The organism is Trinickia sp. Y13 (genome assembly GCF_029522115.1).
In the GTDB taxonomy this organism is placed as follows: domain Bacteria; phylum Pseudomonadota; class Gammaproteobacteria; order Burkholderiales; family Burkholderiaceae; genus Trinickia.
The window spans coordinates 1-48,716 of the sequence record NZ_JAKWFK010000025.1 but is presented as its reverse complement, the minus strand read 5'-3'; the positions used below and the strand labels follow the sequence as shown (position 1 = coordinate 48,716).

The 48,716-nt window shown below is 63.8% G+C and carries 41 protein-coding genes and 2 pseudogenes; 23 read left to right on the top strand and 20 right to left on the bottom strand.

Annotation, left to right across the window (positions count from 1 at the left end):
* Nucleotides 1–63: 63 nt before the first annotated feature.
* The 6 genes from MMB74_RS26285 to MMB74_RS26260 form a co-directional block, all read right to left on the bottom strand.
* Nucleotides 64–1,536, bottom strand: coding sequence for an NAD-dependent succinate-semialdehyde dehydrogenase (locus tag MMB74_RS26285; RefSeq protein WP_277431536.1), 1,473 nt, complete (start codon nucleotides 1,534–1,536; stop codon nucleotides 64–66).
* Between the two features lie 92 nt (nucleotides 1,537–1,628).
* The gene (locus MMB74_RS26280; protein WP_277431535.1) at nucleotides 1,629–2,717 is read right to left on the bottom strand and encodes a tartrate dehydrogenase; all 1,089 of its coding nucleotides are present in this window, start codon (nucleotides 2,715–2,717) and stop codon (nucleotides 1,629–1,631) included.
* A gap of 105 nt (nucleotides 2,718–2,822) precedes the next feature.
* A complete protein-coding gene (locus MMB74_RS26275) occupies nucleotides 2,823–3,314 on the bottom strand; it encodes a winged helix-turn-helix transcriptional regulator (protein WP_102607783.1) in 492 nt (163 codons plus the stop codon).
* Between the two features lie 43 nt (nucleotides 3,315–3,357).
* Entirely contained in the window at nucleotides 3,358–4,755 is a 1,398-nt protein-coding gene (locus MMB74_RS26270; protein WP_277431534.1) for an aspartate aminotransferase family protein, read from the bottom strand.
* Nucleotides 4,756–4,914: 159 nt separating this feature from the next.
* On the bottom strand, nucleotides 4,915–5,844 hold the full coding sequence (locus MMB74_RS26265) for a glyoxylate/hydroxypyruvate reductase A (protein WP_277431533.1): 930 nt from the start codon (nucleotides 5,842–5,844) through the stop codon (nucleotides 4,915–4,917).
* Nucleotides 5,845–5,852: 8 nt separating this feature from the next.
* A complete protein-coding gene (locus MMB74_RS26260; RefSeq protein WP_277431532.1) occupies nucleotides 5,853–6,713 on the bottom strand; it encodes a GNAT family N-acetyltransferase in 861 nt (286 codons plus the stop codon).
* 338 nt (nucleotides 6,714–7,051) lie between these two features.
* Here MMB74_RS26260 and MMB74_RS26255 point away from each other — a divergent pair, with 338 nt between their 5' ends.
* The 12 genes from MMB74_RS26255 (at nucleotide 7,052) to MMB74_RS26200 (ending at nucleotide 20,278) form a co-directional block, all read left to right on the top strand.
* Entirely contained in the window at nucleotides 7,052–8,530 is a 1,479-nt protein-coding gene (locus MMB74_RS26255; RefSeq protein ID WP_277431531.1) for an aldehyde dehydrogenase family protein, read from the top strand.
* Between the two features lie 217 nt (nucleotides 8,531–8,747).
* Nucleotides 8,748–9,416 carry a haloacid dehalogenase type II gene (locus MMB74_RS26250; RefSeq protein WP_277431530.1) on the top strand — a complete coding sequence of 223 codons (669 nt, stop codon included), beginning with the start codon at nucleotides 8,748–8,750 and terminating at the stop codon, nucleotides 9,414–9,416.
* A 39-nt stretch (nucleotides 9,417–9,455) separates the two neighbouring features.
* Nucleotides 9,456–10,733 (top strand): FAD-binding oxidoreductase, encoded by a 1,278-nt coding sequence (locus tag MMB74_RS26245; protein WP_277431529.1) that lies wholly within the window; start codon nucleotides 9,456–9,458, stop codon nucleotides 10,731–10,733.
* Between the two features lie 142 nt (nucleotides 10,734–10,875).
* Entirely contained in the window at nucleotides 10,876–12,495 is a 1,620-nt protein-coding gene (locus MMB74_RS26240; RefSeq protein ID WP_277431528.1) for an ABC transporter substrate-binding protein, read from the top strand.
* An 85-nt stretch (nucleotides 12,496–12,580) separates the two neighbouring features.
* A complete protein-coding gene (locus tag MMB74_RS26235) occupies nucleotides 12,581–13,537 on the top strand; it encodes an ABC transporter permease (protein ID WP_277431527.1) in 957 nt (318 codons plus the stop codon).
* Entirely contained in the window at nucleotides 13,534–14,448 is a 915-nt protein-coding gene (locus tag MMB74_RS26230) for an ABC transporter permease (RefSeq protein ID WP_277431526.1), read from the top strand. The genes MMB74_RS26235 and MMB74_RS26230 overlap by 4 nt, the downstream gene beginning before the upstream one ends.
* Nucleotides 14,449–14,456: 8 nt before the next feature.
* Nucleotides 14,457–16,292 (top strand): ABC transporter ATP-binding protein, encoded by a 1,836-nt coding sequence (locus MMB74_RS26225; protein WP_277431540.1) that lies wholly within the window; start codon nucleotides 14,457–14,459, stop codon nucleotides 16,290–16,292.
* Entirely contained in the window at nucleotides 16,289–16,603 is a 315-nt protein-coding gene (locus tag MMB74_RS26220) for a (2Fe-2S)-binding protein (protein WP_277431525.1), read from the top strand. Before MMB74_RS26225 ends, MMB74_RS26220 begins: the two co-directional genes overlap by 4 nt.
* Nucleotides 16,588–17,970, top strand: a complete 1,383-nt coding sequence (locus MMB74_RS26215; protein WP_277431524.1) for an NAD(P)/FAD-dependent oxidoreductase — start codon at nucleotides 16,588–16,590, stop codon at nucleotides 17,968–17,970. Before MMB74_RS26220 ends, MMB74_RS26215 begins: the two co-directional genes overlap by 16 nt.
* Entirely contained in the window at nucleotides 17,967–19,130 is a 1,164-nt protein-coding gene (locus MMB74_RS26210) for an FAD-dependent oxidoreductase (RefSeq protein WP_277431523.1), read from the top strand. Before MMB74_RS26215 ends, MMB74_RS26210 begins: the two co-directional genes overlap by 4 nt.
* A complete protein-coding gene (locus MMB74_RS26205) occupies nucleotides 19,127–19,516 on the top strand; it encodes an AraC family transcriptional regulator (RefSeq protein ID WP_277431522.1) in 390 nt (129 codons plus the stop codon). The genes MMB74_RS26210 and MMB74_RS26205 overlap by 4 nt, the downstream gene beginning before the upstream one ends.
* A gap of 108 nt (nucleotides 19,517–19,624) precedes the next feature.
* A complete protein-coding gene (locus MMB74_RS26200; RefSeq protein WP_277431521.1) occupies nucleotides 19,625–20,278 on the top strand; it encodes an AAA family ATPase in 654 nt (217 codons plus the stop codon).
* Between the two features lie 89 nt (nucleotides 20,279–20,367).
* Here MMB74_RS26200 and MMB74_RS26195 read toward each other — a convergent pair whose 3' ends face one another.
* From MMB74_RS26195 to MMB74_RS26175, 5 genes and pseudogenes are all read right to left on the bottom strand, one after another.
* Nucleotides 20,368–20,859, bottom strand: a complete 492-nt coding sequence (locus MMB74_RS26195) for a VOC family protein (RefSeq protein ID WP_277431520.1) — start codon at nucleotides 20,857–20,859, stop codon at nucleotides 20,368–20,370.
* 47 nt (nucleotides 20,860–20,906) lie between these two features.
* Nucleotides 20,907–21,410 carry an arsenic resistance N-acetyltransferase ArsN2 gene (gene arsN2 / locus MMB74_RS26190; RefSeq protein ID WP_277431519.1) on the bottom strand — a complete coding sequence of 168 codons (504 nt, stop codon included), beginning with the start codon at nucleotides 21,408–21,410 and terminating at the stop codon, nucleotides 20,907–20,909.
* A 2-nt stretch (nucleotides 21,411–21,412) separates the two neighbouring features.
* Nucleotides 21,413–21,829 carry a VOC family protein gene (locus MMB74_RS26185; protein ID WP_277431518.1) on the bottom strand — a complete coding sequence of 139 codons (417 nt, stop codon included), beginning with the start codon at nucleotides 21,827–21,829 and terminating at the stop codon, nucleotides 21,413–21,415.
* Complete coding sequence (locus tag MMB74_RS26180; protein WP_277431539.1) at nucleotides 21,826–22,437, bottom strand: AraC family transcriptional regulator; 612 nt, start codon at nucleotides 22,435–22,437, stop codon at nucleotides 21,826–21,828. The genes MMB74_RS26185 and MMB74_RS26180 overlap by 4 nt, the downstream gene beginning before the upstream one ends.
* Nucleotides 22,417–23,301 (bottom strand): annotated as a pseudogene (locus MMB74_RS26175) (AraC family transcriptional regulator); the annotation flags it as partial. The pseudogene MMB74_RS26175 and the gene MMB74_RS26180, both read right to left, overlap by 21 nt.
* 101 nt (nucleotides 23,302–23,402) lie before the next feature.
* Here MMB74_RS26175 and MMB74_RS26170 point away from each other — a divergent pair.
* Nucleotides 23,403–24,140, top strand: a complete 738-nt coding sequence (locus tag MMB74_RS26170) for an SDR family oxidoreductase (RefSeq protein WP_277431517.1) — start codon at nucleotides 23,403–23,405, stop codon at nucleotides 24,138–24,140.
* Between the two features lie 124 nt (nucleotides 24,141–24,264).
* Nucleotides 24,265–25,020, top strand: coding sequence for a Fic family protein (locus MMB74_RS26165; protein ID WP_277431516.1), 756 nt, complete (start codon nucleotides 24,265–24,267; stop codon nucleotides 25,018–25,020).
* On the opposite strand, the pseudogene MMB74_RS26160 reads toward MMB74_RS26165, so the two are convergent.
* Nucleotides 24,983–25,615 (bottom strand): annotated as a pseudogene (locus MMB74_RS26160) (hydantoinase/oxoprolinase N-terminal domain-containing protein). The gene MMB74_RS26165 and the pseudogene MMB74_RS26160 overlap by 38 nt on opposite strands.
* A 48-nt stretch (nucleotides 25,616–25,663) precedes the next feature.
* Nucleotides 25,664–26,470 (bottom strand): putative hydro-lyase, encoded by an 807-nt coding sequence (locus tag MMB74_RS26155; protein WP_277431515.1) that lies wholly within the window; start codon nucleotides 26,468–26,470, stop codon nucleotides 25,664–25,666.
* A 383-nt stretch (nucleotides 26,471–26,853) separates the two neighbouring features.
* Between MMB74_RS26155 and MMB74_RS26150 the strand changes: the two genes are divergently transcribed.
* The 3 genes from MMB74_RS26150 (at nucleotide 26,854) to MMB74_RS26140 (ending at nucleotide 30,610) form a co-directional block, all read left to right on the top strand.
* Nucleotides 26,854–28,431, top strand: a complete 1,578-nt coding sequence (locus MMB74_RS26150) for a methyl-accepting chemotaxis protein (protein WP_277431514.1) — start codon at nucleotides 26,854–26,856, stop codon at nucleotides 28,429–28,431.
* Nucleotides 28,428–29,360, top strand: coding sequence for a LysR family transcriptional regulator (locus tag MMB74_RS26145; protein WP_277431513.1), 933 nt, complete (start codon nucleotides 28,428–28,430; stop codon nucleotides 29,358–29,360). Before MMB74_RS26150 ends, MMB74_RS26145 begins: the two co-directional genes overlap by 4 nt.
* A 125-nt stretch (nucleotides 29,361–29,485) precedes the next feature.
* On the top strand, nucleotides 29,486–30,610 hold the full coding sequence (locus tag MMB74_RS26140) for a hypothetical protein (RefSeq protein WP_277431512.1): 1,125 nt from the start codon (nucleotides 29,486–29,488) through the stop codon (nucleotides 30,608–30,610).
* Between the two features lie 20 nt (nucleotides 30,611–30,630).
* Here MMB74_RS26140 and MMB74_RS26135 read toward each other — a convergent pair whose 3' ends face one another.
* Nucleotides 30,631–31,545, bottom strand: coding sequence for a LysR family transcriptional regulator (locus tag MMB74_RS26135; RefSeq protein WP_277431511.1), 915 nt, complete (start codon nucleotides 31,543–31,545; stop codon nucleotides 30,631–30,633).
* Nucleotides 31,546–31,721: 176 nt separating this feature from the next.
* Here MMB74_RS26135 and betC point away from each other — a divergent pair, with 176 nt between their 5' ends.
* From betC to MMB74_RS26115, 4 genes are all read left to right on the top strand, one after another.
* Entirely contained in the window at nucleotides 31,722–33,260 is a 1,539-nt protein-coding gene (gene betC, locus MMB74_RS26130; protein WP_277431510.1) for a choline-sulfatase, read from the top strand.
* A gap of 208 nt (nucleotides 33,261–33,468) precedes the next feature.
* Nucleotides 33,469–34,368, top strand: a complete 900-nt coding sequence (gene choX / locus MMB74_RS26125; protein WP_277431538.1) for a choline ABC transporter substrate-binding protein — start codon at nucleotides 33,469–33,471, stop codon at nucleotides 34,366–34,368.
* A 49-nt stretch (nucleotides 34,369–34,417) separates the two neighbouring features.
* A complete protein-coding gene (locus MMB74_RS26120) occupies nucleotides 34,418–35,560 on the top strand; it encodes a porin (protein WP_277431509.1) in 1,143 nt (380 codons plus the stop codon).
* A gap of 192 nt (nucleotides 35,561–35,752) precedes the next feature.
* Entirely contained in the window at nucleotides 35,753–36,859 is a 1,107-nt protein-coding gene (locus MMB74_RS26115; RefSeq protein ID WP_277431508.1) for an aromatic ring-hydroxylating dioxygenase subunit alpha, read from the top strand.
* Here MMB74_RS26115 and MMB74_RS26110 read toward each other — a convergent pair.
* Nucleotides 36,825–37,799 carry a LysR substrate-binding domain-containing protein gene (locus tag MMB74_RS26110; RefSeq protein WP_277431507.1) on the bottom strand — a complete coding sequence of 325 codons (975 nt, stop codon included), beginning with the start codon at nucleotides 37,797–37,799 and terminating at the stop codon, nucleotides 36,825–36,827. The two genes, MMB74_RS26115 and MMB74_RS26110, sit on opposite strands and share 35 nt — an antisense overlap.
* A 159-nt stretch (nucleotides 37,800–37,958) precedes the next feature.
* On the opposite strand from MMB74_RS26110, the gene MMB74_RS26105 reads away from it, so the two are divergent.
* A complete protein-coding gene (locus tag MMB74_RS26105; protein ID WP_277431506.1) occupies nucleotides 37,959–41,036 on the top strand; it encodes an FAD-binding and (Fe-S)-binding domain-containing protein in 3,078 nt (1,025 codons plus the stop codon).
* A gap of 206 nt (nucleotides 41,037–41,242) precedes the next feature.
* On the opposite strand, the gene MMB74_RS26100 is transcribed toward MMB74_RS26105, so the two are convergent.
* Entirely contained in the window at nucleotides 41,243–41,641 is a 399-nt protein-coding gene (locus tag MMB74_RS26100; RefSeq protein ID WP_277431505.1) for a hypothetical protein, read from the bottom strand.
* Nucleotides 41,642–41,929: 288 nt separating this feature from the next.
* On the opposite strand from MMB74_RS26100, the gene MMB74_RS26095 reads away from it, so the two are divergent.
* Nucleotides 41,930–42,397, top strand: a complete 468-nt coding sequence (locus MMB74_RS26095; protein WP_277431537.1) for a hypothetical protein — start codon at nucleotides 41,930–41,932, stop codon at nucleotides 42,395–42,397.
* Here MMB74_RS26095 and prpF read toward each other — a convergent pair whose 3' ends face one another.
* The 4 genes from prpF to MMB74_RS26075 all read right to left on the bottom strand — a co-directional run.
* Nucleotides 42,398–43,579 carry a 2-methylaconitate cis-trans isomerase PrpF gene (gene prpF / locus MMB74_RS26090; RefSeq protein WP_277431504.1) on the bottom strand — a complete coding sequence of 394 codons (1,182 nt, stop codon included), beginning with the start codon at nucleotides 43,577–43,579 and terminating at the stop codon, nucleotides 42,398–42,400.
* A 26-nt stretch (nucleotides 43,580–43,605) separates the two neighbouring features.
* A complete protein-coding gene (gene acnD / locus MMB74_RS26085; RefSeq protein WP_277431503.1) occupies nucleotides 43,606–46,200 on the bottom strand; it encodes a Fe/S-dependent 2-methylisocitrate dehydratase AcnD in 2,595 nt (864 codons plus the stop codon).
* A 97-nt stretch (nucleotides 46,201–46,297) separates the two neighbouring features.
* Nucleotides 46,298–47,941, bottom strand: a complete 1,644-nt coding sequence (locus MMB74_RS26080; RefSeq protein WP_277431502.1) for an acyl-CoA synthetase — start codon at nucleotides 47,939–47,941, stop codon at nucleotides 46,298–46,300.
* Between the two features lie 68 nt (nucleotides 47,942–48,009).
* The coding region (locus MMB74_RS26075; RefSeq protein ID WP_277431501.1) for a citrate/2-methylcitrate synthase at nucleotides 48,010–48,716 on the bottom strand (707 nt) is incomplete at its 5' end.

Sequence of the window (48,716 nt, the reverse complement as noted above, 5' to 3'; positions counted from 1 at the left end):
GGGCGATGATGCGGGCCGAACCGGCCCCGCATCATCGCCCCGCTTGCTGCTCGGCGCGGCTTGCTATGCAAGCCCCCCCTGACACACATACTTGATCGACAAGTAATCGTCGAGCCCATATTTCGAGCCTTCCCGGCCGTAGCCCGACTCCTTCACGCCGCCGAAGGGCGCAGCCTCGCTGGCCAGCGCGCCTTCGTTGACACCGACGAGGCCCGCTTCGAGCGCGCGCGACACGCGTTCGATGCGCTTCATGTCGTTCGTGTAGAAGTACGACGCCAGTCCGTACGGCGTGGCGTTGGCTGCATCGACCGCTTCCCGCTCGTTCTCGAAGCGGAACAACGGCACGACCGGCCCGAACGTTTCTTCGCCGCATAGCTGCATGCTCGAATTGGCGTCGGCGAGCACGGTCGGCGCGTAGAAGTTCGGGCCGAGCTCCGGCAGACGCTTGCCCCCCGTGACGACGCGCGCGCCGTGCGCGAGCGCATCGTCCACATGGCGCTCGATCTTGTCCACCGCGCGGGCGTTGATCATCGGCCCGATCTGCGTGTTGGCCTCGCGCGCCGGGCCAACCGCCATGTCTCGTACGCGATCGGCCAACAACGTGGCAAAGCGCTCGTACACGCCGCTTTGTACATACACGCGATTCGGGCAGACACAGGTTTGGCCGCCGTTGCGGAATTTGGCCGCGATGAGTCCGTTCACGGCGGCGTCGAGATCGGCGTCGTCGAAGACGATGAACGGCGCGTTGCCGCCGAGCTCGAGCGAGAGCTTCTTGAGCGTGCCGGCCGATTCGCGTGCGAGATGCTTGCCGACGGCCGTCGATCCCGTGAACGTGATCTTGCGCACGCGCGAATCGTCCAACCAGTCGGCCACGGCCTCGACGCCGCGCTGGCGCGACGCCGTGATCAGATTGAGCACGCCCGGCGGCACGCCCGCTTCCTGCGCGAGCAGCACGAGCGCCGACGCCGTCAACGGCGTATCCTCGGCCGGTTTGGCGACGACAGTGCAGCCGGCCGCCAGGGCGGGGGCGATCTTGCGCGCGATCATCGCGAGCGGGAAGTTCCACGGCGTGATCGCGGCGACGATGCCGATCGGCTCTTTGACGGCGCTCATGCGCTTGCTGCGGTGCTGTTGCGGAATCAAGTCGCCATAGATGCGCGTCGCTTCTTCGGCGAACCATGCGACGTACGAAGCGCCATAAGCGACCTCGCCGCGCCCTTCCGAAAGCGGCTTGCCTTGCTCGCGAGAGATCAGCGCACCGAGCGCGTCCTGGTTCGCGAGGATCAACGCATGCCAGCGGCGCAGGATTTCAGCGCGTTCTTTCGGCAGGGTATCGCGCCAAGCCGGCAGCGCCGCGGCGGCGGCATCGGTGGCTGCGCGCGCGTCCGCTGCGTGGCTATCCGCCACTTCGGCGATCAAGGCGCCATCGGCCGGGTCGGTCACGGCAAAGCGGGCGCCGTCCGCGGCAGGCAGCCAGCGGCCGCCGATGAAGTTCTCCGTCCGGATCAAGGCTTCGGGGGTAAAGGTTTTCGTCATGCTCCTGCTCCTGCTTCTGATCGGCGCCGGCCGTTGCGCTCCGGCGGTTCGGCAGCCGCACCGCACCGCAGCGCGGAGGCCGCCTTTTGGATTTACTTGTTCGCGACTCGTTCGGCAATGGCCGCGCCCACCTCGGTGGTGCTGGCCTTGCCGCCGAGATCGCCCGTGCGTGGGCCTTCTTTCAGCGTCGCTTCGATGGCGGCGAGCATGGCGTCGTGCGCCTCGCGCTCTTTGCCGCTGTGCCCGCCAAGGAAATCGAGCATCATCGCTGCCGACCAAATCATCGCGATCGGATTGGCGATGTTCTTGCCGGCGATATCGGGCGCCGAGCCATGCACGGGCTCGAACAGCGAGGGGAACTTGCGGTCGGGGTTCAAGTTCGCCGACGGGGCGAGACCGATGGTGCCGGTGCAGGCCGGACCCAAATCCGACAGGATGTCGCCGAAGAGATTGGTCGCGACGACCACGTCGAAGCGGTCCGGATTGAGCACGAAGCGAGCGCAAAGGATGTCGATGTGCTGCTTGTCCCACGTCACGTCGGGGTAGGCGCGCGCCACCTCGGCGGCACGTTCGTCCCACCAGGGCATGCTGACTGCGATGCCGTTGCTCTTGGTGGCGACCGTCAGCTTGCGTTTGGAGCGCCGTTGCGCGAGGTCGAATGCGAACTTGAGCACGCGCTCGCTGCCATGGCGCGTGAAGATCGATTCCTGCACGACGAATTCACGCTCGGTACCGGCGAACATAACCCCGCCCACCGACGAGTATTCGCCTTCGGTGTTTTCGCGCACTATCCAGAAATCGATGTCGCCGGGGCCGCGCCCGGCAAGCGGCGAGGGAACGCCTTCGAACAAACGCGCGGGCCGCAGGTTGATGTATTGATCGAATTCGCGGCGGAATTTGAGCAGCGAACCCCATAACGAAATATGATCGGGCACCTTGGCCGGCCAACCCACGGCGCCGAACAAGATCGCATCGCAGCGCTCCAATTGCGCTTTCCAATCGTCGGGCATCATCTGCCCGTGTTTCTCGTAGTAGTCGCAGCTTGCCCAATCGATGTGCTCGTATTCGAGCGAGATTCCGAATCGCCGGCTCGCGGCATCCAGCACGCGCAACCCCTCGGGCATGACTTCGACGCCGATGCCGTCGCCTGGGATGACGGCGATTCGATATTTGCCAGTCATTCTGACTTGCCTCCAAAAAGCGTAATGAGCGAAACGAGAAATCAACCGCCCGCGCCGGCGCGTCGTCGATGAGCCATCGGCTGGTCGCGTTGCAGGCGGCGCAGGTTACGAATGCGGAAACAGCACTTCGAGCGGGTAGTGCGTTTTCACGAAAGGCGATTTGATGATGACGTAGCTGAAATACTTTTCGATACCGATATCGCGTTCGAGCAGCCCTTCGATCACGCTTTGATAGTGGCTGACGCTGCGCGTCACGAACTTGAGCAGATAGTCGTAGCCGCCGCTCGCGAGGTGGCATTCGATGATCTCGTCGACGTCCTTGATCGCGGCGACGAACCGGATGAAATCCTCGCGACGGTGGTCGGCCAGCGTGACTTCCGTGAACACGATCTGCACGTCGCCGAGCTTTTCGAGCTGGATCTGCGCGCCGTAGCCGACGATGTAGCCGGCCTTCTCGAGCCGCTTGACGCGTATCAAGCACGGACTGGGAGAGAGGCCGACGGCATCGGCGAGTTCCACGTTCGTAATACGCCCACGTTTCTGAAGTTGCGAAAGGATCCGTAGGTCGATCCGATCAAGCTTGCAATCGCCGCTCATCGTGCTGTCGCCAAAGTCGTGCCACTAACGGTGAGCGATTACTTTAGCACGCTGCCACGCGCGTTCGGCGATCGAGCGCGGCTCGCACCTCCGGTTGCCCCAGCACCTCGTCGAGGGTGTTGCGCAAGCGCTCGAACAGCAGATCGAACTCGTCGGCGCTATAGGACAGGGCCGGGGCGAATCCGAGGATGTTGTCGCCGAACGCACGGAAAATCAACCGGTTGCGATACGCGGCGGCCGCGATCCGATCCGGCAGGGCGAGCGCCGCGTCGAAGCCGGCTTTGCTCTCCTTGTCGGAGACGAGCTCGAGCGCGCCGAGCAGGCCCCGGTGGCGCGAATCGCCCACGAGCGGGTGCTCGAGCAGCGCGTCGAGCCCTTGCGCGAAGCGAGGGGCAAGGGCGGCCGCGTTCGCGAGCAAGCCGCCTTCGTGATAAAGGCGCATCACTTCCAGCGCGATCGCCGCGCTGACCGGGTGCGCGGAATACGTGTAGCCATGGCCGATCGCCGCGCCTGGGCTGCCGTCCGCGATGCCGCGGTAGACCTCGTCGGACATGAGCACGGCGCCCATCGGCGCGTAGCCGGCCGTCAGTCCCTTGGCGACCGTCATCAGATCCGGTTCGACGCCTTCCGCCTCGCAAGCGAACAGCGGGCCCGTGCGGCCGAAACCCGTGATGACCTCATCGGCGACGAATAGGATGCCCAGCCGGCGGCATGCGTCGCGCATGGCTTTGAGCCAACCGACGGGGGGCACGATCACGCCGCCCGATCCCTGTATCGGTTCGCAGAAGAAAGCGGCGACGTTCTCCGCGCCCAGTTCGGCCACCTTCGCTTCCAATGCGGCCACCGACGCGGCGATGAGCGCCGCATCGTCGGCGAAATCATTGCGGTAGGCGTAGGGCGACGCGATGTAATGCTGATGCGGAAGCGGCAGATCGAAATGGCGATGAAAGACGGGAAGCGCGGTCAGGCCGGAACCCACGGAGGACGAGCCGTGATAGCCGCGCTCGAGCGAGATGAATTGCTTCTTCTGCGGCCGACCGGTCGCATTGAAGTAATGCGTGATGAAGCGCACGGCCGAATCCACGGCATCGGATCCGCCGAGCGTGAAGTAGACATGCTGAAGCGAGGCCGGGGCGCGCGCGACCAACTGCTCGGCCAACTCGATCGCGGGCACGGAGCCGAAGTGGAAATACCCCGTTGCGTAGGGCAGCTTCTTCATTTGCTCGGCGGCGGCATCGACGATGCTTTGCTGGCCATATCCCACGTTGACGCACCAAAGCCCGGCGAATGCATCGAGTAGCTCGTTGCCCTCGGCATCGGTCACGAACGAGCCGCGCGCCGATTCGAGGATCGTGACGCCACGCGCCTCATGCGCACGATAGTTGACGACGGGATGAATGAGATGCTTGCGGTCGGCTTCGATGAGCGAGGAAATCGACATGGTGGCGGGCTCGTACGGGTGTGATCGATGAATCCATGGTACCGATCGCGCGCCTCGCTTCGTTTCCGAAAAAAGCCTGTGAAAAGCGTGCGCCGAGCGTTTTGATGCGTGCGGTCAGCATTTTCTGCTGACCGCTAGAGGCGGCCGGCGCTGCGTCGGTCAGTAGCCGCGGCGGCGATCGATTTCCCCGATCATCGGCAGTCCCGAGCGATGCCGGCGCAGGTTCTCCAATACCGATTCGACCGCCGTCTCGGGGCGCGTCGCGCTCGCGATATGCGGGGTGATGCGAACGCGCGGGTGCCGCCAAAGCGGATGATCGGCCGGCAGCGGCTCCGGCGTCGTGACGTCGAGCAGCGCGTAACGCAGGTGGCCGTCTTCGAGCAGGCGCAGCAAATCGTCTTGAACGAGGTGGGCTCCACGGCCGGTTTGAATCAACGATGCGCCGCGCGGCAGCTTCGCGAGCAGGCGCGCGTCGAGCAGATGGTGCGTGGCGGCCGTGAGCGGCAACAGGCAAACGAGGATATCGGTGCGCGCGAGGAACGCATCGAGCCCTTCTTCGCCCGCATAGCAGTCGACGCCTTCTATGCGGTGCGCGGACCGGCTCCAACCGGCGCAGGGATAGCCGAACACGCGCAGCTGTTCGAGCACGGCCGTCCCCAATTGGCCCAGCCCGAGGACGCCGACCCTGCACGAAGCGGCCGCGCGCACCGGCAATTCGCGCCAGCAAGCTTGCCGCTGTTGCTCGGCATAGTCGAAGAAGTCGCGATGGACGGTCAGCACGGCGTGCGTGACGTACTCGACCATCCCTTCCACGATGCCCGGTTCGACCATCCGGACGACGGGCACATGCTGGGGAATGCCAGATAGATCGAATTGATCGACGCCCGCACCCACCGAGAACAGCACCTCGAGATTGGGCAGCGTGCGCATCGGATCGTCGGGCGGCTGCCAGGCTGCCAGATAGCGGATCCGGCTTGGGTCGCCGCCCATATCGGGCCAGACGTGAAACGCGATATCGGGCGCGCGTTCGGCGAACAGCTTGGCCCATACCGCGCCGCGCGCGGGATCGGCTTTATAGAGAAAGCTCATGACGCGCGTCAGCCGATGGCTTGATTGATGATGCCGTACTGCGCGAGCGCTTCGTCGGACGGCGGCATGCGCTCGGCGTTGCGCGCCATTTTGACGACGCTGTCCACGCGCGTGAGGCCCAGCGCTTCGAGCCATTCCGTCAGGCCGCTTTCTCTCGGTGTGTCGATGCGAATGAACATGCCCGGATTGGAAGCGAGCCAGTGGCCGATCATCGCCTTCGCCCGCACCGGATCCGCATCGCGCGGTGCGACCACGGGACCGATGGCACGACCGCGCCCGAACCGGCGAAAGAGCGCAAAGCCGATCAACTCGCCGTCGCGGTCGAGCCCGATGCCGTCGGAGCAGGCTAGCAGCGCGGGCAGCACGGCCGAACGATCGAGGCCGCTCGCGCGCGAGGCCAACTCGACGAGCCGCGGCGTGTCGTTCACGCCCAGCGGGCGCAGCCGTTCCCGCGCGGGCAACGGCAACAAAGGCGGCTGTAGCGCCGCGCCTTGGTGTTGATCGAGCGTGCCGATGGGCGCGAAGCCGAGCTTCTCGTAGAGCGGGAGGCCGGCCGGCGTCGCATGCAGGACCGTCGCCCTGGCGCCGAGCGCTTCGAGCGCCATTTCGGCCAGCCGGCGGCCGATGCCGTAGCCCTGGAAAGCAGGCGAGACGATGACCATCCCGAGCGACGACGTATCTTCGCCGTACTTCCAACAAAGGACGGTGCCGATGACGCGCCCGTCGCGCTCGGCTACGAAGCCCTCGCCGAGATTGGTGACGAAATGCCAATCCTCGGCGCGATGCGGCCATTTGAGTTCGAGCGTCAACGCATGGGCGGCATCGACGTCCGCCACAGTAAACGGCCTGTAATGGATGGAGTCGGACACGCGAGGCCCCTCTTTATGTTGATGGGTAAGCACTGTGTCATGCGGCGCGAGCGTTGACTAGGACGATCTTTTTATCGGCTACCCCTGGCGCGCTCATGAGTGCGGCGCGCAATCGCCCGCCAGCTAAGGCGCTCCGTTTGTGCAATGCAATCTCGCTGCTATGCGGCGCAACGACGCTTGCGTTGTGCGGTCTCGGTAATTTTGTCGATGCAATATGCTGTGGCGCTCGTCTTACGATCTTCGTCATGGAGCGAACGCGCAACCGCGCCGACGCTCGACCGATCGATCTACGGCAACGGCTCGCTGGCCGGATGCCATGCCAAGACGGAGCGAATGCCGTGAACACCTTCGACCCCAATGCGATTGCAGTGCGCAGCGGCCATTTCATCGGCGGCGCGTATCTCGACGCGCAAGGCCCGACACTCGACGTTGCTCGCCCATCGGATGGGCAAATCTATGCATCGGTGCCGATCGGCGACGAGAGCCTCGTTGCTTACGCGGTCGACAACGCGTGGAATGCATGGCGCAAGAGCGGATGGGCGACGATGCCGCCGCGCGAACGCGCGCGCATCTTGCGCCGCTTCGCCGATCTCATCGCCGCCGATGCCGAGACGCTGGCGCCGTTGGAAGCGCTCGGCTCGACTCGGCCCGTCCGGGACGCGTTCGCATGGGACGTTCCGTTCACCGCCGAAGGCATTCGCTTTTATGCTGAGTTCGCCGACAAGATCGGCGGACAAGTTGCTCCGACCGACCGCGAGCATCTAGGCATGACGATTGCCGAGCCGATCGGCGTCGTCGGCGCGATCGCCCCGTGGAATTTTCCGCTGGTGATGGCTTCATGGAAGATCGGCCCCGCGCTTGCCGCGGGTAACGCCGTCGTCTTGAAGCCCTCGGAAATGACGCCGTTTTCTGCGCTACGGTTGGCGGAGCTGGCGATCGAGGCGGGCGTGCCCGCCGGCGTCTTCAACGTGGTTCAAGGCGATGGCCGCACGACGGGCGATGCGCTCGTGCGGCATCCGCTCATCGGCAAGGTGACGTTTACGGGGTCGACCCGGACGGGCGCCGCGATCATGGCCGCCTGCGCGCTATCGGGAACGAAGCCCGTTACGCTCGAACTCGGCGGCAAGAGTCCGCAGATCGTCTTCGCCGATGCGCCGCGGATCGAGGAGGTCGCGCGCCGCATCGCGTCCGCCATCACCACCAACGCTGGGCAAGTCTGCGTGGCCGGATCGCGGCTCATCGTCGAGCGCTCGATCGCCGAGCCGCTGGTCGAGCGCGTCGCGCAGATCTTCCGCGGGTTCGAAGCGGGCGCGACTTGGCATGCGCATGCGAATCTCGCGCCTATCATCTCTCCCACTCAAGCCGATCGCATCGATGCGATCGTGCAGGCGACGCTCGACGATGGCGCACAAGCGCGCTGCGGCGCGCGCAGAGCGACGACAGACCAGGCAGGCGCCTATTACATGCCGACCATCGTCGAAAACGTGACGGCCGATTCCGCCGCGGTGCGGGAGGAGATTTTTGGCCCGGTGTTGACGGTGCAGACGTTCGAATCGGAAGACGAAGCGCTGGCGCTGGCCGCCCATCCCGACTACGGCCTGGCCGCCGGCGTCCATACGGCGAACCTGGGCCGCGCGCTGCGTTTCGTCAGAGCGCTCGATGCGGGCACGGTCTGGGTCAATCGTTACGGGCGCAGCAACGACTTCGTCATTCCGACGGGCGGCTACAAGCGCTCGGGTATCGGCAAAGATCTCGGGAAAGAGGCTTACGAAGCCAATTTGCGCTTCAAAAGCGTCCTCATCGACTTGAACGACTGAGCGGCGAGCGCGCCCGGAGGCAAGCCTGGCGGGCGCGCCGCAGACTCTGCTGTCGAACCGATGCAAAACACGCGCTTTATGTCGTGGGCAGCGACCACTTTAGAGACATCTTTGTTTTTGCATTGATTAAATCGTTCTTAGGCGTGAGCTTTCGCGCAACCACGCGGCGGCTCGCGAGCAACCGATAACGGATGAACTTACCAGAGGATGCATTGAGATGATCGATTTCGAGCCGAAATACATCACGTTCGACTGCTACGGCACGTTGACGCGATTCCGTATGGCGGATATGACACGCGAGCTTTATGGCAAGGAACTCGATTCGGCCCAACTCGAAAGCCTCGTCAGTGCATTCGCCGGTTACCGCTTAGACGAGGTGCTGGGTGCGTGGAAACCCTACCGTGACGTCGTCGTCAATGCGTTTCGCCGGGCCTGCAAGCGCGTGGGCGTGCCCTTCGACGAAGAAAAAGCGGAAAGCTTCTATTTGGCCGTGCCGACCTGGGGCCCCCATCCGGACGTGCCGGAAGGGCTCTCGCGTCTCGCCAAGAAATACAAGCTCGTGATTTTGTCGAACGCATCGAACGACCAGATCCAGAGCAACGTCGACAAACTCGGTGCGCCGTTTCATGCGGTGTTCACCGCCCAGCAAGCGCAGTCGTACAAGCCGCGCATGCAAGGCTTCGAATACATGTTCGACAAGCTCGGTTGCAATCCGCAAGACGTCTTGCACGTGTCGTCGAGCCTGCGCTACGACCTGATGACGGCGCACGACTTGGGCATCAAGCACAAAGCGTTCGTCAACCGTGGACATGAGCCCTCCACGCCGTATTACGAGTACCACGAAGTGGACGGCATCCCGCAGCTCGCGTCCCTGCTCGGCCTGTGATCGTGCGATGGTGCCGCCATTGAACCGAGGAACGTCACGATGAAGCTAGAGTCCTACTGGCTCGATACCGCGCCCGCCACGCCGCTCGGCAACGAGGGGCCCGTGCAGGGCCGCGTGGACGTCGCCGTCATCGGCGGCGGCTTCACGGGGTTGTCCGCGGCCGTTGCGCTCGCGCGGCGCGGCGCGACGGTGGCATTGCTCGATGCCGGGCGTATCGGCGGCGGCGCGTCGGGCCGCAACGGCGGCCAGGTCAACACCGGTGTCGCACAGGATTTCGCGGCGCTCGCGGCGCAACGGGGTATCGACCGTGCGCGCAGCTACTACCTCGCTTACGCGGCGGCGGTCGATACGGTGGAGCGCTTGATTCGAGAAGAAGCGATCGATTGCGACTATCTCGCAACAGGCAAGCTCAAGCTCGCCGCCAAACCGCAGCATTACGAACATCTGGCGAAAACTGCCGCGTTGATTCATCGTGAAGTCGATCAAAACATCGAACTGATCGATGCCTCGCGGATCGGCGACGAGGTGCAGTCGGAGCGGTTCTACGGCGGTTTGCTGCAGCGCCATGGCGGGCAGATGCATATGGGCAAGTTCGCCGCTGGCCTCGCGCAGGCGGCGCGCCGGCACGGCGCCACCTTGCACGAGCATGCGCCTGTCACGGCGATCGTCAAGCAAGGCGGGGGCGGATATCGCGTCGTCTCCGACCGTGGCGAGCTTGCCGCAACGAACGTGCTGATCGCGACGGGGCCGTCCAAGCATGGCCCGTTCGCATGGTATCGGCGGCGGCTCGCACCGGTCGGGTCGTTCATCATCGTGACCGAGCCGATCGGCGCCGAAGCGGTGGCGCGCATCTTTCCCCAGCGGCGCGCCTATACGACGACGCGCCTGATGCACAACTACTTTCGTGTGACGGCCGACACAAGGCTCGTGTTCGGCGGCCGGGCACGCTTCACGGCGTCGGAGCGGCCGTCCGACGAAAAGAGCGGGCGCATTTTGCAGCGCAACCTCGCGGAGATGTTCCCGCAATTGGCGAAGGCGCGCATCGACTACTGCTGGGGGGGGCTGGTCGACATCACGGCGGACCGCTTGCCGCGAGCCGGGCAGCACGATGGCTTGTATTTCTCGCTGGGCTACAGCGGGCATGGCACACAGATGTCGACGCATATGGGGCAGGTAATGGCCGACGTCATCGATGGCCGCACCGACGCCAATCCATGGCGCGACCTACCGTGGCCCGCGATTCCCGGCCACACGGGCAAACCCTGGTTTCTGCCGATCGTCGGCGCCTACTACCGTATCAAAGACGTGTTTTATTGAGATCGGGCCGACGAGCGCGCTCACAGTCGTTGCAGCGAAGGCCGGAAAACCTTCGTTGAACGTAAAGGCGTATTAAAACCTTCTAGTTGACCGCCGGTTAACTGTTTTTTGCCAGCCTTGGCTTACTTCGCGGAGAAGTGAAATGAAAAAGGACACCTCACAATACGGTGCTGTCGGAGCCGAGACCACACTCGAGCAATTGACCGCGAAGGGCGCATCGCGCCGCGACGCGCTACGTGCGCTCGTGGCGGCGGGGCTCGTGTCGGTGACGGGCGGCGGCTTGCTCGTGGCGAGCACGGCCGCTCAGGCGCAAGCCAAGCCGAAGCAGGGCGGCAAGATTCGCGTGGCGACGCAATCGTCGTCCACGGCGGACACGCTCGACCCCGCGAAGGGGGCGTTGGCGACCGATTATGTTCGCTGCAACATGATCTACAACGGCTTGACCGAGCTCGACGAACATCTCGGCGCGAAGATGGCGCTCGCCACTTCGTTCGATACGCAGGACGCCAAGGTATGGGTCGTGAAGTTGCGCCCCGGCGTGCAGTTCCACGACGGCAAGGCGCTCACGCCGGCCGACGTGGCCTATTCGCTGCTGCGCCATAAAGATCCGGCCACGGCTTCGAAGGCCAAGACGCTTGCCGATCAAATCAGCGATGTCAAGGCGACGGGCCCGAACGAGCTGACGATCACGCTGTCCGGCCCGAATGCCGATTTGCCCGTGATTCTCGCCGACGCCCACTTCCTCATCGTGAAGGACGGCACCAAAGACTTCTCGAAGACCGCCATCGGCACGGGCCCGTTCAAGCTCAAGGAATTCACGCCGGGCGTGCATACGGTCGTGGTGAAGAACGACCATTACTGGAAGCCGGGCTTGCCGCATCTGGACGAGATCGAGCTCATCGGCATCTCGGACGAATCGGCGCGCGTCAATGCGCTGCTCTCGGGCGACGTGCAGCTCATCAATCAGGTGAACCCGCAATCGACGGGCCGCATCAAAGCCACGCCAGGCTTTACCGTGCTCGAAACGAAAACGGGGCAATACACCGACCTCATCATTCGCAACGAGGGCGGGATCACTGGCAATCAAGATTTCCGTCTCGGGCTCATGCATTTGCAGAACCGCGATCAGATGCGTCAAGCCGTGTTTCAAGGCTACGGCGCGATCGGCAACGATCAACCGATCGACCCGACCAACAAGTACTACTTCGCCGGGCTGCCGCAGCGCCCGTTCGATCCCGAGAAGGCGAAGTTCCACTTCAAGAAAGCCAAGCTCGGCAGCACGCCGATGCAAGTCTATGCTTCCCCGGCCGCCGACGGCTCCGTCGACATGGCCATGCTGCTGCAGCAGGCCGCGCCGCAAGCGGGTCTGAACTTGCAGGTGATGCGCGTACCCGCCGACGGTTATTGGTCCAACCACTGGATGAAGCACCCGCTCAGCTACGGCAACATCAACGCCCGGCCGACCGCCGACATGCTCTTCACGCAGTTCTTCGCGTCCAACGCGCCCTGGAACGAAGCGAACTGGAAAGATCCGCAGTTCGACCAAATGCTCGTTGCGGCGCGCGGCGAGCCGGACGAAGCCAAGCGCAAGAAGATCTACGGCGATATGCAGGTGCTCGTGCATGAAAAGGGCGGCCTCGGCATTCCGATGTTCCTGAGCTCGCTCGATGCCCATACGACGAAGCTGCAAGGGCTCGGCTCCATTCCGCTGGCGGGGCTCATGGGCTTCGCGTTCGCGGAGCATGTGTGGCTGGAAGCCTGAGCGATGCCCGGCGCAATGCGCCGGGCGCGCATAAAAAGGAGGAGACTGAGAACGCCATGCACGAGATCGAAGGAGAGGCCTGTAAATGAAACGTCAAGCTTATAGGCTGATTGCGAGCCGCCTCGGCCTTGCGTTGCTAACGTTGCTGATTGTCTCGGCGCTGGTATTCGCCATGACGGGTCTGCTGCCGGGTGACGCCGCGCAGGAGGCGCTCGGCCAGGCCGCGACGCCCGAGGCCGTGGCGGCGCTGCGGCATCAATTCGGTTTGGATCAACCGGCGCTGCACCGCTATTTGGTGTGGCTTGCGCATGTCGTGCGAGGCGACTTCGGCATGTCGCTCTCCAATAGCCTGCCCGTCAGTGAACTGATCCGAACGCGCCTGCCCAACTCGCTGATGCTCGCAGGGTTGACGACGGTCGTTTCGGTGCCGATCGCGCTCGCGATCGGGATCTTTTCGGCGATGTTTCGCGGCTCCTGGATCGATCGGGCGCTCAATATCGTGACGCTCTCGACGGTGGCCGTGCCCGAGTTCTTGGTCGCGACCGTGGCCGTACTGATCTTCGCCGTCAATCTGCATTGGCTCCCGGCGCTGTCGTATCTGTCTTCGGTGTCGTCGTTCAGCGATATCGTGCGCATCTACGCGATGCCGGTCATGACGCTGTGCTGCGTGCTCGTCGCGCAAATGGCGCGCATGACGCGGGCGGCCGTGCTCGACCAGCTCAATTCAGGCTATGTCGAAATGGCTTACCTGAAGGGTGCATCGCAAGTGCGCGTCGTGTGGCGTCACGTGCTGCCCAATGCGATCGGCCCGATCGCCAATGCGGTGGCGCTCAGTTTGTCGTACCTGTTCGGCGGCGTGGTCATCGTCGAATCGATCTTCAACTACCCGGGACTCGCGAGCCTGATGGTGGACGCGGTGACCAATCGCGACATGCCGCTCGTGCAAGGCTGCGTCATGGTGTTCTGCGCAGCGTATCTCGCTCTTGTTTTGATGGCAGACCTATGTCAGATCCTTTCCAATCCGAGGCTCCGTCAACGATGAGTCGCCCTATTCAATCCTCGATTCCGCACCCCGGCACCCAGATCTACGACGACGCGGAGGCAGAGACGGCGGCCCCGGCGCGCCGTCCGCGCCGCGCTCGCTTGTCCTGGCTCGGAAGAATCGGCATGACGCTCGTTTGCTTCTGGCTGGCGATGGCCGTGTTCGGCCCGATGCTCGCGCCCTACAAAGAAGGCGTGCTTGCGTCGACGCTGAGCTTCGCCGGCTTTAGCGCCGCTCATCCGTTCGGCACCGACTATTTGGGCCGCGACATGTTGAGCCGGATTCTTTACGGCACGCGCTATACCGTCGGGCTCGCCCTGGCAGCGGCCGTGCTCGCGAGCGGCATCGGCACGTGCTTGGGGCTCGTTGCCGCCGTGTCGCCGCGCTGGGTGGACGAGGTCATGTGCCGCCTCTTCGACGCATTGATCTCGATCCCGAGCAAAGTGCTGGCGCTCGTTGCCATCGCCGCGTTCGGCTCGTCGGTTCCGATGCTGACGCTGGTGGCGGCCGTGGCTTACATTCCCGGCGCGTTCCGTATTTCGCGGTCTCTCGCAGTCAATTTGATGACGCTCGAATATGTGCTCGTGGCGCGTGCTCGCGGCGAACGCTTGCTGTACATCGCTCGCGTCGAAGTGCTGCCGAACATGATCCATCCGGTGTTGGCCGATTTCGGCTTGCGCTTCGTCTTCATCGTGCTGCTGCTCAGCGGCCTCAGTTTCCTCGGCCTGGGCGTGCAACCGCCCAACGCGGATTGGGGCTCGCTCGTGCGCGAGAACATCGGTGGTTTGTCGCAAGCGGCGCCGGCTGTGTTGATGCCGTCGATCGCCATCGCGACGCTGACCGTCGGAATGAATTTGCTGATCGACAGCTTGCGGCGTCATGCCGGATTCGGACAAGGAGGACGGCCGTGAGCGACGTCATGATCGAGGTGAAGGGCTTGCGCATCGTAGCCGGTAGCCCTGGCGGGGACGCCGCGGAAATCGTGAAGGGCGTCGATTTCACCGTGAAGCAAGGCGAAGTGCTGGCGCTGATCGGGGAATCGGGCTCGGGCAAGACGACTATCGCGTTGTCGCTGCTCGGTTATACGCGGCAAGGGTGCGCGTTCTCGGGCGGGAGCGTGCGCGTAGGCGGGACCAACGTGCTTTCCCTCGATGAAGCGGGCCGGCGCACGTTGCGCGCCCGCACCGTGGCGTACGTGGCGCAAAGCGCGGCCGCCGGGTTCAATCCGGCGCGCACCGTGATGGATCAAGTCATCGAGCCGGCGTTGCTGCATCGTTTGATGACGCGCGAGGCCGCGAGCGCTAAGGCTGTCGCCCTCTTTCGCGCATTGGCGCTGCCCGATCCCGAGCACATCGGAGAGCGGTATCCGCATCAAGTGTCCGGCGGGCAGTTGCAGCGCCTAATGGCCGCCATGGCGTTGATCACGGATCCGGCGGTGATCGTTTTCGATGAACCGACCACGGCGCTCGACGTGACGACGCAGATTGAAGTGCTGGTCGCCTTCAAACGCGTGATCAAGGAGCTGGGCACGACCGCGGTCTACGTCTCGCACGATTTGGCGGTGGTGGCGCAGATGGCCGATCGGATCGTCGTGCTCAACGGCGGCGAAGTCCAGGAGTGCGGCGATGTCGATCAAGTGCTCGACGCGCCCGCGCATGCTTACACGCGAGCGCTGTTGGCTGCATCGGCGGGTCGGGAGGGGCGCGCTGCGTCCAGCCAAGCGGCTGCGGCCGCGCCCAGCGTACCGTTGCTCGAGATTCGAGGCCTCTCGGCGGGCTACGGACGTGTCGATCGCCATGGCAACCCCGCGGTGCGGGTGCTCGACGATGTGAACTTGTCGATTCCGCGCGGCAGCGCCCTTGGCGTGATCGGCGAGTCGGGGTCGGGTAAGACGACGCTCGCGCGCGTCGTTGCCGGGCTCGTTGAGCGCACGAGCGGCGAGGTGCTGTTCGAGGGGCAGCCTTTGTCGTCCGGATTGCACGGGCGCACGGCCGATCAATACCGCCGGATTCAGCTCGTGTTTCAGAACGCCGATACCGCGCTGAACCCGAGCCATACGGTTGCGGAGATATTGGGCCGCCCGTTGGCATTCTATAAGGGCTTGCGCGGCGCGGCCGCGCAGCGGCGCATCGGCGAATTGCTCGATCTGGTCAAGTTGCCGGCATCGACGGCCGTGCGGCGGGCTTCGGGCTTGTCCGGCGGACAAAAGCAACGTGTGAATTTTGCGCGAGCGCTGGCCGCCGAGCCGTCGCTGATCCTGTGCGACGAAGTGACGTCGGCGCTCGACACCGTAGTGGGCGCAGCGATTCTGGACTTGCTGCGCGAGTTGCGTCGCGAGCTCGGCGTGTCGTATATGTTCATCAGTCATGACATCTCCACGGTGCGCTCGATCTGCGACGACGTGGTCGTGCTCTATGCAGGTCGACGCGTGGAAGCGGGACAGCGCCGCCTGTTGGACCAACCGCCGCATCACCCCTATACCGAGCTGCTCGTCGATTCGGTTCCTGCACTCAAGCGCGGCTGGCTCGACGCTCATCGCAACGTCGGCAACTGTGCGCTGCCGCCGCTGTCGGAAAGCGCGTCGGGCGAAGCGGAAGGACTCTGCAGTTTCCGGGCGCGTTGCCCCGCGCGGGTGGAAGGACAATGCAATGCCGTGCAGCCGCCGGTGAGAGTGCTGCCTTCCGGCGCGCAGATTCTCTGCCATCGTTCGGCCGATGAATTGAAGCTGCTTCAGCCGTTGCGAGGCGCGGCATGAACGGACGCTTCGTGCGCGTAGCGGAACGCGGGCGAAAGACGTTCACGATCAAAGTCGACGGCGTCGCATGTGAAGCCGCCGAGGGCGATACGGTGCTCGTCGCATTGCTCGGCTCGGTGCGTGCGGTGCGCGATTCGGAATTCGGCGATGGACGCCGTGCGGGCTTCTGTCTCATGGGCGCGTGTCAAGACTGCTGGGTGTGGTGTGACGACGGCACGCGTCTGCGCGCATGCACGACGCCCGCCGCGCCGGGGATGTCGCTCGTGACACGTCTGGCGGCGGCCGGAGAGGGTGTATGGCCGCGCGCATAGTCATCGTCGGAACGGGCCCCGCGGGCGTGCGCGCCGCGCAAGCGCTCGTGAAAGCCGGGCATCGCCCAGTTGTCGTCGACGAGGGAAGACGAGACGGCGGCCAGATCTATCGCCGGCAACCCGAAGGCTTCACGCGCTCGTACGAGACGCTCTACGGCACGGAGGCCGCTCGCGCCAAAGCGTTGCACCGAAGCTTCGATGCCTTGAAAGGCCACATCGAGTACTTGCCCGAGACGCTCGTCTGGAACGTCACGCCCGGCGAAATCCATCTCGTTGCGGGCGAGCGATATCGCGCGCTCGCCTTCGATGCGCTCATCGTCTGCAGCGGCGCGACCGATCGGTTGATGCCGGTCAAAGGCTGGCAATACGCGGGCACTTACAGCCTGGGCGGCGCGCAGATCGCATTGAAATCGCAGGGCTGCGCCATCGGCAGCCGCCCGATTCTGCTCGGTAGCGGGCCGCTGCTCTATCTGCTTGCCGCTCAGTACGTGAAGGCGGGCGCCAATCTCGTTGCGGTGCTCGATACGTCGAAGGCGCGCGAGCGCTATGCAGCGCTACCGGCGATGCTCGCGGTTCCTTCGGCCGTCGTGAAAGGGCTGAAATTGCTGCGCGTGCTGCGCAAGGCGCGCGTGCCCGTGCATTGCGGCGTGCGGCCTCTGGAAATCCTCGGCACGGCCGAAGACGGCGTATGCGGCGTCGTAGCCGAGCAAGCGGACGGCAGCCGGCTCGAACTGCGTTGCGACGCGGTCGCGATGGGGTACCACTTGCGTCCTGAAACGCAGTTGGCCGATCTGGCCGGTTGTGCCTTCGAGTTCGACGACGCCGGCAGGCAATGGCTGCCGAAAATCGACGAAGACGGGCGCAGCAGCGTCAAGGGCGTCTATCTCGCAGGCGACGGCGCCCGCGTACGCGGGGCCGATGCGGCCGAGCGTGCGGGGCGCATGGCTGCGTTGGCCGTTTTGCGGGATTTGGGCCTGCAGACGAACGGGCCAGGGGCGGATGCAGAACCATTGCGCAAGGCGCTCGCTCGATACACGCGCTTCGCCGATGGCTTGCGGCGGGCGTTTCCGTGGCCCGCCCAGCAAGCCGCGCGGTTGCCTGACGATACGATCGTGTGCCGCTGCGAAGCGATTACGGCGGGCGCCTTGCGCGAAGTCGTTCGCGCGACGGGGGCCAGCGAAGCGAATCGCGCCAAGGCATTTTCACGAGTGGGCATGGGGCGATGCCAAGGCCGCTATTGCGGCCATGCCGCGGCCGAGGTCATTGCAGCCGAGGCGGGCGTGCCGCTCGTGCAAGTGGGCAGGCTGCGCTCGCAAGCGCCGGTGAAACCGCTGCCCATGGCAATCGTCGAGGACTCCGAAGCATGAAGACGCTCGAATCGGATGTCCTGATCGTCGGCGGCGGCATCGTCGGAACGACGACTGCGTTTTTCCTGCGGCGCCGAGGCCAATCGGTGCGCTTGCTCGAACGAGGGCTGACCGGCCAACAAGCGAGCGGGGTGAACTTCGGCGGCATTCGGCGGCAAGGGCGGGCGCTAGAGCAATTGCCGCTTGCCAATCGAGCGCTGACCACGTGGCGGCATGCCGCCGAATGGCTCGGCGAGGACGTCGAGTTTCTCGCCAGCGGACACACGCGCGTGTGCTACCACGAACAGGACGTCGATACGTTCGTGCGCTATGCAGCCGAGGCGCGCGAGTGCGGGCTCGATCTCGAAGTGTTGCAAGGACGGGGGCTGTTCGAGCGCTTTCCGTTTCTGGGGCGCGAAGTGTTGGCGGCGTCGGTCTCGCCGTTGGACGGCCACGCCAACCCGCGACTGGCGGCGCCGGCATTCGGCCGGGCCGCTCGCAGGCTGGGCGCCGACGTGCATGAAAACGTCGAGGTGGTTCGCGTCGAACATGAGGGTGCGGGCTTTCGGGTCGAAGATAGCGCGGGTCGGATCTATCGCAGCGCTCAACTCGTGATTTGCGCGGGCGCATGGGCGAACCGGCTCAGTTCGCAATTTGGCGAGCCCGTTCCGCTCGAATCGCGCGGCCCGCAAATGGCGGTGACCGAGCCGGTGCCTTACGTGTTTCATTCGTCGATGGGCGTGTTCACCTCGGTGAAGGCGGAAAGCGTCTACTTCCGCCAGATCCCGCGCGGCAACCTGATTCTCGGCGGCGGGCCGCATGGTCCGGCCAGCATCGAAACGAACCGCGCCCGCGTCGCGCCGCTCAACACGGTGCGCCAGATGGCGCAGTTTAGGCGGCTCGTGCCCGGTCTTGCGCCGCTGCATGTGATTCGGACTTGGAGCGGTGTCGAAGGCTACTTGCCCGACGCCGAGCCGGTGATCGGCCCGAGCCGGGCGATCGATGGTCTTTTCTACGGTTTCGGATTCAGCGGGTCGGGGTTTCAAATCGGGCCCGGGGTGGGCGAAACGCTGGCCGAATTGATATCGACGGGCAAAACGGCTATCGCGCTCGATAAGTTTTCGATCGGCCGCTTCGGCGCGAACGCGGCAGCGAAGCAGGCAAAAGTAGGTGCAACATGACGCGATCAGAAGGGCTTGACCTAGCCAGGGCATTCATCGAGGCGCATTTCGCCGAACCGCTCACGCTCGAGCAGATGGCGGCGCATGCGGCGCTGAGCATCTCGCGTTTCGCTACCGTGTTTCGCGAGCGTTTCGGTTCGTCGCCTTATCGCTATCTATGCGGCTTGCGCATCAAACGGGCGCAATCGTTGCTGCTGGCCGGCGTGCCGAGCGTGGCGGTCGCGACCGAAGTCGGCTTTTTCGACCAAAGCCATTTCGGGCGGCATTTCAAGCGCGTGTGCGGTATGACGCCTACGGCTTTCGTGGCTGCCGGCGGCGCGGCGCTCGGCAAGGCCAAGCGCACATCGGGCAAGCGTGCGGCGATGGATCAAAGGCATTCAGCGTAAGGAGCGATCGAGCCTGATAATCTAGGGCGCTGGTAGCACACATCGCAGGCGCGCCTCAACGCAGGCATGACGCCTGCATCCGAAGCCTTCCCACCGGAGCCGTTTGCAGTGAACGACACAACAGCGCCGCAGAGCCGAATCGATCTCGCGCAATTAATCGAGCGCGTGCGCGCCATGCAGCGCGGCGCGCGTCAGCTCATCGCCATCGCCGGCGCGCCGGGTGCGGGCAAGAGCACGTTCGTACAGTCGCTATGCGACGGTTTGAACCGCGATCGTCCGGGTTTCGCCTGCATTCTCGCGATGGACGGCTTTCATTTCGATGATCGCGTGCTCGAGGCGCGCGGCCAACGCGCCCGCAAGGGTGCGCCGCATACGTTCGATGTCGGGGGGCTCGAAGCGATGCTCGAACGCCTCGCCGCCGACGATGGAAAAGAGATCGCCGTTCCGGTGTTCGACCGCTCCCTTGAGATCGCGCGGGCGGGCGCGGAAATCATCCAGGCCTCGGCCCGGTGCATCCTGGTCGAAGGCAACTATCTGCTGCTCGACGATCCCGCATGGGCGCCCTTGCGGCGGTTCTTCGACGTCACCGTCATGCTCGACGTACCGCGCGAAGTGCTGATCGATCGCCTGGCTGCGAGATGGCGCGGGTACGGGATGGATGAGGCTGCCGTGCGCGCGAAGCTGGACGGCAACGATCTGCTCAACGCCGAGCTAGTGCTGTCGGGAAGCGTGGCCGCGCAGTTCGTCGTGGCGAACGTTTAGGCGAAACGCCAGCGAGCAGAGCAACACCGGTCGCCGCGCCGAGCGCGCCGGGCGTCACTGCGGATCTTCGCGGCGGCGCATGCGAACGATCAGCGACGGCTCGCTTGAACGGCGCGTTCGATGTCGGCAATGACGATTTTCTTCATCTCGAACATGGCGCGCATGGCGGCGGAGGCCGCAACGGGGTCGTCGCCGCATACGAATTCGAGCAGACGCCGCGGCGTGACTTGCCAACGCAAGCCGTAGCGGTCGACCAGCCAGCCGCACGGGCGCTCCTCGCCGCCTTCGCCCAGCTTCGTCCACAGTTCGTCGACCTCGTCCTGCGTTTCGCATTCGACGAGCAACGAAATCGATTCGTCGAATGTGTATTGCGGGCCGCCATTGAGCGCATGAAATCGTTGACCGGCAAGCTCGAACGTGACGACCATGACCGACCCCGCTTTGTCGGGCACGGCGTCTGGGTAGCGGCTCGCGGTGACGATACGGCTGTCGTCGAAGAGCGACGTGTAGAAGCGGGCGGCTTCTTCGGCCTCGGTATCGAACCAAAGAAAGGGCGCAATCTTGTGGCTGAGTTTGATCATCTCCGTCTCCTTGCGAATAGAACCGCGTGAGATCGCCGATGGGATGCTCAGTGATCGGCGATGGGCCGCGTCGTGGCGGCGCCGTCCGCACTCAATTCCTTCATCATGCAAACGGCCGATGCGGGGCACAACGACGCAAACTGCGCACTCGACCGTACGCGGACCGGAGCGTCGCTTCTCGAGACTACGCGATAGCCCATGTCCGCGAAATAGCCGCTCGCAGAGGTCGTCAGCAAGAATAGACGATGTGCGCCGCAGCGTGCAGCTTCTTGTTGCGCACGACCGACGAGTGCCGCGCCCAGACCCATTCGCTGCGCGTTCGTTGCAACCGCCACCGATCGCAGCAACGCGTCGGCCCCGTAGGGCTCGATCGCGGCGCAGCCCATCGGCGTGTCGTCACTGGCTGTTGCAACGTAAAAGCGCTTGGCGTCGCCGGCGGTGACGTCGTCCGTGGGCAAGCCGTGCGCGACGAGCAACGCACGGATCGCGGGAAAGTCATCGGGGCGTGCGGCACGAATCCTGCGGGTGGCCGCGGCGGGCCTCGCGTTCATATTCAACCCTTTGCCTTCGGCGCTTGGATCATTTTCCAGCCGTTTCCGGCAGGATCGCGAAAGCCCGCGTCGACGCTGCCATAGCGGTCGATCGGCTCCTGCGTGAATTCGACGCCGCGCTCGCGCAACCGTTCGTACGTCGCGCGGCAATCTTCGACGGCGAGCACGAGCGGCGGCATGGCGCCCTTGGCGACCATCGCGCGCAGGCTTTGCGCGGTGGCTTCGTCATGCATGGGCGGCCCGGGCCTAAACAGCCCGAGCTGAAACGACGGTTGGTCAGGGTGCTGAACCGTAAGCCAGCGGTAGTCGCCGTTGCGCACGTCGGTATGAACCTTGAAGCCGAGTTTCTCGACATAAAACGCGAACGCCTCGTCTTGGTCGCCGACATACAACCCTACGACATCGATGCCTTCATTCATAACGCCTCCTTGGTTGAAGGCGGCAATGTAGCGTTTGCCGCACGCCGTCGCTTCTCCGAAACTGCGATGGTGATATCGGGGCGCTGCGCGGCCTTCAGTACACAGGCTGGCACGACGGACAGACGGCCGCGCTCTGCCTCGGCTTGCTCGCGCAAGGCGCCGGGGCTGTGACCGGTGACGTCGCGAAAGATGCGGCCGAACGTGCCCAGGCTTTCCCAACCGGTGGCGAAGGCGATTTCGGTGATGCTCAGATCGCTCTCGCGCAACAGTGCGGCAGCTTGCTCGATGCGCCGCGTAAGGAGGTAGCGGTGCGGCGGCAAGCCGAAGGCACGCTTGAACGAGCGCGCGAAGTGGGCTTCTGACACGCCGCTTATCTCCGCCAGGCGCCTGACGGGCCACGCCTCATGCGAGGCGGCGTCGATGCGATCCTTCGCGCGAAGCAAGCGGCGCAGCAACGCGGGATCTTCCAACGGAGCCGAAGTGGCGGGCGCAGGCGAGGTCGCTGGCGGTGGCGCGGGCTGTTCAGCGGGCAGCGTCTCCAGCTCGGCTTCGGCTTCGGTCTCCGATGCCTCTTGCGCCTTTGCGGTCGCATATCGCGTAGGCGGCACGCCCACGACGCGCGCGAATGCAACGCTGAACGCGCTGGCCGAACGATATCCGACGCGCTCCGCCACCTCGGCCACGCTGGCTTCGTTTTGCGTCAAGAGGCGCTTGGCCATCGCCATGCGCCAATTGAGCAGATACTCCATGGGCGCAACGCCGACAGCGCGGTTGAAGCGATCGAAAAACGCCGAGCGCGACAGCGCCGCCAGCTTCGCAAGCGCGGGCACCGTCCACGATTGGGCGGGCGCTTCATGCATGGCGCGAATGGCGGCGGCGAGCCGTTCGTCGGCAAGCCCGCGTAAGAGCCCCGGCGGCGCTGCGGCCCCCGTCGTCGAGCGTAGCGCTTCGATCAGCAAGACCTCCAACAGCCGCGTCAGGATCACGTCTCGCGCGGGACGCGCTGCGCGCGATTCATCCCCCACGAGTTGCACGAGCGTAGCTAGCCGTTTGTCGCCGCGAACGTGCACGAGTTGCGGTAGCAACGAAACGAGCAGACCCGCATCGGGCGAGCCGAAGACACAATGGCCGATCAGAAAACGAACGTCCACCGGGCCGCTTTGGAGGCCGAGCCGAAATTGGCCGTCGCTCAGGCGCACCGGGGCGGTGACGGTGTCGTTCGACGAAGGCGGCGAGAGGCTCGACATCGAGCGGGCGAAGCCCGAAGGAATGAGAACGAAATCGTCGGCCTGCAACGTGATCGAATCGCGGCCGTCGACAGTCAGGCGACACGACCCTTCGAGGATCACGCAGTAGAACGGCTGGCCCGATTCCGCGCGCCGCACGCGCCAGCGGCCAGCCCCGCCGACGACTTTCGAGAATGCCGCGCGCGGTTGCAGCAGTGTGACGACTTCGGACAGCGGATCGACCATGGCCGGACTCCTGCGAACGAAACTCGGACTCCGGATTGTAGCTAATCCGGAGCCGGGCCTCTATCGTCTCGATACCGCAACGATCCATAGGAGTGCCAAATATGAAAACCATCCTGATCACGGGCTGCTCGTCGGGGTTCGGGCGCGATACCGCCCGATATTTTCTCGAGCGCGAATGGAACGTCGTCGCAACGATGCGCGCGCCGGGCCCCGACGTGCTTCCTCGCTCGGATCGGCTGCGCATCGTCGCGCTCGATGTCACCGATCCCGAGAGCATCCGCCGCGCCGTGGATGCCGCGGGGCCGATCGATGTGCTCGTCAACAACGCGGGGATAGGCGTGTTGAACGCACTCGAAGGGATGGCGATGGATACCGTGCGTGAAGTGTTCGAGACGAATACGTTCGGCACGATTGCCATGACGCAGGCCGTGCTGCCTCAATTCAGGCAACGACAGGCGGGCGTCGTAGTGAACGTCACGTCGAGCGTGACGCTGAAATGGCTACCGCTGCTTTCCGTCTACACCGCGAGCAAGGCCGCTATCAATGCGTTTTCCGAAACGTTGGCATTGGAGCTGACGCCGTTCAACGTGCGCGTGAGGGTCGTTTTGCCGGGGCGCGCGCCCGAAACCCGCTTTAGCGAGCATGCGCGCGGCCGAATGCAAAATGGCATTCCCGAACCGTACGCCGATTTGGCGCAACGGGTGTTCGCGGGATGGGAGCAAGCAACGGCGGTCACGCGTTCGCTCGACGTCGCCGAGGCCATTTGGCGGGCAGCGACCGACCCGGCTTGCCCGATTCGTCTTGCCGCCGGCGAGGATGCGATCGCGTTGATGCCGTAGGGCGCCGTCTCGCAGGCATGAACCGGCGCGATCTAGCGTCGAGTCGCACCGAGTGCGATCGTGACGAGGGCCGTCCATGGCGACGGTATACAATCTCGCGCGTCACGATCGCAATGGTGAATTCATGAATCCGTCTCTACAGTCCTTGCTGCAAGCCGTCGATGCCGATAAGGCAAGGCTGGATACCGCGCAGCCGTTGCCGCTGCATACGCTCGAAGCGCTGCGCGAGCAGTTCACGCTGGAGTGGACCTATCACTCGAACGCGCTCGAGGGCAATACGCTCACGCTGAGCGAAACGAAGGATGCGCTCGAAGGCGCCGCGGCTGGCGGCGAGCCGTCGCGCGAGCGTCTTGAAGCCGTAAACCATCGTGATGCGATCCTCTATGTCGAGGATATCGTCGCGGGCAACGAGTCCCTGTCGGTGCAGCACATTCAACAGATCCACCGTTTGCTGCTCAAAGGCATAGACGAAACGCAAGCCGGACGATATCGCGAGCGGAACGTACCGGCCGCCGGCGCGTGTCCTGCTCCGATAGACTGCTCGCAGGTGCCGGCACAGATGGCCGCGCTGATCGAATGGCGTGCGCAAGCCGAAAAAATGCATCCGCTGGCGCGCGCGGCGGAACTCCACACACGGTTCTTCAAGATTCACCCGTTCGTGGGAGCGAATCGAACGATAGGGCGGCTACTGTCGAATCTCGATGCGATGAAGGCGGGGTATCCGCCAGCGATCATCCGCAGCGATGACCGCGCGACCTACGACCACGCCCTCGAAGGCGCATGCACGACCGGCGACGTCAGCGCGTTGACGCTGCTCATCGCCGAAGCCACCCAAAGGACGCTTACCACTTACCTGAGTTGCCTCGGGTCGGGCGATTGACGAGCGCTTCGGCCCGCGGCGCATCCAGCGCTGCTCCGTTGCCTAACGTGAAGTTGTTCATCGTGCCCAGTTTGCGCTCGTGCTCGGGATGACGATAAGCATGCATTAGCACGATCGCGCAAGCGCAAATGCCCTCGTCGTAGACGCATTTGCAATGCGCGACGCGCACCGCCTTATCGAGCGAACGGACGGCCTCTCCGCATGTGCCGATGCGCTCGTCGATCTCCACGCGCCGCAGCTCTTACAGCAACATGGGCAACTCGATGTTGCGTACGAACAGCTTCGGCCGGTTTTGATTTGCGATACGCAGCGCCTGCGCGAACCCGTTCGTGATCGCAAGCACCGTGCGCTCGCCTTTGCGTTCGAGCAAGGCACGGGTGGCGACCGTCCTGCTCATCCGAACGCATTCGATCGAGTGCGCGGGAACGGGGGCGCGGTTCGGGACACCGAGTAGTTCGCGTATCCCACGCACTGCCGAATCGCGATAGCGCTCGGGGTTGTCCGAGAGCGCCTGGTGTGTAACGAGCATGCCGCCGGGGCGCCGCGCGACGATGTCGGTGAACGTGCCGGTGAATCCCGCTTCGCCCTTGGTCAACCCGCAAGTGGCGATCCACGCAGGGATGACGAAGCTTAGAACCCCACGTCAAAGGACAGCGAGCGATGCGTTGGGGATATCGGTCACCAGCATGTGGCCGGGACGATGGGCGATCGCAAACGGCAGCCGCGCCGCTTCGATCGCGCTTTGCGGGGTCACGCCGCATGCCCAGAACACGGGCACTTCGTCTTCCCGGATCGTGACGGCGTCGCCGAAGTCCGGACGCGAAAGATCGGCGATGCCGATGGCGCGAGGGTGGCCCAGATGTACGGGAGCGCCGTGCACCGACGGGAAGCGGCTCGTGATCTGCACGGCTCGGATCGCATTCGCGCCCGTCATCGGCCGCATCGAGACGACGAGTTGTCCGCCAAAAGGCCCGGCCGGCACGTTGGCGACGTTGGTGCGGAACATCGGCACGTTAACGCCTTCTTCGACGTGCCGCAGGGGAATGCGATCGTGCGCGAGCATCTGCTCGAACGAGAATGAGCAGCCGATCGCGAACGCCACGAGGTCGTCGTTCCAGAGCGAGACGACGTCGCCGGGTTGCTCGGTCAACGCACCGTCGCGATAAACGTTGTATCCGGGCACATCGGTGCGCAGATCGAGGTCGCGCCCGAGCGAGGGGATGGCCCATTGTCCCCGCTCGCCCACGCCCAGCAACGGGCAAGCCTTTGGGTTCCTCACGCAAAAACGTAGGAAATCCTCGGCATAGGCGCTCGGGATGATGACGAGATTGGCTTGAGCGTACTCGCCGCACTGGCCTGCCGTGGGACCGGTGAAGTCCTTATGGCGCACGAGTTGGCGGAAGCGGTGGGGCATGACGGTGTTCCTCGAATCAGTGGAGCAGTGAAGCAATGGCGCACGGCCATGGCCTAGACAGGAGATTGGGTTCAAATTTAATGACACGCCAGCAAGTTATTCCGCGCGGTGTCGTCAAGGTTTTGTTAACGCGTTCATGCGGGTTTTCCCGGCGAAGCGGCGAACGATCGGGCGTCGGGGTGAACGTCAGAGCCGCGCCGAATAAGGCATAGGCGATTCTTATCGGTTTCCCTGAGGTGTGCATCCGGTTGACCAATCTGGTGCAAAATCCGGCAATAGATGCATCGAAAAGTTGGGCGTGGGCTTTATATTCTGCTTAACATCGGCGCCAGGATGCCGATAAGAATGACCGGGGGCCGCGATGCTTTCGCTCGGCCAGCCCGCTATACGAACAAGCCCTATTCGTCGGAAGAAACACTATGTCCCATTTGACGTTGCGACAAAAGCTCTGGATCCCGCTGCTATTGACCTGGGTCGGATTGCTGACGCTGACCGTCTGGCACGCGTTGCAGATGCGCGAATTGCAGTTGACCGAGCGCAAGCATGCGCTGGCGGACGTTACCGAAATGGCCTATTCGATCGCCGCGGGCCTCGATCGCGATGCGCAGGCGGGAAAGATCGGCGCGGACGCGGCCAAACAGCAAGCACTCGCGCGCATTGCCGATCTGCGCTATAGCGGCAACGGTTATGTCACGGTTGTCGGTGCCGATTCCGTGGTGGTCATGCATCCGATGTCCCCCAAGCTCAATGGGAAGGACATGTCGCAATGGAAGGATGCGAAGGGCAATCTGCTCTATAAGGACATAGCGGCGGCGGGCGCGTCGCCGGCCGGCACCGGTTACGTCGAATACTGGTGGCCCAAGCCGGGTGAAAAGGCGCCGAGTTCCAAGCTGGGCTTCGTCAAACGGTACAAGCCGTGGAATTGGGACTTCGTAGCGGGGGTTTACCAGGACGATATCCAAGCGGCGTTCTATCACACGCTCGTCACGTCGTTAGCGGTGCTCATCGTGCTCGGCGCGGCGATTTCGCTGTTGACGTCGTTGGCCGTCAGGAGCGTGCGCCGCTCGGTGGGCGGGGAGCCTTCTCGTGCGGCGGAATTGGCGCGCCAGATCGCTTCCGGAGATCTGACCGGGCGCATCGATGTTGCGCACGGCGACGACGAAAGTATTGTATCGGCGATCGCTTATACGCGGCAAACGCTCGCGGGCGCGGTCTCGCGCGTCAAGTCGGCTGCCGAAGCGATCCATACCGCGGCGGCCGAGATCGCGACGGGCAATGGCGATTTGTCGAGCCGAACGGAACAGCAAGCGGCCTCGCTCGAGGAAACGGCTGCGGCCATGGACGAGCTCACGTCGACCGTGAAGCAAAACGCCGAGAATGCCTCGCGCGCGACGGAAGTTGCGGCGAGTGCATCGTCGGAAGCCGAGCGCGGCGGGGGCGTGGTCGGCGATGTCGTGAGCAAGGTGCGGGCGATCGCCGAAAGCTCGAAGAAGGTGGCCGACATTACGTCGGTCATCGACAGCATCGCTTTCCAAACGAACATTCTCGCGCTGAACGCGGCGGTGGAAGCGGCGCGCGCCGGCGAAAACGGGCGCGGCTTCGCCGTGGTGGCCAGCGAGGTGCGCAGTCTCGCGCAACGCAGCGCGGCCGCCGCGAAGGAGATTCGCGTGCTCGTCGATACTTCGCTGACACAGGTGGAAAGCGGGGCCGCGCTGGCTGAGAGCGCCGGTCAAGCGATGGACGGCATCGTCACGGCGGTCAAGCGCGTCACGACGATCGTCGACGAGATCGCCACCGCGTCCGTGCAGCAAAGTACCGGCATCGATGAGGTCAACCGTGCGATCGCGCAGATGGACAGCGCAACGCAGCAGAACGCGGCGCTCGTGGAGCAGGCCGCAGCCGCGGCTGCCTCGCTGAACGAACAGGCGCAGCAATTGGGGGCGGCTATCCGGGTGTTCCGGGTGGAAGCCGATGCGGCGCATGCGGCCAGTCGATGAATACGCGCTTTCTTGAAACCTTCGTCACCCTAGCGGAACTCGAGAGTTTCCGCGCCACCGCGCGCGTGTTGCACGCCACGCCCGCGACGATCTCGTTGCGGATCAAATCGCTTGAAGACGACCTGCGCACGCAGCTCATCGATCGCACGACGACACAATTTCGGCTGACCCCGGCGGGCGAAAGCTTGCTGAGCCTTGCGCGCAATGTCGTCGATGCCGCGCAGGCGCTGCGCGAGGCCGCCGGGCAAGAGGTCGTCGTCGGCGGAAAGCTTAGATTGGGCGTGATCGAGACCGTGGTTCATTCATGGCTGTCGCATTACATCACGCACCTGAACGCGAAATTTCCGCAACTCGATGTGGATTTGACCGTCGATTCGAGCGCCGTCCTACAGCAGCGGTTGCTGGCGGGCGAACTCGATCTGGCGATTCGCGTGGAGGGGATCGACAGCACGAAAATAGCCTCTAGCGCGATCGCCAGCTACCCGGTGCGCTGGATTGCTCGCCGCGGGTTGCTGTCGCGGCGCACGACCGGGCTTGCCGCGCGCGTGTTGCAGCGGCCGATCTTGACGTTCGGCCGCGGGACGGCGCCGCAAGTGGCGTTGCAGAGCATCGTCCATACGCTCGCTCGCCAGGAACAGATCCGCCCCGAGCAAACCCGGGTGACCTGTTCGCCGTCGGTCGCCGCCATCGTGCAGCTCGTTCGCGACGGCTATGGCGTCGCTTGTATTCCGAGCCTGTTCGTCAACGACGAGCTGCAGACCGGCGAATTCGTCGAGCTCGCGCTCAAGCCGGTGCCGCCGCCGATCATCGTGTCGGTCTGCAAGCCGATGAATGCGAGCGCGATGGTGAACGCTGCCGCGAGCGCGGCGCATATTGCGTGTTCGACCTATTGCCGGACCAAGCGCCCGGATTTGGTCGAGGCGCTTTGAGGCGGCGTCGCGCCCCGTTGTGCGCGGCGAACCGGGCAGGGGCTATTGCCCGGCGGCCAGAGATCGGTCCTCGGGTACCGCCTGGTATCATCTGGTATCAACCATTTTGATACTTCTCAGATTCGATGATACTCGATGAAACTTCCGAGCCGGACCCGTGGCATTTCGCTCGCTCGGAACTCGCGAGCGCCTATCTCGACGCGTTCGATTTGAAGCTGTCATCGGCGCGGGGGCTGTTTGCGCGCCGGCGCATGGGAAAGACGGAGTTTCTGCGTCGCGATTTGCTGCCCGCGGCGCGCGAGCGCGGCTATCTGGTCGCGTACACCAACCTTTGGGACAGCCGCTCGGCGCCCGATGCGGCCCTGCTGTCGGCGCTTGCCGATGCGCTCGAGCCGCAGGGTGTGAAGGCCGTGCTGAACAAGCTGGGCAAGCCCGTGCGAAGGCTCAGGGCGAGTGCGAGCCTGCCCGGTGCTGCGGGCTCGGTCGAAGCCGAGTGGACGCCGCCGCGGGGAGAGAGCGGCGCGACGTTGCGAGAAGTCATGAAGCAGTTGGATCGGCAGAAGAAGCCGCTGCTGCTCGCGATCGACGAGGCCCAAGTGCTTGCGCGGGCGGCCCACGGCGATTTCGCGCATTCGCTGCGCGCCGCGCTCGACATTCGCAAGCTGCGAGTCAAAGTGATTTTCGCGGGCAGCTCCGAGACGACTTTGAGAGAAATGTTTGCGCGCGCGTCGGAGCCGTTTTACAACTGGGCGACGCTGGAGCCGTTTCCCTTGCTCGGCGACGAGTTCGTTGCGTTTACCGTCAAGCTGATGAACGCGATGATCAAAAATAAGCTGACGCTGGCGCAAGGCAGGCGCGCTTTCGATGAATTGCACCGCACACCGGAGTTTTTCAAGCGGTTCGTCGAGCGGTACATGCTCTATCAACCGCAGGGCGTGGACGCCGCGCTCGCGCATACGAAGGCTTCGGTATTTTCCGACGAGCACTTTCTCAAGCAATGGAGCGAATTGAGCCTCGCCGATCGAGCGGTCGTGACGCTGATCGCACGCGGGGATGCCGATCTGCATGGGACGCAAAGCTTGGCAACCTTATCTGCCTGGACGAACAAGCCTGCCACGAAGAACACGGTGGCGCACGCATTGAGACGGTTGCAAGCGGACAACCTCGTTACGCGGTTGTCCGTCGGGCACTATCGCGTGGAAGACGAGGCCTTCGCGGAGTGGCTACGGCGCACAAGGCAGCCGCGATAGGGCCTGCGCTACGTGCGCGCCTACACCGCACCGGAAGCGCACGCCGCGAACAGCCATCTCCGAAACGCGGGTGCGGCGGGCGTTTCGGGACGTGCCGGCGGACATACCAAGAAATATCCGCGCGCCGTGGTAACGGGCTCGTCGAACAGCATCACGAGCTGACCGCTTCGAATGAGTTCATCGACGAGCGGCAACCAGCCGAGCGCGACGCCCTGGTGTGTGAGCGCTGCGTGCATGACGAGCGCGTAGCTGTTGAAGGTCGAACCGTGTTCGTCGGGCGGTGCGGATAAGCCGTGCATCGCGAACCAGCCATTCCATCCGAGCCAGCGCTCGGGCTCGGTGGGCTGCACGTGCAGCAGCGGCGCCGTGCGCAGATCGGCCGGGGTGGCGATCTCCGGATGCGCTTGGGCAAAGGCGGGCGAGCAGACCGCGACGACTTGCTCCTGAAACAGCCGTGTTGCCGTGCATGGCGACCAATCGCCTTCGCCGAACGCGATCGCTACGTCCGCATGGTCGCGGCGCGGGTCGAACGCCGATTGGGAGGTCACCACTTTCACGGTGACGTCCGGGAGCAGGCGCCGCAAATCCATCAAGCGCGGGACGAGCCAGTAGGTCGCAAAGCCTGCGTCGGTCAATATCGTCAGCGCGCCTTTCGCCCGTGCGGCGCGGATTTCCGTCACGGCATCGCGAATCGTTCCGAGGCTTTGACGCACGGCCTCATAAAGACGCAAACCTTCGACCGTAAGCGTCACGCCGCGGTGACCGCGCTCGAACAGCGGTGTGCCCAGCTCCGCTTCCAATTGCACGATGCGCTGGCTGACGGCCGGCTGCGTCGACCCGAGCTCGCGCGCCGCGGCCGTGAAGCTCGCCAGCCGGGCGGCGGACTCGAACACCGACAGCATTTGCAGCGGTGGCAAACGGTCTTGATCAGACATAAGCACGCCTTATGGGGCCATAAGAAACGAGTGTCTTCACAGGCGAATTGTGGGTCGACATATTGAGGTCACGCGCTCCGGGCGCCGCTATCGTGCAGTGCAGCGGCGGTGGAAGGACTCGAAGCCCGTGCATGGCCCCCGGTTCCGATGAATCAACGCATTGTAGACACGAGTTCATGAAGCCCAACACAGGAAAAAATATCCTCGTACTGATGGCCGACCAGATGACGCCGTCATCGCTGCGGTCTTACGGCAATGGCGTCTCGAAGACGCCGCGCATCGATGCGCTCGCCCGCAACGGCGTGACGTTCGATTCGGCCTATTGTGCGAGCCCGCTGTGCGCGCCGTCGCGCTTCGCCTTCATGGCCGGCAAGCTTGCGTCGAAGATCGGTGCTTACGATAACGCGGCCGAATTTCCCGCGCAAACGCTCACCTTCGCCCACTACTTGCGCGCCGCGGGCTATCGGACGGTGCTGTCGGGAAAGATGCATTTTTGCGGCCCGGACCAGCTGCATGGCTTCGAAGAACGGCTGACGACCGATATCTATCCGGCGGACTTCGGCTGGGTGCCCGATTGGGAGCAGCCGCAAGTGCGGCCAAGCTGGTACCACAACATGAGTTCCGTGCTCGACGCGGGTCCGTGCGTGCGCACGAATCAGCTCGATTTCGACGATGAAGTCACGTTCACCGTCAGGCAAAAACTCTACGACATCGCGCGCGAACGGCAGGCCGGCGCCGACGTGCGGCCCTTTTGCGTCGTGGCCTCGCTCACGCATCCGCACGATCCTTATGCGATTCCCGAGCCGTACTGGAATCTGTACCGCGACGAAGAGATCGACCTGCCGCGCACGACGCTCGGCTTCGAAGAAAGCGACCCTCATTCGAAGCGTTTGCGCCATGTCTGCGAAAACGATCGAACGCCGCCGACCGAGCAACAGGTGCGCAATGCGCGCCGAGCCTACTACGGTGCGCTCTCGTACGTCGATGCGCAATTCGGTGCGATTTTAGATGCGCTGGATGCGACGGGCATGGCCGACGACACCATCGTGATCGTGACGTCCGATCACGGCGATATGCTCGGCGAACGGGGCCTTTGGTACAAGATGACGTTCTTCGAAAACGCTGCGCGGGTACCGCTGATCGTGCATGCGCCGAAACACTTTCAGCCTCGGCGCGTGGCCGAATCGGTATCGACGATCGATCTGCTGCCCACGCTCGTCGAATTGGCCACGGGAAAGCGAGAGGCGTGGCCCGATGCCGTGGATGGCCGCAGCCTCGTGCCGCATTTGCGCGGCGATGGCGGCCATGACGAGACCTTCGGCGAATATCTGGCCGAAGGCGCGATCGCCCCGATTGTCATGATTCGTCGTGGGCGGTACAAGTTCATTCATACCCCGGTCGACCCCGATCAACTGTTCGATCTCGCGGCCGACCCGCGGGAACTGAACAACTTGGCGAGCGACCCGGGACATGCACGGATCGCGGCCGAGTTTCGCGCCGAAGTGCGACAACGGTGGGACCTCGACGCACTCCATCGCGAGGTGATCGCCAGCCAACGGCGGAGGCGTTTCCATTACGCGGCGACCACGCAAGGGCGAATTCAATCGTGGGACTGGCAACCGTTCAACGATGCGAGCCAGCGCTACATGCGCAATCACATCGAGCTCGACACGCTCGAAGCGATGGCGCGCTATCCGCGCGTGAAGCGCGAGTGACGAGCGTGCCGCACGCCGAGGCGAAATCGAACGAAGCGGATTTGACCGAGCCGGTTTGGATGAACCGGCTCGAACGAGCGAACCGCATGACACGACACGACACCACACCACACGCCGACCGACTCTTGAGGAGCGAGAGATGAACCGAAACACGTATTCATGGCCCAGGCGCTTGCTGTCTGCGATCCTCGTTGCGGTCGCTGCCGCGATGGCGCCGGGGACGCAAGCGGCCGAGCCGAGCAGTTGCACGCAGGTGCGCATGGCCGACCCTGGTTGGACCGATATCGATGCGACCAACGCCATGACCGGTGTCGTGTTGAAAGCGCTCGGCTATCAGCAGAGCGTGGCGAACTTATCCGTTCCGATCACATACGAAGGGCTGAAGAAAGGGCAGGTCGATGTGTTCCTCGGCAATTGGATGCCGGCGCAAGGGCCGCTCGTCAAACCCTTCGTCGATAGCCATGCGATCGACGTGCTGCATGCCAACCTGACCAATGCCAAGTTCACGCTCGCGGTGCCCGACTACGTGGCCGCAGCGGGCGTTCATTCGTTTGCCGATCTCGCGAAGTACGGCGACAAGTTCGGCGACAAGATCTACGGCATCGAGCCCGGCGCGCCGGCGAACCAGAACATCACGAAGATGATCGGCGACAAGGCGTTCGGTCTCGGCAATTGGACGTTGGTGGCCTCGAGCGAGACGGCGATGCTGACCCAGGTCGAGCGCGCCGTGCGCGACAAGCGTTGGATCGTATTCCTAGCTTGGGAGCCGCATCTGATGAACACGAAGTTTCATTTGACGTATTTGTCGGGCGGCGATGCGTACTTCGGACCGAACTATGGCGGCGCGACCGTGAATACGGTGACCCGCACCGGGTTCGCCGATCAATGCACGAATCTAGGCAGGCTCTTCAAACAGATGACGTTCAACGTGGACCTCGAAAATCGAATCATCGCGAACGTGCTGCAAAACAAGGTCAACGTCAATACAGCGGCGCGTGAGGCGTTGAAGGCCGATCCGAAATTGCTTGGCCCTTGGCTCGACGGCGTAACGACCGTGAGCGGCGCGAACGGCCTGCAGGCAGTCAATGGCGCATTGGCCGGCCACTGACATCCCCACAGCGCAACACAACACACCACAACACAACGAGACCTTCACCATGAAAGCACTTCGCGCGCCGATCCGGTCGGGCGTGGCGCTGGCGCTCGCCAGTCTGCCCGCCCTGAGCCACGCTCAAAGCAGCGTCACGCTGTACGGCATTCTCGATGCCGGCATCACTTATGTCAGCAATACGGGCGGTTCGCATGTCGTCAAGTTCGACGACGGCATCTCGTACGGCAACCGTTGGGGCATCAAAGGCAAGGAGGATTTAGGGAACGGCCTCGCCGCGGTATTCGCACTCGAAAGCGGATTCAAACTGGGTACGGGCCGGCTCACGTTCGGCGGAGCCGAGTTCGGGCGGCAAGCCTATGTGGGCCTGTCGAGTCCGTGGGGTACGGTCTCGTTCGGCGATCAACTCGATATGACCGAGGAGATGGTGTTCCTATATAACGTCTCCGCGTGGGCGAGCGGCTATGCGATTCACCAGGGGGATTTCGACCGATTCAACGGGGACCGGTTGCCCAACTCGGTGAAGTTCATGTCGAACGACATCGACGGCTTCAAGTTTGGGGGCATGTGGTCGTTCGGAAACGTTGCGGGAAATTTTCATCAGGCGAGCGCCTATAGCGTCGGGGCGCACTATGCCCATGGCCCGTTCACGATGGGCGCCGCCTATACGCAGTTGAACAATCCGAACGGCATCTATGCGTTCGATCCTTACGCGATGATCGGCACGCGCACGTTCCTGGGTAGGCCGACCGTCAGTGTGGACCCCGCGACGGGAGCAGTCACGGATCTTTATTCGAGCACCGCGTTCGCAGTGGATAAGCAAGGCGCGTTCGGCATCGGGGCGAGCTATGCGCTCGGCCCCGTGACGCTGATGGGCAACTACTCCTATACGACGATCAAAGCGTTCGGACAATCGTCGCATATGCAAGTCGGGGAGGGCGGCGCATCGTGGAGCGTGACGCCTGCATTCACCGTGGATGGAGGTTACCAGTACACGCATTTCGAAGGGCACCATTGGAATCAGCTGTCGGCGGGGCTGCACTATCTCTTGTCCAAGCGAACGGACGTTTATATCTCCGGGGATTACTTGAAGGCGTCGAGCGGGGTCGATGCCGTGATCGGGTATAGCTTCACGCCGTCGACCACCTCGACCCAGGCCGATATACGCATCGGTTTGCGGCATTCGTTTTAATCCGGCTCCTCGTCGTACTTGGGCGGGCGTGTCTTCGGACGCGGCCCGCCGTTTTTTTGGGGGAAGCGCAGCGCGCTCGAGACGCCGCCCACGACCGTCAAACTTCACGTAGACTTCGCTAAGTTTGCCGTTTGCTTGCTCGCCACGATAGTGGCGGCGGTCCCAGCTCCCTTTTGCAAGGAGGCGTCACGCATGCAATCTGTGCCACTCGTGGACAGCAGTGTCGTCGATCCGCGCGCAAGCGCGCCCGTACGTGACCTGCGCCGTGTGCCCATCCATCCCGATTATTGGTATCCGCTTGCTTGGTCCAAGGAGGTCAAGCGCGGCAAAACGTATGGTACGCACTTCGCGGGCGAGCCCATCGTGCTCGTGCGCACCGAGTCGGGTGCGATTTTTGCACTGGAAGACCGCTGCGCGCATCGACAGGTGCCGCTGCATGCGGGCGTCGTGAAAGGTGAATCGATTCGCTGCGGGTACCACGGCTGGACTTATGACTGCTCGGGCCATTGCGTCGAGGTGCCGTATCTCGGGAAAGAGCGGTTGCCCAACGGTGTGCGCGCCTATCCGTGCCGCGAGGCCTATGGCCTGATCTTCGTGTTTCCCGGCGATGCGGCGCTGGCGCAGACACGGCCGTTTCCTGCGCTGACCTCGGTAGACGACAAGGCGTACAAGACGCGTCGCTTCGGTCGCGAGGTCAAGTGCCACTACTCGTTCATGCACGAGAACCTGATGGACATGAACCATCAGTTCCTGCACCGGCGGTTGATGGGCCACATGCGCACGCGTTCGCTGGGCCGTCGGCGCGGCGAGGATTGGGTCGAGGTGGATTACACCTTCGCACGCATGGAAGGCAAGCAGCCGGTCGGCGAGGCGCTCGTGTTCGGGGCTAGCAAGGCGCGACGCGAGCAGGATAAGGACGTGATGACGATCCGCACCGGCTACCCTTATCAAACGCTGCAGATCCGGTCGCCCGAAGGCACGCTGGTCATGGATTTGTGGATCGTCTATGTGCCGCTCGACGCGCAGCAGCGCACCAACCGGACGTTCGGGTTGCTGTCGATCCGCAAGCCCAGCCTGCCGTTCGCGCTCGATCTAGCGTGGCCGCTGTTGGTCTGGTTCACCGAAGGCATCTTCAAGGAAGATCGGTGGATCGTCGAACTCGAACAGAAGGCCCATGACAAACAGGGCGCCGATTGGAACCACGAAGTATTTCCCGTGATAAACGACTTGCGCGACGTGCTGCGCAATTGCGGGGGCGCCAGCGTCATTCCGATTCGCCCGGTGAGTGACTTGGGCTGAACGCCTGGCGTGAGGATAGCAACCACTCGCGAAACGCCACGAGCGCAGGGTGATTTCGCACGCGCTCGGGGTACGTGAAGTAGTAGGAACGCGAGCTGGGCACCGGCTCGAACGGGCTGCAAAGCGACCCGTTCGCCAGTTCGTCTTCCACGAGCAGGCGCGGCACGAGGCCCACGCCAATTCCGGCGGCGACCGCCTGAATCAAATGCGAAGTCAATTCGAAGCTCGGTCCCAGCCGCAGCGCGTGATGCGGTAAGCCGAAGTGAGCGCACCATTCGCGCCAAGCGTCGGGGAAGCTGCCCACCCTGAGCAGCATCGAGCCTTCGAGCATCGCGACGCTCGGGTTGACATGTCGTTCGCTCGCGGCCCGCGCGCGCCCAGTTCTGCTGCGCCCATGATTTGCCAATTTCAGCATTCCAGGGCTCGCGATCAGAACCAGTTCTTCGGGGTACAGTCGGTGTGCGATCACGTTAGGCCAGCGTCCGTCTCCTACCGTGATGGCCGCGTCGAGCGGTTGCGATGCGAAGTCGATGTCCTCGATGCGCGAGTGCAAATCGATCTGTAAATCCGGGTGCGCACGATATAGCTCGTGCAGCCTCGGCAAGAGCCACTTGGCGCCGAACGTTGGCAAGGTCGCCACACGCAGATGTTTGCCGAATGCGTCCGAAGATAGAGCTTGCAACGTCGCGTTGCGGATCTGTGTCAACGCTGCCCCGATCTCGACCATGTAAGCGTGGCCCGCGTCGGTGGCCATGATGCGCTTGCCTTCACGCATGAACAACGCCACGCCCAACATCGCTTCCAAGGTCTGAACTTGTCGGCTCACTGCGCTTTGAGTCAACGCCAATTCTTCGGCGGCGCGAGTGAAGCTCTCGTGTCGAGCCGAGGCTTCGAACGCCAACAGGAGCGACATCGATGGGGTGAGCTTGCGGTAATTCATTCATAAACCTCATGAATATCCCAAGGAACTTCCGTTTGCGGGGTGGAAATAGGGCAATCAGAATGCTGTACTGACACAAAATGTGCGCCGAGTTGCTATTCCAATCATGCAAAGTCTACATGGATCCGGATGCGGCTCGGCGATTACCGAGCGCGAACCATGACGATTGCACGCCTTCCCCTCGACGATTCCTTAGCTACGCTCGATGCGCGCTTCCTAGATGCGTTGCGAGCGGCGGGCTTCGAGGGGGATATCGACGGCAGTCACGCGCTGCGCACGGTGCTTGCAACGGACAACTCCATCTACCAGCGATACCCGAAAGCGGCGCTGTTCCCACGTCACGCGCGCGACGTGCAGCGCATCGCAACGCTCTTGGGGCAGGAAGCGTTTCGTGAAGTCGTCGTCGCTGCCCGAGGCGGCGGCACAGGCACGAACGGCCAATCGCTGACAGACGGGATCGTGGTGGACTTGTCCCGGCATATGAACCGGATTCTCGAGATCGATCCGCAATCGCGGACCGTGCGTGTGGAAGCTGGCGTCGTGAAGGACCAACTCAACGCCGCGCTCAAGCCACACGGGCTGTTCTTTGCACCCGAGTTGTCCACGTCCAATCGCGCCACAATCGGCGGCATGATCAGCACCGACGCGAGCGGCCAGGGGAGCTGCACGTATGGAAAGACGCGCGATCACGTGCTGGCGGTCGAGTCGATCCTCGTCGGCGGCGAGCGTTTATCGAGCGCGCCGGTCGACTCGATGCAATTGAACGATCTTTGCCGTCGCAACGATGCGGTAGGGCGCGTGTACCGCGCCGCGCGAGAGATCGGCGAACGCGAAGCCGATCTGATCCGGGAGCGGTTTCCGGCATTGAACCGCTGCTTGACGGGCTACGACCTCGCGCATCTGCGTGATGCGGATGGCCGCGTCGACCTCAACAGCGTCCTATGCGGTTCGGAGGGCACGCTGAGCTTCGTCGTCGAAGCCACGCTGAACGTGCTTCCCATTCCCGCGCATGCGGCGCTCGTCAATATTCGCTACATGAGCTTCATGGACGCGCTGCGCGACGCGCGTGCGTTGATGAAGCACCGGCCGTTGTCGATCGAAACGGTGGATTCGACCGTATTGGCGCTCGCGCGCCGCGACATCGTATGGACGAAGGTGGCCGAATTCTTCCCGGATACGGAATCTGCCACCGACGATGCGGGTGGCATCAACATGGTCGAATTCAGCGGCGACGAAGCCGACGCGGTGCGCACGCGGGTATCGGGCTTTATCGAGCAGATCCGCGCGGACACTACCGTGCGCCGCGTTGCGATCACGGTCGCGGATGGCGAGGCGGCGATCGAGCGTGTCTACGCGATGAGAAAGCGCGCTGTCGGCTTGCTCGGCAACGTCAGCGGTGCCAGCCGTCCGCAACCGTTCGTCGAGGACACCGCCGTCCCGCCGGAGCACCTGGCCGATTACATCGCCGAGTTTCGCGGGCTGCTCGACGGTTTCGGCTTGCGTTACGGCATGTTCGGGCATGTCGATGCGGGCGTGTTGCATGTTAGGCCAGCGTTGGATATGCGGGACCCGCGGCAAGCCGCGTTGGTTCGCCCGATATCGGATGCGGTTACGGCGCTGACGATGAAATACGGCGGTTTGCTATGGGGCGAACACGGCAAGGGCGTGCGCTCGGAATACGCGCCCGAGTATTTCGGTCCGTTGTATCCCGCCCTGCAACGGCTCAAGGCCGCATTCGATCCTCACAATCAGCTCAATCCTGGCAAGATCGCGACGCCGTCCGGAAGCGGTGCGTCGTTACTGCGCATCGATAACGTGCCGATGCGCGGCGCGGCCGACCGGCGCATCGACGAGCGCGTGTGGCAGCGCAATGCCGACGCGGTGCATTGCAACGGCAACGGCGCTTGCTACAACTTCGATCCCGACGACGCCATGTGTCCGTCATGGAAAGCTACCCGCCAGCGGATTCACTCGCCGAAGGGGCGCGCATCGTTGATGCGCGAGTGGTTGCGTCTGCAGAGCGAGGCGGGCGTCGATCTGACGGCGAAGCCGAGGACGGCGCCATTACCGGTCCGGGTTGCCAATAGCTTGCGCAAGCAGCGCGGGCAGAGCGACTTTTCGCATCAGGTGTACGACGCGATGGCCGGATGCTTGGCGTGCAAATCATGCGCGGCGCAATGCCCGGTGAAAGTCAACGTGCCGGAGTTTCGCTCGCGCTTTCTCGCGCACTACCATACGCGTTACGCACGGTCGCCGCGCGACTACCTGATCGGCTCGCTCGAATTCTCGGTGCCCTACATCGCCGCGGCGCCCGGCGGGAGCCGGCTCTACAACGCGCTCATGCGGGCTGCGCCGGTGAAGGCGTTGCTGCGCAGCGTAGCCGGCATCGTCGACAGCCCGTTGCTCAGCACGATTTCTTGGGAGGACGTGTGCCGTCGATGGTCGCTGGAGCCGGCCTCGGAAGCGGTGCTGGGCGGGTTGAGCGAAGCACAACGTGCGCGCACGATCGTATTCGTTCAAGACGCGTTTACGCGCTTCTTTGAAACTCAGGTGGCCGCTGCGTTCGTGGAGCTCGCCGTGCGGCTCGGGTATCGGGTGCTGCTCGCGCCCTATGTGCCAAATGGAAAGCCGCTGCACGTCCAGGGGTTTCTTGGCGCGTTCGCGCGCGTTGCGCGAAGAAATGCGACGCGATTGGCTGCGCTCGCACAGTTCGACGTGCCGTTGATCGGCCTAGATCCGGCGATGACGCTCGTTTATCGGCAGGAATATCGAAAGGTCGCGCAGGGCGAGACCTGCCCGCGCGTTTTGCTGCCGCAAGAATGGCTGATTGGCGCGCTCGATGGCGTGCTGCCGGAGCGGGCCCCAAAAAGGCAGCGAAGCTACCGCATGCTGCCGCATTGCACGGAGCGCACGAGCGAGCCGGGGGCCGCGGGATTGTGGCGAGACGTGTTCGCGCGCATGGGGTTGTCGCTGTCGATGCCGGCGAGCGGATGTTGCGGCATGTCCGGTACGTATGGGCATGAGTTACGCAATGTCGAAACATCGAAGACGATCTTCGAGCAGTCGTGGGCGCGCCATGTCGACGACTGGGTGGCCCCGGGCGGCGCCGGCACGACAGCGGATGCCGAACGGCCGGAACTGCTGGCGACCGGCTACTCATGCCGATGCCAAGTCGCTCGCTTGCGCGGACGCCGGGTTCGCCATCCTATCGAGGCATTGCTCGATTTCCTTCGTTGAGTTCATGCGATCTAGCGCTGAAATCGCGCATGGCGCGGCCGCGAAGCGCTTGGTCAAAAAGGAGGGCTCGGTTGTCGAAAGAACGTTGACGGACACCCTGCGAACGCTGCAGGAAGTGTAAAAACGGGCGAACCCGACAGTTCGCCCGAACGGCAGGCCCCGCATTGTGTGCGACGCGCGGGGCGCTGTCGAAGAGACCGATGTCCTTATTGCGTCTTCGTCGTCGTTTCGGTCTTCACATCGGCCTTCACATCAGCCTTCACATCAGCCTTCATATCGGCCTTGGCCTTTGCCGGTTGCTGATCGGCGCTGGGCGCCGTTTTGGTCTCGTTCTTCTTGCTGGCCTTGTGCGTGTGCGTCTTCTTCAGATGCTTGGCCGTGTGCTTCGTCATCGTGTTTTTTTCTTGCGCCGCACCGGCTTCGTTCGTCGCTTTATCAGCCTTCGTCGCATCGGCTTGCGCCCGCGTGCTTGCCTTCAAGTTGGCTTGTCCGGCCTGAACGGACGTGTTTGCGTTGATTCCCGGCGCCGAGGCGGGGGCCGCGGTTTGAGCGAAAGCCGTCGAAACGAGCAGGGCGGAAGCGAGAGCAGCGAACATCGTCTTCATCTGTGAACTCCTATTGGGGCGGCTGAGACAATTCAGCGCTGCCGGTTTAACGCTAGGGCGACGAGGAGAGTTGACCCCGCTCTGGTGACAAAACGTAAGCACTGTGACGAAACCCTCGGTGACCAGCACGCTTCTCCGGCAGGTGCGCTATCCTTGCGCGTCGATCGGCAATTCCCTATCGAGGATCGTGTGGGCAAGACGAACAAGCATTGGAAGTGGCTAACGATCGTGTGCGCGGGCGCCGCGCTCACGTTGGCAGGATGTGACGACCGTCAAGGCGAGCAGGCCATGGGAAAACTCAAAGCTTTCTTCAATGCGATCAAGCCGGACGAGTTGCTCCTGCGAGGATTGACGCCCGGTGTAACGACCGAGACCCAAATTCGCGAGCAAATGGGGCAACCCGAAACCGAGCGCACGCATGCGGACGGATCGAAGCGGCTCGAGTATCCGCGCGGCCCGCAGGGCACGACTACCTATATGGTGGATGTCGATTCGCGCGGCAGGCTAGTCGCCGTCACCCAAGTATTGACCGCCGAAAACTTCGCGAAGGTCCGCATGGGGATGACGGCCGATGAAGTGCGTCGGCTACTCGGCAAACCGGGCGAGATCGCCGTGTACCGACTGAAGCCAGAAACGGTGTGGAGTTGGAAGTGGCAGGAGGGTGGCCCGAGCGGCGAAGCGTATTTCAACGTTCACTTCGATGCATCGGGCGTCGTGTACACGACTTCGCGTTCGGACATCATCAGGGGGCATTGATCAACCCGGCACGCGCACCCAGCCCTCCATCAACACGCGCGCGCTGCGGCTCATGATGGCCTTTTTGACGACCCACTGACCTTCCACGAGAGCCGCCTGCGCCCCAACGCGCAAGGTGCCGGAGGGGTGCCCGAATCGAACCGCCTCGCGCTCGCCGCCGCCCGCCGCCAGATTGACGAGCGTGCCCGGAATCGCGGCGGCGGTCCCGATAGCGACGGCCGCCGTGCCCATCATCGCGTGATGCAGTTTGCCCATCGACATCGCGCGCACGAGTAGATCGACATCCCCCGCGCCGACCGCTTTACCGCTCGAGGCCACATAGTCCGCAGGCGGCGCGACGAAAGCGACCTTCGGCGTATGCTGCTTTTTCGCGATCTCGTCGACGTGCGCAATGAGGCCCATCCGCAACGCGCCATAGGCGCGAATCGTCTCGAACATCGCAAGCGCTTTTTCATCGCCGTTGATGGACTCTTGCAGTTCGGTGCCCTGATAGCCGATCGCCCGCGCATCGACGAAAATCGTGGGGATGCCCGCGTTGATCATCGTCGCCTTGAGCGTGCCGATGCCGGGCACGTCCAGATCGTCCACCACGTTCCCCGTCGGGAACATCGCGCCACCCGCACCGTCCTCGTCCGCGGCCGGGTCCATGAACTCGAGCGCGATCTCTGCGGCGGGGAACGTCACGCCGTCCAGTTCGAAGTCGCCCGTCTCCTGCACCGCGCCATCGGTCATCGGCACATGGGCGACGATTGTCTTTCCGATATTGGCTTGCCAGATTCGCACGGTAGCCGTGCCGTTGCGCGGCAGGCGCGCAGCGTCGATGAGTCCGCTAGCAATCGCGAAAGGGCCTACGGCGGCCGACAGGTTGCCGCAGTTTCCGCTCCAATCGACGAACGCCTTGTCGATCGCCACCTGCCCGAACAAGTAGTCGACGTCGTGACCGGGCCGCGTGCTCGGCGAGACGATGACGGTTTTGCTCGTGCTGGAGGTTGCGCCGCCCATGCCGTCGATGTGCTTGCCGTAGGGATCGGGGCTGCCGATCACGCGCATGAGCAGGGCGTCGCGCGCCGCACCGGGCGCCTGCGCCGAGGTGGGCAGGTCTTGCAGACGGAAGAACACGCCTTTGCTCGTGCCGCCGCGCATGTACACGGCGGGAATTTTGATTTGAGGTAGGTGGGCCATTCGTTAGTCATCCTTACTGATGCCGCTCACGCCGCCATCGACGATTCGAGGAAGTCTTGCGCGAAGCGTTGCAGTACGCCGCCCGCTTCGTAGATCGAGACCTCTTCTGCCGTGTCGAGCCGGCACGTGACCGGCACGGTGACGCGCTCGCCGTTCTTGCGCGTGATGACGAGCGTGAGATCGGCGCGCGGCGTGCGTTCGCCGATCACATCGAACGTCTCCGTGCCGTCGATCCCGAGCGTCGTGCGCGTCGTGCCCGGCTTGAACTCGAGCGGCAGCACGCCCATGCCGACGAGGTTCGTGCGGTGAATGCGCTCGAATCCTTCCGCGACGATCGCCTCGACGCCCGCAAGGCGCACACCCTTGGCCGCCCAATCGCGCGATGAGCCTTGGCCGTAGTCCGCGCCTGCGATGATGATGAGCGGCTGCTTGCGCTCCATGTACGTCTCGATCGCTTCCCACATGCGTGTGACGCGGCCCTCCGGTTCGATGCGCGCGAGAGAACCGGTTTTCACCTGACCGTTCTCCACGACCATTTCGTTCTTCAGCGTCGGATTGGCGAACGTCGCGCGCTGGGCGGTGAGGTGATCACCGCGGTGGGTGGCGTACGAGTTGAAGTCTTCCTCCGGCAAGCCCATCTTTTCGAGGTACTCGCCCGCGGCGCTGTTGCGCATGATCGCGTTGGACGGCGAAATATGATCGGTCGTGATGTTGTCGCCGAGCACGGCCAGCGCGCGCATGCGCTTGAGCGTGCGCTCGCCGGCGAGCGCGCCCTCCCAATACGGCGGGCGGCGAATGTAGGTGCTTTGCGGCCGCCATGCGTAGAGCGGCTCCGCCTGTTCGGCGCGCTGCGCGGCGAGGGCGAACATCGGCTCGTAGACGCGCCGGAACTGCTCGGGCTTCACGCTCGACGCGACGACGGCGTCGATCTCCTCGTCGGTCGGCCAGAGGTCCTTGAGCGTAACCGGCTTGCCGTCGCGGTCGACGCCGAGCGCGTCTTTCTCGATGTCGAAGCGAATCGTGCCCGCGATCGCATAGGCTACGACGAGCGGCGGCGAAGCGAGGAACGCTTGTTTCGCGTACGGATGAATGCGGCCGTCGAAGTTGCGATTGCCCGATAGCACGGCGGTGGCGTAGAGATCGCGCTCGACGATCTCCTGCTGAATCTTCGGATCGAGCGCGCCCGACATGCCGTTGCAAGACGTGCACGCATAGGCGACCACGCCGAAGCCGAGCTTCTCGAGTTCCGGCAGCAGCCCCGCCTCTTCCAGATACAGCGTCACGGCTTTCGATCCGGGGGCGAGCGAGGACTTGACCCACGGCTTGCGCACGAGGCCCAAGCGATTGGCATTGCGCGCGAGCAGGCCCGCGGCAATCATGTTGCGCGGATTGTTGGTGTTGGTGCAACTCGTGATCGCCGCGATGATGACGGCGCCGTCGGGCATCTTGCCCGGCTCGTTCTCGACCTTGCCGCTGATCCCGCGGGCCGCCAGCTCGGTGGTCGGCACGCGGCGGTGCGGGTTCGACGGCCCCGCGATGTTTCGCGTGACGCTCGAAAGATCGAAGCGCAGGACGCGCTCGTATTGCGCGTTCGTGAGCGTGTCGGCCCACAGCCCGGCTTCCTTGGCATACGTTTCGACTAGCTTGACGAGTGCGTCGTCGCGGCCCGTGAGCTTCAGGTAGCGGATCGTCTGCTCGTCGATGTAGAACATCGCGGCAGTCGCGCCGAACTCGGGCGCCATGTTCGCGATGGTCGCGCGGTCCCCGAGCGTGAGCCGCGATGCGCCTTCGCCGTAAAACTCGAGGTACGCCGATACGACCTTCTCCTTGCGCAGGATTTCGGTCAAGGCCAGCACGATGTCGGTTGCCGTGATGCCGGGTTGGCGCGCGCCGGTCAGCTCGACCCCGACGATGTCGGGCAGGCGCATCCACGATGCGCGGCCGAGCATCACGCTCTCGGCTTCGAGGCCGCCCACGCCCACGGCGATGACGCCGAGCGCATCGACCATCGGCGTATGCGAATCGGTGCCCACGAGCGTGTCGGGAAACGCGACGCCGTCGCGAACCTGAATGACCGGGCTCATGCGCTCGAGGTTGATTTGATGCAGGATGCCGTTGCCCGGAGGAATGACGTCCACGTTCTTGAACGCCTTCTTCGTCCAATCGATGAAGTGAAAGCGGTCTTCGTTGCGGCGATCCTCGATGGCCCGGTTCTTCGCGAAGGCATCCTTGTCGAAGCCGCCGCATTCGACGGCGAGCGAATGATCGACGACGAGTTGCGTCGGCACGACGGGATTGACCAAAGCGGGATCGCCGCCGCGTTCGGCGATGGCGTCGCGCAGGCCCGCGAGATCGACGAAGGCGGTTTGGCCGAGGATGTCATGGCATACCACGCGCGCGGGGAACCACGGGAAATCGAGGTCGCGCTTGCGCTCGATCAGTTGCTTGAGCGCATCGGTCAGCAGCGACGGCTCGCAGCGGCGCACGAGATTCTCGGCGAACACGCGGGAGGTGTATGGCAGCGTGTCGTAAGCGCCTTTTTCGATCGCTTCGATGGCCGAACGGGCGTCGAAATAGTCGAGCCCGGCGCCGGGCAATGCTTTGCGGTAGTCGGTATTCATAGCGTATGAGGCGAAGTTGCGCCGGGCTCGCGGCGATCGATTCGTGGTCGATCGCGATGAGCCGGCTGCGGAAACGGTTAGTGGAAGCGCAGGAACGTCATACGTCGATCGCCGACACGGATTTGGCGAGTTTGCGCAACTCGAACTTCTGGATCTTGCCGGTCGACGTCTTCGGCAATTCGACGAACTCGATCGCGCGCGGCACTTTGAAGCCGGCCAGATGCGCCTTGCAATGCGCGATCAAATCGGCGGCGCTCGCCGTCGCGCCAGCTTTGAGTTCGACGAATGCGCACGGCGTTTCTCCCCAGCGCGGATCGGGTTTGGCGACGACGGCCGCGGCCAGCACGGCGGGGTGCCGATAGAGCACGTCTTCGATCTCGATGCTCGAGATGTTTTCCCCGCCCGAAATGATGATGTCCTTGCTGCGATCTTTGATGCGCACGTAGCCGTCGGGGTAGGCCACGCCCAAGTCGCCCGTATGAAACCAGCCGCCGCGAAAGGCTTCTTCGGTGGCGGTGGCATTCTTCAGATAGCCCTTCATCGTGATGTTGCCGCGGAACATGATTTCGCCGATGGTTTCGCCGTCGGCAGGCACGGGCGTCATCGTCTCCGGGTCGAGCACTGCACAGCCGTCTTGCAAGTGATAGCGCACGCCCTGACGCGCGTTCAAACGCGCGCGCTCGCCGATGTCCAACGTGCGCCATTCTTCTTGCTGGGGACACACGGAGGCCGGCCCGTAGACTTCCGTCAGGCCGTACACGTGCGTGAGCTCGAAGCCGAGCCGCTCCAAGCTTTCGATCAGCGCGGCGGGCGGCGCCGCGCCGGCCACCATCGCATGGACGGGATGGGTGATGCCGCCCTTTAATTCATCCGGCGCATTCACGAGCATGTTGTGAACGATCGGCGCGCCGCAGTAATGCGTGACGCGCTCGGCGCGAATGAGATCGAAGATCGTCTTCGCGTCGACTTTGCGCAGGCAAACGTTGACCCCCGCGCGCGCGGCGACAGCCCAAGGAAAGGTCCATCCGTTGCAGTGAAACAGCGGCAACGTCCACAGGTAAACGGCATGCTTGGGCATGTCCCATTCGAGAATGTTGCTGATTGCTGCGGTGTAGGCGCCTCGATGGTGATAGACGACGCCTTTGGGATTGCCCGTGGTGCCCGACGTGTAGTTCAGGCTGATGGCGTCCCATTCGTCGTTCGGTGGCTGCCAGGCGTAGTGCGGATCGCCGCTATCGAGCAGCGCTTCGTATTCGATTTGGCCGATTCGCTCGCCGGGTCCCGTATAGAGCGGATCGTCGACGTCGACGACGAAGATGGGCCGCTCCACGGCCGGCAGAACGGAGCGCATGAGGTCCGCGAATTCGCGATCGACGAGCAAGACCTTCGCTTCGCCGTGATTGAGCATGAAGGCGAGGGTGGCGGCGTCCAGGCGGGTATTGAGTGTGTTGAGCACCGCGCCGGCCATCGGTACGCCGAAGTGGGCCTCGATCATGGCGGGGGTATTGGGCAGCATCGCGGCCACGGTGTCGCCCGTGCCGATGCCGCGCGCCGCGAGCGCCGACGCGAGGCGCCGCGTGCGTGCGTAAGTTTCCTGCCAGGTTCGGCGAATCAGGCCGTGCACGACGGCCAGGCGTGTCGGATAGACGCTTGCCGCGCGCTCGATGAAGCTGAGCGGCGTCAGCGCGGTGTAGTTTGCCGTGGTCTTGCCAAGGCCTGCTTCGAACATATCTGTGCTCATGATTGTCTCCCCACCTCTCCCATGGTGCTGCTGCGGGCCCGAGTCGAAGGCGCGGCCCGCCCCTGCGATCAGCGTTTGCCGATCGGTGCGAACTTCAGGTTCTCCGGTCCAGTGTAATTCGCGCTCGGCCGGATGATCTTGTTATCGACGCGCTGCTCGATGATGTGCGCGCTCCAGCCCGAGGTGCGCGAGATGACGAACAGCGGCGTGAACATGGCCGTGGGCACGCCCATCATGTGGTACGACACGGCGCTGAACCAGTCCAGGTTCGGGAACATTTTCTTGGCGTCCCACATCACCGTTTCGAGCCGCTCGGCGATGTTGAACAGGCGCATGTCCTCGGCTTCCTTGGACAGCTTGCGCGCCACTTCCTTGATCACCTGATTGCGCGGGTCGGAAATCGTATAGACCGGATGCCCGAAGCCGATCACCACTTCCTTGTTCTCGACGCGGCGGCGGATGTCGGCCTCGGCTTCGTCGGGCGTGGTGTAGCGCGTTTGAATCTCGAATGCCGCTTCGTTGGCGCCGCCGTGCTTCGGGCCGCGCAGCGCGCCGATTGCACCGGTGATGGCCGAATAGATGTCCGAACCGGTGCCGGCGATGACGCGGCCCGTGAACGTGGAGGCGTTGAACTCGTGCTCGGCGTACAGGATCAGCGACGTATGCATCGCTTCGACCCACGATTTGGACGGCGTCTTGCCGTGCAGCAGATGCAGGAAATGGCCGCCGATCGAATCGTCGTCGGTTTCCACTTCGATGCGCCGGCCGTTGTGCG

Excerpts from the sequence above, each read along its gene's own strand:
- MMB74_RS26285 (WP_277431536.1), bottom strand. The coding sequence starts at position 1,536 with ATGACGAAAACCTTTACCCCCGAAGCCTTGATCCGGACGGAGAACTTC.
- MMB74_RS26280 (WP_277431535.1), bottom strand. The coding sequence starts at position 2,717 with ATGACTGGCAAATATCGAATCGCCGTCATCCCAGGCGACGGCATCGGC.
- MMB74_RS26275 (WP_102607783.1), bottom strand. The coding sequence starts at position 3,314 with ATGAGCGGCGATTGCAAGCTTGATCGGATCGACCTACGGATCCTTTCG.
- MMB74_RS26270 (WP_277431534.1), bottom strand. The coding sequence starts at position 4,755 with ATGTCGATTTCCTCGCTCATCGAAGCCGACCGCAAGCATCTCATTCAT.
- MMB74_RS26265 (WP_277431533.1), bottom strand. The coding sequence starts at position 5,844 with ATGAGCTTTCTCTATAAAGCCGATCCCGCGCGCGGCGCGGTATGGGCC.
- MMB74_RS26250 (WP_277431530.1), top strand. The coding sequence starts at position 8,748 with ATGATCGATTTCGAGCCGAAATACATCACGTTCGACTGCTACGGCACG.
- MMB74_RS26245 (WP_277431529.1), top strand. The coding sequence starts at position 9,456 with ATGAAGCTAGAGTCCTACTGGCTCGATACCGCGCCCGCCACGCCGCTC.
- MMB74_RS26240 (WP_277431528.1), top strand. The coding sequence starts at position 10,876 with ATGAAAAAGGACACCTCACAATACGGTGCTGTCGGAGCCGAGACCACA.
- MMB74_RS26235 (WP_277431527.1), top strand. The coding sequence starts at position 12,581 with ATGAAACGTCAAGCTTATAGGCTGATTGCGAGCCGCCTCGGCCTTGCG.
- MMB74_RS26230 (WP_277431526.1), top strand. The coding sequence starts at position 13,534 with ATGAGTCGCCCTATTCAATCCTCGATTCCGCACCCCGGCACCCAGATC.
- MMB74_RS26225 (WP_277431540.1), top strand. The coding sequence starts at position 14,457 with ATGATCGAGGTGAAGGGCTTGCGCATCGTAGCCGGTAGCCCTGGCGGG.
- MMB74_RS26220 (WP_277431525.1), top strand. The coding sequence starts at position 16,289 with ATGAACGGACGCTTCGTGCGCGTAGCGGAACGCGGGCGAAAGACGTTC.
- MMB74_RS26215 (WP_277431524.1), top strand. The coding sequence starts at position 16,588 with ATGGCCGCGCGCATAGTCATCGTCGGAACGGGCCCCGCGGGCGTGCGC.
- MMB74_RS26210 (WP_277431523.1), top strand. The coding sequence starts at position 17,967 with ATGAAGACGCTCGAATCGGATGTCCTGATCGTCGGCGGCGGCATCGTC.
- MMB74_RS26205 (WP_277431522.1), top strand. The coding sequence starts at position 19,127 with ATGACGCGATCAGAAGGGCTTGACCTAGCCAGGGCATTCATCGAGGCG.
- MMB74_RS26195 (WP_277431520.1), bottom strand. The coding sequence starts at position 20,859 with ATGATCAAACTCAGCCACAAGATTGCGCCCTTTCTTTGGTTCGATACC.
- arsN2 (WP_277431519.1), bottom strand. The coding sequence starts at position 21,410 with ATGAACGCGAGGCCCGCCGCGGCCACCCGCAGGATTCGTGCCGCACGC.
- MMB74_RS26185 (WP_277431518.1), bottom strand. The coding sequence starts at position 21,829 with ATGAATGAAGGCATCGATGTCGTAGGGTTGTATGTCGGCGACCAAGAC.
- MMB74_RS26170 (WP_277431517.1), top strand. The coding sequence starts at position 23,403 with ATGAAAACCATCCTGATCACGGGCTGCTCGTCGGGGTTCGGGCGCGAT.
- MMB74_RS26165 (WP_277431516.1), top strand. The coding sequence starts at position 24,265 with ATGAATCCGTCTCTACAGTCCTTGCTGCAAGCCGTCGATGCCGATAAG.
- MMB74_RS26150 (WP_277431514.1), top strand. The coding sequence starts at position 26,854 with ATGTCCCATTTGACGTTGCGACAAAAGCTCTGGATCCCGCTGCTATTG.
- MMB74_RS26145 (WP_277431513.1), top strand. The coding sequence starts at position 28,428 with ATGAATACGCGCTTTCTTGAAACCTTCGTCACCCTAGCGGAACTCGAG.
- MMB74_RS26140 (WP_277431512.1), top strand. The coding sequence starts at position 29,486 with ATGATACTCGATGAAACTTCCGAGCCGGACCCGTGGCATTTCGCTCGC.
- MMB74_RS26135 (WP_277431511.1), bottom strand. The coding sequence starts at position 31,545 with ATGTCTGATCAAGACCGTTTGCCACCGCTGCAAATGCTGTCGGTGTTC.
- betC (WP_277431510.1), top strand. The coding sequence starts at position 31,722 with ATGAAGCCCAACACAGGAAAAAATATCCTCGTACTGATGGCCGACCAG.
- choX (WP_277431538.1), top strand. The coding sequence starts at position 33,469 with ATGGCGCCGGGGACGCAAGCGGCCGAGCCGAGCAGTTGCACGCAGGTG.
- MMB74_RS26120 (WP_277431509.1), top strand. The coding sequence starts at position 34,418 with ATGAAAGCACTTCGCGCGCCGATCCGGTCGGGCGTGGCGCTGGCGCTC.
- MMB74_RS26115 (WP_277431508.1), top strand. The coding sequence starts at position 35,753 with ATGCAATCTGTGCCACTCGTGGACAGCAGTGTCGTCGATCCGCGCGCA.
- MMB74_RS26110 (WP_277431507.1), bottom strand. The coding sequence starts at position 37,799 with ATGAATTACCGCAAGCTCACCCCATCGATGTCGCTCCTGTTGGCGTTC.
- MMB74_RS26105 (WP_277431506.1), top strand. The coding sequence starts at position 37,959 with ATGACGATTGCACGCCTTCCCCTCGACGATTCCTTAGCTACGCTCGAT.
- MMB74_RS26100 (WP_277431505.1), bottom strand. The coding sequence starts at position 41,641 with ATGAAGACGATGTTCGCTGCTCTCGCTTCCGCCCTGCTCGTTTCGACG.
- MMB74_RS26095 (WP_277431537.1), top strand. The coding sequence starts at position 41,930 with ATGGGAAAACTCAAAGCTTTCTTCAATGCGATCAAGCCGGACGAGTTG.
- prpF (WP_277431504.1), bottom strand. The coding sequence starts at position 43,579 with ATGGCCCACCTACCTCAAATCAAAATTCCCGCCGTGTACATGCGCGGC.
- acnD (WP_277431503.1), bottom strand. The coding sequence starts at position 46,200 with ATGAATACCGACTACCGCAAAGCATTGCCCGGCGCCGGGCTCGACTAT.
- MMB74_RS26080 (WP_277431502.1), bottom strand. The coding sequence starts at position 47,941 with ATGAGCACAGATATGTTCGAAGCAGGCCTTGGCAAGACCACGGCAAAC.